Origin of the sequence: Cellvibrio sp. (assembly GCF_046347455.1) — a bacterium.
In the GTDB taxonomy this organism is placed as follows: domain Bacteria; phylum Pseudomonadota; class Gammaproteobacteria; order Pseudomonadales; family Cellvibrionaceae; genus Cellvibrio.
Genome location: NZ_JAXMGC010000001.1, coordinates 749,731 through 807,401, shown reverse-complemented (window position 1 = coordinate 807,401; position 57,671 = coordinate 749,731). Strand labels below are relative to the sequence as shown.

At 47.6% G+C, this 57,671-nt stretch carries 52 protein-coding genes (2 of these 52 only partly in view); 31 read left to right on the top strand and 21 right to left on the bottom strand.

The genetic code is table 11. From position 1 onward, the window contains the following. Positions 1–456, top strand: partial view of a cobyric acid synthase gene (locus U1F02_RS03710; RefSeq protein WP_409988998.1) — the final stretch only. It extends 1,008 nt beyond the left edge of the window; the window shows 456 of its 1,464 coding nt (coding positions 1,009–1,464); its start codon lies off the left edge, out of view; it ends in the stop codon at positions 454–456. A 288-nt stretch (positions 457–744) separates the two neighbouring features. Then, on the top strand, positions 745–1,920 hold the full coding sequence (locus tag U1F02_RS03705; protein WP_409988997.1) for a substrate-binding periplasmic protein: 1,176 nt from the start codon (positions 745–747) through the stop codon (positions 1,918–1,920). A 30-nt stretch (positions 1,921–1,950) separates the two neighbouring features. Here the strand turns inward: U1F02_RS03705 and U1F02_RS03700 are convergent, their stop codons facing one another. The 4 genes from U1F02_RS03700 to U1F02_RS03685 all read right to left on the bottom strand — a co-directional run bounded on the left by U1F02_RS03700 (position 1,951) and on the right by U1F02_RS03685 (position 6,978). Next, positions 1,951–2,580, bottom strand: a complete 630-nt coding sequence (locus U1F02_RS03700; protein ID WP_409988996.1) for a class I SAM-dependent methyltransferase — start codon at positions 2,578–2,580, stop codon at positions 1,951–1,953. A 21-nt stretch (positions 2,581–2,601) separates the two neighbouring features. Further along, positions 2,602–3,519, bottom strand: a complete 918-nt coding sequence (ppk2, locus tag U1F02_RS03695; RefSeq protein WP_409988995.1) for a polyphosphate kinase 2 — start codon at positions 3,517–3,519, stop codon at positions 2,602–2,604. Between the two features lie 159 nt (positions 3,520–3,678). After that, positions 3,679–5,343, bottom strand: coding sequence for an energy-dependent translational throttle protein EttA (ettA, locus tag U1F02_RS03690; protein WP_409988994.1), 1,665 nt, complete (start codon positions 5,341–5,343; stop codon positions 3,679–3,681). A gap of 150 nt (positions 5,344–5,493) precedes the next feature. Beyond that, positions 5,494–6,978, bottom strand: a complete 1,485-nt coding sequence (locus U1F02_RS03685; protein WP_409988993.1) for a DUF3300 domain-containing protein — start codon at positions 6,976–6,978, stop codon at positions 5,494–5,496. A 294-nt stretch (positions 6,979–7,272) separates the two neighbouring features. Here U1F02_RS03685 and minC point away from each other — a divergent pair, with 294 nt between their 5' ends. The 6 genes from minC to U1F02_RS03655 all read left to right on the top strand — a co-directional run bounded on the left by minC (position 7,273) and on the right by U1F02_RS03655 (position 12,213). Beyond that, positions 7,273–8,055 carry a septum site-determining protein MinC gene (gene minC / locus U1F02_RS03680; protein WP_409988992.1) on the top strand — a complete coding sequence of 261 codons (783 nt, stop codon included), beginning with the start codon at positions 7,273–7,275 and terminating at the stop codon, positions 8,053–8,055. An 86-nt stretch (positions 8,056–8,141) separates the two neighbouring features. Continuing rightward, positions 8,142–8,954: a septum site-determining protein MinD gene (gene minD / locus U1F02_RS03675; RefSeq protein WP_409988991.1), complete on the top strand. Its 813-nt coding sequence runs from the start codon at positions 8,142–8,144 to the stop codon at positions 8,952–8,954. After that, positions 8,954–9,211, top strand: a complete 258-nt coding sequence (gene minE, locus U1F02_RS03670; protein ID WP_409988990.1) for a cell division topological specificity factor MinE — start codon at positions 8,954–8,956, stop codon at positions 9,209–9,211. Before minD ends, minE begins: the two co-directional genes overlap by 1 nt. Before the next feature lie 90 nt (positions 9,212–9,301). Next, positions 9,302–9,928, top strand: a complete 627-nt coding sequence (locus U1F02_RS03665; protein ID WP_409988989.1) for a YceI family protein — start codon at positions 9,302–9,304, stop codon at positions 9,926–9,928. Positions 9,929–9,958: 30 nt separating this feature from the next. Then, positions 9,959–11,629: a di-heme-cytochrome C peroxidase gene (locus tag U1F02_RS03660; protein WP_409988988.1), complete on the top strand. Its 1,671-nt coding sequence runs from the start codon at positions 9,959–9,961 to the stop codon at positions 11,627–11,629. Positions 11,630–11,667: 38 nt separating this feature from the next. Continuing rightward, a complete protein-coding gene (locus tag U1F02_RS03655) occupies positions 11,668–12,213 on the top strand; it encodes an RDD family protein (RefSeq protein ID WP_409988987.1) in 546 nt (181 codons plus the stop codon). 93 nt (positions 12,214–12,306) lie between these two features. Here U1F02_RS03655 and U1F02_RS03650 read toward each other — a convergent pair whose 3' ends face one another. The 5 genes from U1F02_RS03650 to U1F02_RS03630 all read right to left on the bottom strand — a co-directional run bounded on the left by U1F02_RS03650 (position 12,307) and on the right by U1F02_RS03630 (position 20,057). Next, on the bottom strand, positions 12,307–14,166 hold the full coding sequence (locus U1F02_RS03650; RefSeq protein WP_409988986.1) for a TonB-dependent receptor plug domain-containing protein: 1,860 nt from the start codon (positions 14,164–14,166) through the stop codon (positions 12,307–12,309). 82 nt (positions 14,167–14,248) lie between these two features. Beyond that, positions 14,249–17,527, bottom strand: coding sequence for a hypothetical protein (locus U1F02_RS03645; RefSeq protein ID WP_409988985.1), 3,279 nt, complete (start codon positions 17,525–17,527; stop codon positions 14,249–14,251). Between the two features lie 84 nt (positions 17,528–17,611). Continuing rightward, positions 17,612–18,388, bottom strand: a complete 777-nt coding sequence (locus tag U1F02_RS03640; protein ID WP_409988984.1) for a DUF1080 domain-containing protein — start codon at positions 18,386–18,388, stop codon at positions 17,612–17,614. A 266-nt stretch (positions 18,389–18,654) separates the two neighbouring features. Beyond that, entirely contained in the window at positions 18,655–19,554 is a 900-nt protein-coding gene (locus U1F02_RS03635) for a DMT family transporter (protein ID WP_409988983.1), read from the bottom strand. Beyond that, positions 19,551–20,057 carry a M48 family metallopeptidase gene (locus tag U1F02_RS03630; protein WP_409988982.1) on the bottom strand — a complete coding sequence of 169 codons (507 nt, stop codon included), beginning with the start codon at positions 20,055–20,057 and terminating at the stop codon, positions 19,551–19,553. Before U1F02_RS03630 ends, U1F02_RS03635 begins: the two co-directional genes overlap by 4 nt. 500 nt (positions 20,058–20,557) lie before the next feature. Here U1F02_RS03630 and U1F02_RS03625 point away from each other — a divergent pair, with 500 nt between their 5' ends. Both U1F02_RS03625 and U1F02_RS03620 read left to right on the top strand, forming a co-directional pair. Next, positions 20,558–22,021, top strand: a complete 1,464-nt coding sequence (locus U1F02_RS03625) for an undecaprenyl-phosphate glucose phosphotransferase (protein ID WP_409988981.1) — start codon at positions 20,558–20,560, stop codon at positions 22,019–22,021. A gap of 46 nt (positions 22,022–22,067) precedes the next feature. Further along, complete coding sequence (locus U1F02_RS03620; RefSeq protein WP_409988980.1) at positions 22,068–23,222, top strand: hypothetical protein; 1,155 nt, start codon at positions 22,068–22,070, stop codon at positions 23,220–23,222. A gap of 62 nt (positions 23,223–23,284) precedes the next feature. On the opposite strand, the gene U1F02_RS03615 is transcribed toward U1F02_RS03620, so the two are convergent. From U1F02_RS03615 to U1F02_RS03565, 11 genes are all read right to left on the bottom strand, one after another. Beyond that, positions 23,285–24,061, bottom strand: a complete 777-nt coding sequence (locus U1F02_RS03615) for a glycosyltransferase family 25 protein (protein WP_409988979.1) — start codon at positions 24,059–24,061, stop codon at positions 23,285–23,287. A gap of 32 nt (positions 24,062–24,093) precedes the next feature. Further along, a complete protein-coding gene (locus U1F02_RS03610; protein WP_409988978.1) occupies positions 24,094–25,584 on the bottom strand; it encodes a lipopolysaccharide biosynthesis protein in 1,491 nt (496 codons plus the stop codon). Beyond that, positions 25,581–26,420 carry a glycosyltransferase family 4 protein gene (locus tag U1F02_RS03605; protein ID WP_409988977.1) on the bottom strand — a complete coding sequence of 280 codons (840 nt, stop codon included), beginning with the start codon at positions 26,418–26,420 and terminating at the stop codon, positions 25,581–25,583. The genes U1F02_RS03610 and U1F02_RS03605 overlap by 4 nt, the downstream gene beginning before the upstream one ends. Positions 26,421–26,673: 253 nt before the next feature. Continuing rightward, positions 26,674–27,453 (bottom strand): WecB/TagA/CpsF family glycosyltransferase, encoded by a 780-nt coding sequence (locus tag U1F02_RS03600; protein WP_409988976.1) that lies wholly within the window; start codon positions 27,451–27,453, stop codon positions 26,674–26,676. Continuing rightward, entirely contained in the window at positions 27,450–28,625 is a 1,176-nt protein-coding gene (locus U1F02_RS03595) for a glycosyltransferase family 1 protein (RefSeq protein WP_409988975.1), read from the bottom strand. The genes U1F02_RS03600 and U1F02_RS03595 overlap by 4 nt, the downstream gene beginning before the upstream one ends. 22 nt (positions 28,626–28,647) lie before the next feature. Continuing rightward, positions 28,648–29,613 carry a glycoside hydrolase family 5 protein gene (locus U1F02_RS03590; RefSeq protein WP_409988974.1) on the bottom strand — a complete coding sequence of 322 codons (966 nt, stop codon included), beginning with the start codon at positions 29,611–29,613 and terminating at the stop codon, positions 28,648–28,650. 107 nt (positions 29,614–29,720) lie between these two features. Next, on the bottom strand, positions 29,721–30,887 hold the full coding sequence (locus tag U1F02_RS03585) for a glycosyltransferase family 4 protein (RefSeq protein WP_409988973.1): 1,167 nt from the start codon (positions 30,885–30,887) through the stop codon (positions 29,721–29,723). Continuing rightward, positions 30,877–32,286: a polysaccharide biosynthesis protein GumE gene (locus U1F02_RS03580; RefSeq protein ID WP_409988972.1), complete on the bottom strand. Its 1,410-nt coding sequence runs from the start codon at positions 32,284–32,286 to the stop codon at positions 30,877–30,879. Before U1F02_RS03580 ends, U1F02_RS03585 begins: the two co-directional genes overlap by 11 nt. A gap of 19 nt (positions 32,287–32,305) precedes the next feature. Continuing rightward, entirely contained in the window at positions 32,306–33,190 is an 885-nt protein-coding gene (locus U1F02_RS03575; protein WP_409988971.1) for a CpsD/CapB family tyrosine-protein kinase, read from the bottom strand. Positions 33,191–33,194: 4 nt separating this feature from the next. Beyond that, the gene (gene epsF / locus U1F02_RS03570; protein WP_409988970.1) at positions 33,195–34,601 is read right to left on the bottom strand and encodes a chain length determinant protein EpsF; all 1,407 of its coding nucleotides are present in this window, start codon (positions 34,599–34,601) and stop codon (positions 33,195–33,197) included. 47 nt (positions 34,602–34,648) lie between these two features. Then, positions 34,649–35,446 (bottom strand): SLBB domain-containing protein, encoded by a 798-nt coding sequence (locus U1F02_RS03565; RefSeq protein ID WP_409988969.1) that lies wholly within the window; start codon positions 35,444–35,446, stop codon positions 34,649–34,651. A gap of 329 nt (positions 35,447–35,775) precedes the next feature. Here U1F02_RS03565 and glyA point away from each other — a divergent pair, with 329 nt between their 5' ends. The 19 genes from glyA (at position 35,776) to greA (ending at position 54,599) form a co-directional block, all read left to right on the top strand. Next, positions 35,776–37,041, top strand: coding sequence for a serine hydroxymethyltransferase (gene glyA, locus U1F02_RS03560; protein WP_409988968.1), 1,266 nt, complete (start codon positions 35,776–35,778; stop codon positions 37,039–37,041). A 291-nt stretch (positions 37,042–37,332) separates the two neighbouring features. Beyond that, positions 37,333–38,007: a hypothetical protein gene (locus tag U1F02_RS03555; protein ID WP_409988967.1), complete on the top strand. Its 675-nt coding sequence runs from the start codon at positions 37,333–37,335 to the stop codon at positions 38,005–38,007. A gap of 102 nt (positions 38,008–38,109) precedes the next feature. Beyond that, complete coding sequence (locus U1F02_RS03550) at positions 38,110–39,408, top strand: zinc-dependent metalloprotease (protein ID WP_409988966.1); 1,299 nt, start codon at positions 38,110–38,112, stop codon at positions 39,406–39,408. 154 nt (positions 39,409–39,562) lie between these two features. Beyond that, positions 39,563–40,033 carry a transcriptional regulator NrdR gene (nrdR, locus tag U1F02_RS03545; RefSeq protein ID WP_409988965.1) on the top strand — a complete coding sequence of 157 codons (471 nt, stop codon included), beginning with the start codon at positions 39,563–39,565 and terminating at the stop codon, positions 40,031–40,033. Between the two features lie 2 nt (positions 40,034–40,035). Continuing rightward, on the top strand, positions 40,036–41,175 hold the full coding sequence (ribD, locus tag U1F02_RS03540; protein ID WP_409988964.1) for a bifunctional diaminohydroxyphosphoribosylaminopyrimidine deaminase/5-amino-6-(5-phosphoribosylamino)uracil reductase RibD: 1,140 nt from the start codon (positions 40,036–40,038) through the stop codon (positions 41,173–41,175). A gap of 36 nt (positions 41,176–41,211) precedes the next feature. Then, the gene (locus U1F02_RS03535; protein ID WP_409988963.1) at positions 41,212–41,784 is read left to right on the top strand and encodes an RDD family protein; all 573 of its coding nucleotides are present in this window, start codon (positions 41,212–41,214) and stop codon (positions 41,782–41,784) included. Positions 41,785–41,884: 100 nt separating this feature from the next. Then, positions 41,885–42,544 (top strand): riboflavin synthase, encoded by a 660-nt coding sequence (locus tag U1F02_RS03530; protein WP_409988962.1) that lies wholly within the window; start codon positions 41,885–41,887, stop codon positions 42,542–42,544. A 65-nt stretch (positions 42,545–42,609) separates the two neighbouring features. Beyond that, on the top strand, positions 42,610–43,077 hold the full coding sequence (locus tag U1F02_RS03525) for a hypothetical protein (protein ID WP_409988961.1): 468 nt from the start codon (positions 42,610–42,612) through the stop codon (positions 43,075–43,077). Between the two features lie 25 nt (positions 43,078–43,102). Next, positions 43,103–44,215 (top strand): bifunctional 3,4-dihydroxy-2-butanone-4-phosphate synthase/GTP cyclohydrolase II, encoded by a 1,113-nt coding sequence (ribBA, locus tag U1F02_RS03520; protein ID WP_409988960.1) that lies wholly within the window; start codon positions 43,103–43,105, stop codon positions 44,213–44,215. Between the two features lie 32 nt (positions 44,216–44,247). Beyond that, the gene (gene ribE / locus U1F02_RS03515; protein ID WP_409988959.1) at positions 44,248–44,718 is read left to right on the top strand and encodes a 6,7-dimethyl-8-ribityllumazine synthase; all 471 of its coding nucleotides are present in this window, start codon (positions 44,248–44,250) and stop codon (positions 44,716–44,718) included. 99 nt (positions 44,719–44,817) lie between these two features. Further along, on the top strand, positions 44,818–45,282 hold the full coding sequence (gene nusB, locus U1F02_RS03510; protein ID WP_409988958.1) for a transcription antitermination factor NusB: 465 nt from the start codon (positions 44,818–44,820) through the stop codon (positions 45,280–45,282). 26 nt (positions 45,283–45,308) lie between these two features. Further along, on the top strand, positions 45,309–46,298 hold the full coding sequence (gene thiL, locus U1F02_RS03505) for a thiamine-phosphate kinase (RefSeq protein WP_409988957.1): 990 nt from the start codon (positions 45,309–45,311) through the stop codon (positions 46,296–46,298). Positions 46,299–46,306: 8 nt separating this feature from the next. Further along, complete coding sequence (locus tag U1F02_RS03500) at positions 46,307–46,795, top strand: phosphatidylglycerophosphatase A (protein ID WP_409988956.1); 489 nt, start codon at positions 46,307–46,309, stop codon at positions 46,793–46,795. Positions 46,796–46,844: 49 nt separating this feature from the next. Next, positions 46,845–47,450 (top strand): GTP cyclohydrolase II, encoded by a 606-nt coding sequence (gene ribA / locus U1F02_RS03495; protein WP_409988955.1) that lies wholly within the window; start codon positions 46,845–46,847, stop codon positions 47,448–47,450. Positions 47,451–47,479: 29 nt separating this feature from the next. Then, the gene (dapB, locus tag U1F02_RS03490; RefSeq protein WP_409988954.1) at positions 47,480–48,286 is read left to right on the top strand and encodes a 4-hydroxy-tetrahydrodipicolinate reductase; all 807 of its coding nucleotides are present in this window, start codon (positions 47,480–47,482) and stop codon (positions 48,284–48,286) included. 21 nt (positions 48,287–48,307) lie between these two features. Then, a complete protein-coding gene (locus U1F02_RS03485) occupies positions 48,308–49,261 on the top strand; it encodes a DUF808 domain-containing protein (protein ID WP_409988953.1) in 954 nt (317 codons plus the stop codon). Between the two features lie 371 nt (positions 49,262–49,632). Beyond that, on the top strand, positions 49,633–50,805 hold the full coding sequence (gene carA, locus U1F02_RS03480) for a glutamine-hydrolyzing carbamoyl-phosphate synthase small subunit (protein ID WP_409988952.1): 1,173 nt from the start codon (positions 49,633–49,635) through the stop codon (positions 50,803–50,805). A gap of 11 nt (positions 50,806–50,816) precedes the next feature. Next, positions 50,817–54,047, top strand: a complete 3,231-nt coding sequence (gene carB, locus U1F02_RS03475; RefSeq protein ID WP_409988951.1) for a carbamoyl-phosphate synthase large subunit — start codon at positions 50,817–50,819, stop codon at positions 54,045–54,047. A gap of 72 nt (positions 54,048–54,119) precedes the next feature. Beyond that, positions 54,120–54,599: a transcription elongation factor GreA gene (gene greA, locus U1F02_RS03470; protein WP_409988950.1), complete on the top strand. Its 480-nt coding sequence runs from the start codon at positions 54,120–54,122 to the stop codon at positions 54,597–54,599. Between the two features lie 59 nt (positions 54,600–54,658). On the opposite strand, the gene U1F02_RS03465 is transcribed toward greA, so the two are convergent. Further along, entirely contained in the window at positions 54,659–54,961 is a 303-nt protein-coding gene (locus tag U1F02_RS03465; protein WP_409988949.1) for a YhbY family RNA-binding protein, read from the bottom strand. A 281-nt stretch (positions 54,962–55,242) separates the two neighbouring features. Here U1F02_RS03465 and ftsH point away from each other — a divergent pair, with 281 nt between their 5' ends. Both ftsH and folP read left to right on the top strand, forming a co-directional pair. Next, positions 55,243–57,153 (top strand): ATP-dependent zinc metalloprotease FtsH, encoded by a 1,911-nt coding sequence (gene ftsH / locus U1F02_RS03460; protein WP_409988948.1) that lies wholly within the window; start codon positions 55,243–55,245, stop codon positions 57,151–57,153. A gap of 84 nt (positions 57,154–57,237) precedes the next feature. After that, positions 57,238–57,671: the 5' portion of a dihydropteroate synthase gene (folP, locus tag U1F02_RS03455; protein ID WP_409988947.1), read on the top strand. 421 nt of this gene lie beyond the right edge of the window; the window shows 434 of its 855 coding nt (coding positions 1–434); it begins with the start codon at positions 57,238–57,240; its stop codon lies beyond the right edge, outside the window.

Here is a 57,671-nt window from a genome sequence, read left to right as displayed (position 1 = left end):
GGGTCAAAAATTAGTGATCCACAAGGAATAGAAGGGCCTGCCGGCGAGGTTGCTGGACTTGATTATTTGGAATTAGAAACGCAGCTTGTACCGGAAAAGATATTGCGTCGACAAACCGGCGTCTTGTGGGATTCAGCCACGCAGGTGCAAGGCTACGAAATTCATTGCGGAATAAGCTCTGGGAATGCACTCGCTAATCCCGCCGTTTATTTTAACGATCAAAGCGGCTTGGTTGGCGATGGTGCCATAAGCGCAGACAACCAAATCATAGGTACCTATTTACATGGCTTATTCGATACGCCGGACGCGTGTCGGGCAATCCTGCAGTGGAGTGGGTGTTTGGACGAAAGCCCTGTCGATATAGGAGATGTGCGAGAGAGAGCCTTAAGGGTGCTGGCAAAGACAGTTGGAGAATCTCTCGATTTGGCCGCCTTGAACTTAACAGCTCAATCTTGAACTTAGTATAGGTTCGTGTTTTACTCATCGCTCGTAAATGCTATTTTTATACTAGTAAACATGCCGGTCATTCAACAATAACAATGAGTCTGGTATTGGGTTATTTCTAATCTCTTTCGCGTTTTTTGTTGTCGTTTGGGCATTTGAGCATGCCCGATGTGGAAGCCTATCTGTAACGGATTTGTTGGAGTAAGAAGGTTTTTTACCATGAACATAACACGTGCTTTTTCCTTTTTTGTTTTCTGTCTAAGTTGCTTTTGCAATTCTACGTGGGCGCAAGAACCCAAGGTGTTTATTAACAAGCCCGCGGTAGTGCTGGGAACTAACGTTCTTCAAAAAAAAGTTGTAGAGGTTGGTGAGGCAGTACAAGGCGGATCCGTGGATCATGTTAAGTGCATACTTGAAAAAATGCAGGTGAATTACGAAATTCGTTCTTTGCCTTGGCGACGCGCTCGTCAAGAAGTTCATACCAGTGTTATCGATGGCTTTTTTACGGCAGTTGCGATTGATGATGCGAATGAATTTGCCACTTTTTCTGCCCCCTTGGTTCTGGAAAATTGGTATTGGTTTTGGCGTACGGACATGGTTGCTCCGGCATCGTGGAAACAGCATTACCCAATTGGCGTCATTCTCGGAAGCCAGCAGGAAACCATTCTCAGTAACGAAGGCTACAGCGATTTTGTTGCCGCGAATAATGTTCCTCAGTTGCTGAAATTACTCTTCACCAAGCGAGTTGACGCTGTCTTGCTCGATAAGGAGATTTTTGAAAAGGCCGCTGCGGAATTAAATGTTTCTAGCCGCGATTACAAATCACGTTTCTTTCGTTATATGCCATTGGGTGTGTACTTTGGGGCACCATTCTTGGCGCAGAACCCGGAATTCTTGAGCGCATTTAATAGCCGAATAGACTCCTGTGCGTCAGTTGGCTTTGATCTCTCATCCAACGAACAAAGTGAAATCCAAAAAATTGTAGAGCCTTGGTTCGCACAAATTCTTCGTAATAAAGATCTTATCGCCGCAGTTGTTCAACAAAATGCCACCAATAAGAATAAGTCTGATACCCAATTACAAAAGCTCGATGAACAGTGGCAACTTGCGTTTAAAATCCATAATCTCGATTTCCCCAAGTCGCTAATCAATCAAATACTTTCCAACTTTTTGGGGGAGTTGAAGAATAATTCAAACGAATTGCTGGCGGAAGTTATTGTGATGGATGGTCGTGGTTATAACATTGCCATGTCCAGCATGACGTCTGATTATTGGCAAGGGGACGAGGAAAAATTTACCAAGGCTTTTAATGGAACTTCGGATTTTATTTTTGTTGATAAAATAAAGTACGACGCGTCTTCCAAGCGCTTTCAGGTTCAATTGAGTGCGCCATTAGTTGACCCAAAGACGCAAAAATCCATCGGTGCGGTAACCCTTGGGGTAGATGTGGATAAGGCGCTCTCTCAGTCAAACTGAGTTTGTTTTATCTGGCAGCTAAAACGGCTGTTATTTATTTAGCGTTACGACCATTAAACTGCCCTCAAATTTTTGAGGTTCCAGCGCGTACCACATCAATAATTCTGTCGGCCAGCGTTTTTCGCACTTGTCGATTAACGCAAGAAAAGGGCTGCGGCCTGGGTCTGCTAGAACGACTTTTTTAACACCTGCTTGTGCGGCGCGTTTTAACATGGCGAACCATTCGTCGGCGAGTTCATCCCAAAAGCAAATGTCGCCACCAACAATTACATCGAAGTTTTCTAAATCTTTTTTCTTCATGTCTTTCATGGCGCAGGTCAGTTTAGAGACTTTTACGCCATTGAATTCTGCTTGCGCATCTAAGAAGGCGAATACGTCTTTGTCTATATCCATACCTGTGACTTTGCAGCCTTTGCTGGCAAAGAAGATAGATGTTGGTCCCCAACCGCAGCCTACATCCAATACACGCATTTTCTTTTTAGGTGCGTTTTGGGTGAAGTAATCCATCAATAAATAACTGGAATCCCAATGGCGATCGCCATGTACGCTGGGGGATACTTCCTTTTTTATTTTTTTAATTTGCGGATGCTTTTCGTTAAACAGCCAAATGCCGTAGGCGCCGAGCGTGTGTTTTTCGGGGGGAGCTATGAGTTCAGGCACAATAAATCCTTCGTTAGACAGTTAATAAATATCGGGTACGAACATTTCTTTTGGAACCGGGCGGCGCGAGTAATCTTTGTGGTATTCGCGCTCAGGCAAATCAATCACGGGTCGCTTAATTTCTTCATAGGGCATTTGTTGTAGCAAATGATGAATACAATTGAGCCGCGCTTTTTTCTTGTCGACAGCTTCCACAATCCACCAAGGTGCCTCGGGAATATGCGTGCGTTCCAACATAATTTCTTTGGCTTTGGTGTAATGCTCCCAGCGGCGACGCGATTCCAAATCCATGGGGCTTAGTTTCCACTGTTTCAATGGATCGTGAATGCGCCCCAAAAAACGTAAATTCTGTTCTTCGTCAGAAATCGAAAACCAATATTTAATGACTTGAATGCCGGAACGCACCAGCATTTTTTCAAATTCGGGTGCGGAGCGAAAAAATTCTTCGTATTGTTCGTCCGTACAAAAGCCCATAACACGTTCTACACCGGCGCGGTTGTACCAGCTGCGGTCAAATAATACGATTTCACCTGCCGCCGGTAGGTGCGATACATAACGCTGAAAATACCATTGGGTACGTTCGCGTTCGTTCGGCGCGGGCAGGGCAGCCACTCGGCATATACGTGGGTTCAACCGTTGGGTGATCCGCTTGATAACACCACCTTTTCCCGCGGCGTCGCGCCCTTCAAAAATCACGACGACTTTATGCCCGGTAGCGGCGACCCAATCTTGCAATTTAACCAGCTCGGCTTGCAACCTGAACAGTTCGCGAAAATAAAACTGGCGATAGGCTTTGGCTTCTTGTGTCTGGTTGGGTGCATCCAGGTCTGCATCCTGAAAATAAATACGATCTTCCAATTCGAGCTCCAATTCTTCGTCGTAGCTGTCCAAAAAATCGTTGTGAATTCGCTGTACCAGTTCTGCATCAATAAAGCTCATGGGGAACTCCAGTATTTATGCTGAGGCTCTCGAGTTTATGTAGAAATTGTTACAGTTTTGAAACAGGCGCCACAGAATAATCGCCAAAACAGCACGCAAAAAAAATGCACAGCCACTTTCGTGAGCTGTGCATTTTTTACGCCAAGGATTTAGTTGAGCTTAGGCCTTGAGCGGTTTGTACTTCATACGCTTAGGTTGTGAATCGTTACCTTTACGTTTTACCAAGTCTTCGTGGTACTCGGTATAGTTGCCTTCGAAGAAGACGATATCCGAATCACCTTCATACGCGAGAATGTGCGTAGCGATACGGTCCAAGAACCAGCGGTCGTGCGAGATTACCAACACGCAGCCGGGGAAGGCGAGGATTGCATCTTCTAATGCACGTAGGGTTTCAATATCCAAATCGTTTGATGGTTCGTCGAGGAGCAATACGTTTGCGCCTTGCTTCAAGGTGTTAGCCAAGTGCAAACGGCCGCGCTCACCGCCCGACAATTCGCTCACGCGTTTTTGTTGATCTGAACCTTTGAAGTTGAAGCGGCCGATGTAAGCGCGCGAACTCACTTCGTAGTTACCGATTTTCAAAATATCAGCACCGTCAGAGACTGCTTCCCAAACCGATTTTTTATCGTCCAGGTTTTCACGGCTTTGCTCAACATAGGCCACTTTAACGCTATCGCCCAAAGTGACAGTACCGCTGTCCGGCTTTTCAGTACCCGCGATCATGCGGAAGAGTGTGGATTTACCTGCACCGTTTCCGCCCACAATTCCTACCACTGCACCTTTTGGAATGCTGATGGAAAGTTTGTCGATCAGTAAACGGTCGCCATAACCTTTGCTCACGTTATTCAACTCGATGACTTTATCGCCCAAGCGCTCGCCAGGTGGAATATAAATCTCGTTGGTTTCGTTACGGGCTTGGAATTCTTGCGATTGCAATTCATCGAAGCGAGCGAGACGCGCCTTGCTCTTGGCTTGACGACCTTTTGGATTTTGGCGAACCCATTCCAATTCGGTTTTCAGCGCTTTTTGGTGCGCCGCCTCAGCGCGAGCTTCTTGCTCTAAACGGGCATCTTTCTGTTCCAGCCAGCTGGTGTAGTTGCCTTCATAAGGAATACCGTGGCCACGGTCGAGTTCCAGAATCCAACCCGCGGCGTTATCGAGGAAGTAACGATCGTGGGTAATGGCTACTACGGTGCCGGGGAAGTTGTGGAGGAATTGCTCCAACCAGTAAACAGACTCCGCGTCCAAGTGGTTGGTGGGCTCGTCGAGCAAAAGCATGTCTGGGCGCGACAGGAGCAAACGGCACAAGGCCACACGGCGACGCTCACCACCGGAGAGTACGGTCACGTCGGCATCCCAAGGCGGCAAGCGCAAGGCATCAGCGGCGATGTCCAAGGTGTTTTGCAGGTTGTGGGCGTCCCACGCTTGGATAATGTCTTCACACTTGGCTTGTTTCTTTGCCAAGTCATCAAAGTCGGCATCGGGCTCTGCGTAAGCAGCGTAGATGCGGTCAAGCTCAGCGAGCGCATCTACGGCTTCACGCACACCGTCCTGCACGTTGCCGAGTACATCTTTGGTCGGATCGAGTTGCGGCTCTTGTGGCAAATAACCGATCTTGATGCCGGGCATGGGGCGGGCTTCGCCGTTAAAATCCTGATCTACGCCTGCCATGATTTTGAGCAGCGTGGATTTCCCCGAACCGTTCAAGCCCAACACGCCAATCTTGGCGCCCGGGAAGAAGGAGAGGGAGATGTCTTTCAGGATTTCACGCTTGGGCGGGACGATTTTGCCAAGCCTGTGCATGCTAAATACGTATTGAGCCATGGGGCTAACCTCGTTCGTGCAGGGGGATTTTTATAAAGCGCGTACTATAAAGAATACGGGTGGCAGAAGGAAGTTAAGCGGAAGTGAGGCGGCCCAAATGAAAAGAAAAAACCCCGCATTAAGCGGGGTTTTGCAGAAAGATATTTAAAACTATTTCGTATTATCGTCATTTTTTTCGCGAGAAAAGCGAGTGCGGTTTTGTAAGTTTTCTGAGCGACGTTCAAACTGCGCGCGGCCTTCAGCTTCGTTTCTGGGAGCTGGCATTTCCACTCTGGGTTGTTCCTGACGCTCAACGCGTTGGTTTTGTTCGCCAAAGTTGGGGCGCGGAGCTTCCTGCGGCCGTTGTTCTAGTCTGGAAAAATTAGGACGACGATCAGCGTCATCGGTCACAACTCGTTGTTCCTGGTTAAACCTAGGGTTACGACCCGCTTCTTCCGTGTTTTGGAGAGAGGGTGAATTATCTACCCTCGGTTGCGGGTTTTGATTTTGCACTCGTATACCACTTGTGTTGATGGTGTTTCCAGATTCGCTGCGCTCACCGCTCCAAGGGCGACGTTCGCGCAAGCTGTTCTCGCGATCCAGACGTTCGCGGACTTGCTCGGCGCGGTCGATGTGGCCGTTATTGCTACCGTTGTTCCAATTGTTGTCACCTCGATTATCGTGATCTCTTTTCCATCCGTCATTGCCACGGGGATTTGGATACCCACCTTGGTTAAACTGACGGCGATAATCCCGATCGTTCTCGCGTGATTGGTGATGACTTCCGTAGGTTTCTCGCAAATTGTTGTTGTAGTAGGCAACACCGTGTCTGTGTGCGGGGTCGTGGCGCCAATCGCGTGCATCGGCATGGCGAACAATCTCGCGCCCAGTATAGAAACGGGTTGTGCCTCCGTAATTGTAATGATCAATCACAACCACACGGCGGTCGCGCCAGCGGCATGAGCTGTAAAAATAGTTAGAGCCTAAATAGATGCTTGAGCCCCAATAAAAGCCGGACACATAGGTGTAACTGCTGGGATAATGCCAGTAAACGGGCGGATAGTCTGGCCACCACCAATTGCCGTAGACCACGCGAGTATCGTACACGGGAACATAAACGATTCGCTCTTGTGCAGGCTCAATCACAATGTAATCGTCATCACGCTCCACACTGATATGCTGAGCTTTTTCAAGATTGCCCGTTGCGTAGGCGCGTTTGCGCAGGCGCTGCACTGCGTCCATCACTGATTCTTCATCGCTTAGGAATGCGTCGCCCAAACGCTGAGTCCAGTCCACGTCTTCACTCATGCGCTTCAATACATCAGGAAAGGCCACTAAGGCTTTTACGCTGGGGTCCCAATCTTTGTTTTGGGCGAACTTGAGGGCGTCTTCTGTTTTAAGGTCTTTGTTACTGCGCACCCAGCGGTCGGCCTGAATAACTTCCAAAGGATAGGTAGACGCGATAAGTACCTGCGAGAGTAGTGCGTCTGGGTACAGGGCAATAGGGGCAAGCATTTGGTCGAGTTCGGCTTGGCTGAACTGGACATCGTCCCGGTTCGCCGCTTGGCTCACCGGCGTTAGGAGCAGTGGAATTAAGGTCAGCAAGACCAAGATGGTTTTGTGTAAGGGTGATGCCAAACTCACGGAGCGTTTCATGTTTTATCTCGTCTGATGTCCGGTTGACGGGCTTGCGATAACAACCGCAAGGCAAAGGCGTTAAGCCCGATGCGGGACACAAGCATTCCCGAGTTAGGCCTCAGACACCTTGGGTACTTTATAAGTTGCAGCGGCTTAATCCGGCCTGAATGGGTGCTGCGTTCTTGTGGTGCGGGATCATCCTTCAGGGCGCGTGAATCGGCAAGCGCTTTGTCTTGACTAAAACTACAGCAGCTTGATAATGGCGGCCTAAGTTAATTTATAAATAGATTGAACGCAGGCAGAGAGTTTCGAATGATAGATGTGAGTTTTCAGCTGAAGGGCAGTGCGCTGACAGTGGTGGTTCTGGCTTTAGTTGAATATAACCCCGAGACCCTCGCCACAGAGCTTAAAGAGAAAATTGATCAAGCACCGCATTTTTTTGTGAATTCACCTGTTTTGATTAGTTTTGAACGCTTGGAAAACCCTGAAAGCTGCAAGTCACTCATTACGAGCGCCGAGGGTTTACTCAAGATTTGCCGTAAGTTGGATTTGCAGCCATTGGGCTTTACTGCTGTGCCAGAGGTATTATTGGCGGGTGTTCAGAAAACCGGTTTGGCGATTTTGCCCACACCCTCTGAGCGAGCCTTAAAGATTCCAGCCGCACCTAAAGCCAAAGCGCCTGAACCTATTGTTGAAACCCGTGTTGAGACAGTGGTAGAAACCGTTGTAGAAACGGTGATTCAGGAACGTTTAGTGCAACGTGTAAGCCGCGTGGTGACTCGTCCTGTGCGGTCTGGGCAACAGATTTACGCCGAGGGAGCCGATTTAATTGTGCTCGCCCAAGTGAGCGAGGGTGCCGAGGTCTTGGCAGACGGCCATATCCATATTTACGGCACCCTGCGTGGTCGCGCTTTGGCGGGTGTAAAAGGCGATGAAAACGCACGGATTTTTTGCCAAAATCTGGAAGCAGAGTTGGTATCCGTTGCGGGTAACTTTATGTTGCAAGATGCACTGCCAAAAGAATTATTAAAAAAGCCGGTGCAAATTTCGCTTAAGGGCGAGAAAGTCGTTGTTGAGGCCTTAGTTAATGCTTAAGCCCTGAGCTTAAAACAGTTTTACACTCCATTTTAAAAATTAAAATTATTTCACTTTAAGACCATAGAAAATTTAAGGAGCCTACCTTGGCTAAGATCATTGTTGTTACATCAGGTAAAGGCGGTGTAGGTAAGACTACTTCCAGCGCAGCAATCAGTACAGGTTTGGCAATGCGTGGCCACAAAACCGTCGTTATCGATTTCGACGTAGGTTTGCGTAACCTCGATTTGATTATGGGCTGTGAACGCCGTGTGGTTTACGATTTTGTAAACGTAATTAAAGGCGAATCAAACCTCAGCCAATCCTTGATTAAAGATAAACGCACCGACAACTTGTATGTTCTGCCTGCATCGCAAACACGCGATAAAGATGCTTTAACAAAAGAAGGCGTTGAAGCCGTATTAACAGAATTGTCGAAAGATTTTGATTACATCGTATGCGATTCACCTGCTGGTATTGAGCAGGGTGCGCAAATGGCTCTTTACTTTGCTGACATCGCAATTGTGGTTACTAACCCGGAAGTATCTTCTGTGCGCGACTCAGATCGTATCATTGGTATTCTGCAATCTAAATCGCGTCGCGCTGAACAAAACCTTGAGCCAATCAAAGAACATTTGTTACTGACTCGCTACAACCCAACGCGTGTTGCGGCGGGCGAAATGTTGAGTGTGGGTGATGTTGAAGAGATTTTGGCAATTCCATTGCTCGGCGTAATTCCTGAGTCGGAAGCTGTATTGAAAGCGTCTAACCAAGGTACACCGGTTATTCTGGACGAAGAAACTCAAGCCGGCCAAGCTTATAACGATGCGGTAGACAGATTGTTAGGTAGCGATCTTCCTCACCGCTTCCTTGAAGCAGAAAAGAAAGGTTTCTTAGCGCGTTTGCTGGGAGGTAAATAGTGAGTCTTCTCGATTATTTTCGTAAAAAGGGCACGCCCACATCGGCGGCCACCGCAAAAGAACGTTTGCAAATTATTGTTGCACACGAGCGCAATAAGCGTAATTTGAAACAGCCCGATTTCTTACCGCAAATGCAGCAAGAAATTATTGCGGTGATTCGTAAGTACATTCATATCGAATCTGATCAAGTAGTGGTGAATTTGGACAACACCGACAATTGTTCTGTGTTGGAACTTAATATCACTTTGCCGGAATAAGTCTGGGTTACGTCTGATGAAAGGAAGGTTACCTTGGGTACCTTCCTTTTTTTTCGCATGTATTTTGTTATCTGGCTCGAGAGGCCGCTTATGGTTATTCGTAAAAGTATCAGCCTAACAATCGCAACACTCATGTTGGCGTTATCCCTAAGCGCTTGCGGTTACCTTATTCAGCCTAAAGTCAAAACCGGTATTGTGAATCTTAAGCCGGGCTCTTACCAAATCGACCCTCAACACACGAGTGTGCTGTTTAAAATCAACCATATGGGTATGTCTACGTTTGTTGGGCGTTTTAATTCCAGCGACGCTTCGTTGGAGTTTGATCCTGCTCATATGGAAAACGCCAAGTTATCTGCTGTAATTAACATTGCGAGCATTGATGTAAATAATAAAGATCTCGAAGAAACCTTGCGTGGAAGCAGTTGGTTTGATACTGAAAAATATCCCCAAGCACTGTTTGAGACAACCAGTGTTCAACTGGTAGATCAAACCCATGCAAAATTTACCGGTAATTTAAACTTGCACGGAGTAAGCGCTCCCATAGTGTTGGATGTTGCTTTTAATGGGGGCGGCGAAAACATGCTAACGGGACGTTATACCATTGGCTTTACGGCGACAACACATTTTAAACGCTCGCAATTTGGAATTGATTATCTTGTTCCTGCAGTAGCCGACGAAGTTAACGTAGAGGTATTCGCGGAGTTTCAAAAGCGCTAGTGACAACTTCACTTTCAATGAAGGGATGATATGAAAAAGAAAAGTTATAGGTTGCTTAAATGGTTGCTGTTCTTACTTCTCTTCGTGCTTGCGATCTTTTTTATATTGCGTTACTTACGGCAAGACCCTTTCGCTCCCGATGCTCACTCTGTCGTGACGCGCGATGGCGTCACCTATTTAGGGCAGGGCTGGGGAATGGAAGAGCGACAACAATTATCTTTCACTTCCTTTGGTTCGCGCATTATTGATTACAGTTGGTTTGTTGCTTTGGAAATGGCAGAGAACGAACAATTCTTTCGCGATAATGCGCATATGGCTGATCTCGGTTTTATTCCAGATGTGGCAAATAAATTTAATCCGGATGGCTTACCTGTTGGCGTTGTGCGTGACAGTGATGACAATGGAAATCAATGGGTAGGCTTAACCTGCGCTGCTTGCCACACAGGTCAGCTCACGATTAACGGTAAGCCTATTCGTATTGACGGCGGCCAAAGCTTAATTAATTACACCCAATTTGAAACAGAGTTACTGGCGGCCTTAAAGGCAACCATTCAACAACCTGAAAAATGGCAGCGCTTTATTTCGCGGCTGCAGAAACAAAAAAATATCGACGCGCAAGCTGAGAAGAAAAAAATCCAAACGCGTATTGAAGAACTGCACACGCGTTACGCCATCAATGCAACGCAAGTACCCTACGGTCATGGACGTTTGGATGCCTTCGGGCAAATATTTAATGCTGTGGCAGCGGAAGCTTTAAACATTCCGCAAAACGCACGTTCTCCAGATGCGCCAACCAGTTTTCCTGTGCTGTGGGATGCATCGCATTTGGATGTTGTGCAGTGGAATGCTTCTGCACCCAACATGGAGCCCGGCCCTCTAGCTCAAAACGCAACAACAGCACTTGCTGTTTACGGAACAGTCGATGTACCAGGGCACGATAAAACTTATCCTTCCAGTATCCAAATTACAAATTTGTGCTTTATTCAGCGCAAATATTACAAACTGACCTCACCGCAGTGGCCAGAGGATTTGGCTGGCCATCTGGATAAAAAAATGGTGGCAAAAGGCGAACAGATTTATCAGCAACAGTGTGTGCGGTGCCATAGCCTTGTGAATTCAAATGATCCAACACGAAAGCTATCAGCAGTTTTAATTCCCGCATCAGCAGTCGGCACAGATCAGCGCATGGTAAATAACTTTACGGAAGGCTCGGTTAAAACAGGCGTATTACAAGGCAAGAAATCTTTTGTTTTTGCGGGAAAAGAAATTCAATCGGAAGCAACCCGGTTGGATGTTGTAATGCATGTAACAGCGGGTGCTCTAGCGCATCATCCATGGGACTCTCTGGTTGCACTCGTCAACGAATTTGCGTTAAACAATAAAAGTCCCGCAGATTCTTCTATTCGCTATTATAAAGCACGCCCCATTAACGGCATTTGGGCTTCTGCACCTTATTTGCATAATGGATCTGTGCCAACGGTTTACGATTTATTCTTACCATCCGCAGAGAGACCAAAGCAATTTTTTGTGGGGAATCGGGAGATTGATCGAGTAAAAATAGGTAACCAAACCCTTGAGATGCCTAACGCCAGTTTATTTGATACAGGCTTACCCGGTAATTCCAATGTAGGGCATGAATACGGAACGCAATTAATTGAGGCAGATCGCATGGCTTTGCTCGAGTATATAAAAAGCTTATAGTGCGTTTTTATTAATAATAAATAAAAGGAGTGCTAAAAATGCAATGCGGAAAATGTGGAGCGCAGAACCCGGAACATGCAAGCTATTGTTCGGCTTGCGGTAATTCTTTGGCTTTTTCTGGTTTTATGGGTGAGCAAGTTGTTTATAAAAACTACGCCGGTTTTTGGAAACGTTTTGGTGCACTTGTTATTGACTGGATGTTGCTATCAATTTTAAACGGAATTTGTATCGGCCTTTTTGCGTTAAGCTTTGGCGCAGCAATGTTTTCAGGCGGCTTGGGAGCAATTCCGTTCGGCGTAACCATGGTGTTTGGTTTTTTCACGCTTAGCTTGTGCTTGAATTGGCTCTACTACACGCTGATGGAATCATCCACTAGACAGGCCACACTTGGAAAAATGGCGCTCGGAATTGTGGTAACAGATAATGACGGCCGCCGCATTTCATTTGCCCGCGCTAACGGCCGTTATTGGAGCAAAATTCTTTCCGGATTTTTTATGTGCCTAGGTTATATCATGGCGGCGTTCACGGCTAAAAAGCAGGCACTACACGATCTTATTGCGAGTACGCTGGTGATTGATGCGTGATTGAGTCTAATCAAATAGAAAATAAAATGCTCTTACATAAAAAAGGCTCCTATTTAGAGGAGCCTTTTTTATTTCGCACATTTCTATGGGTTCTTAGAACTGATAATTAGCACCAATAAATCCTGTACGACCTATCGCAGGGAAGCCAATATCGTTCATATAGTCGTTGTCAGCAAGATTTTCTACGCTGAGGTTAACCGTTAATTGTGAATTGACTTTCCATTTTGCGCCAAGATCAATGCGATTGTATTTATCTAAAGTTTCAATCACGGTATCGCCCGTGTAACGGCTTGCGGCGAGGCGATCATCTACCCAAATATAATTTGCATTGAATTGCCACTGCTCGTTAAGGTTGTAGGTTGCAGTTGCACCGGCTTTCACTTGTGGTCTACCTAGCAGAGGATTTTCTGCATCAATATCCGCGTAGCTTGCGTGCGCGCCGAGTTGCCATTGGTTATCTTGCGTGTGCCAATGAACTTCAACTTCAGCGCCTTGTGTATCCACGCGTGAGCGGTTTACGTTGGTGAACAACTCGCTATCAAAATCAATTAAATCCAGGTATGTATTTTTGAAGAAGCTGAGGTTGAAGCGGGTGTTATTTGCTGCCCATTCAAAACCTGTGTCGCGCGTGGTTGATCTTTCTGGTCTTAAGTTTTTGTTGCCCACCAATGGGTGACCCAGTGCAAGGAAGCTTGGTAATTTAAAACCCTTTCCTCTATTTGCAAACCAACTTAAGTTCTCGGTAATTTGATAGCGCGCACCGATTTGCGTGCTTTCTTTTGGTTTCATATTTTCCGCGTCATCGCTGCGCACGCTTGCCTGAACTAAAAGGTTTTCATTGAGGTAGGCGTTGATATTGACGAAAGCGCTATCGATTTTGCGATCCAAACTAAAATCTGTTGGAATCTTAAAGCCATAATCCAAATAGCCTTTGCTATCGCCAGATTCTTGTTTTCTTTCAGCACCGATATTTGCCCACACGGATTTTTCATTACCGATGGTGTTAACCCAGCTGAAATTTTCGCGCGTGAAATCTGTGTCTGCGCCATTGGCTGGAACTGCATCGAAAGGGAGGATGCCGGGCGATGTTAAATTTTCCTGGCGGTTAAACCAAGAAGCTTGCAGCTTGCTACGCCACAGATTGTTTATTTGCCATTGCCACGCCAAGGCCGCGTTTTGATCGGTGAAATCGCTGCGATCAAGGTCGCGCAATTGTGCGAATAGAGAGCCGCCGCTTTGTTCGGGGAATGTGGTTTTCTTACCATCAAAATAACGATAAGAAAAATCCAGAGTATGCGCGTCGTGTTTCCAATCGAGTTTTACCAAGGCTTCTTTATTTTCTGCGCTGCTACCTTCAATCGGCTCACCAGCATCTTTGCTTTGTAATTTCACCGCGTAACCAACATCATTAACGCTGCCCGTGCTGGTAATACTTGCGGTTTTGTAACCATCTTCACCTGCTGCTACAGCAAGATTGGTCTGTGCAGTTTTGGTGGGTTCAATCGTAATAATATGAATTACACCAGCGAGTGCGTCTGAACCATAAACAGCAGATTGCGCGCCGCGAATAATTTCAATGCGTTTAACAGAATCTATATTGATGTTGTTTACATCAAATGCGCCGCCGCGTGTATTGGTTGGGTCGTTAAGTTGTACGCCATCTAATAAAACCAATGTGTGGTTTGCTTCTGCGCCGCGCAATGCAATTGCAGTAAGGCCGCCCGGGCCACCTTGTTCTTCAACCCAAATGCTGGGCACTTGGCGTAGCGCATCGACCAAACTGTGGCTACTCAATGCAGCTAATTGTTCTTGGCTGATAACAGTGACTGAGGAGGCGAGTTGCTCTGAGGTAACGGGGCTATAAGTGCCGGTGACTATAACTTCGTCGGTAGCTGCAAATGCCTGTGCGGCAATAAGTGTGCTGATAAGGAGGGGGAGTGCTTTTAACTTCATGCGATAACCTTCATTTAAAACGGTGCATAAAAAAATGGCCACTTTTTAGGGTGGCCATAAAAAAATCATTTACAACATTGTATTAATTCTGTTTCGGGAATTTATACAAAGTGTAATAGGCCTGCAGTTGCGCGGGTGCTGCATCTTTAAACAAGTTTTGGTTGTTTAAATTGATGTGATAAACGCGCGCTGTTTGCTGCGGATGAACAGAAGCATGACCGAGTTCTGCCAAGCTTATTGTAATTTGTTTGCGATCTGCACTGATACTGATGTTTGTAATTCTTTCCATAGCTTTACCTAACTCATCAGAACCGTAGTCGGGCGCATCGCGGTAGGTCCATGATTCCACCGAAAGCAATGTTTTTAATTGCGCAGCATCAATATTGTCGCTTAAAGGTTGAGTCAGTTGCACGGCGAAACCGGAACTGGTCGCATGTGTACTGTGAATCGCAGGCGCAACGGTTTTGCCATCCCACACGATGCGTTGCATGCTTGCAACATGGCCGCCTTTTGCTTGCCAGCCGCGACCTGTTTGCCCGAGTAACAAACTGCCATCAGGTAAAAATACGGGGCGCATAACACCGGATTCAAGGTTGTCGATGAAAGGCATTACGCTACCTTGTTCTACGCCATCAACAACTTCTGTATTAATGCGCAACAAATTTGATTGCGTTTGATCACCAATAAGCATTTCGCCAGCATAAGGGCCGAATTTTCCTTTGGTGGTATCCCACACTGGGTTGCCCGGTGAGTTAGCAACTTTATTGTGCGGTAACAAAATAGGTGGCATTGGGCGAACGTCCGCAAATTTTGGCCATTGAATTTCGGGCGAGTCTGGCGTCATACCCGGTAAATCAATAAGGCTTGATGGATGACCATAAAATTTATTGTGTTCAAGTACAAAAATTTTAGAGGTACCCACATATTCACCTTGGTTGTCGGAATACCAGAGGCGACCATCTGGACTCAATGCCATACCTGCCGGACTGCGCAAGCCATTTGCCCAAGGCGTAAATTTCGCAACATCATTTTTATTATTAGGTTCAACACGAATGCTCCAGCCAGCGAAGCCGCCACCGCTGCCCATATATTTTCCGCCTGCGTTGTAAGCGGAGCCATCACTACCATCGGCAAGGTTTATGTTGATGTAGTAAGCACCGTCTGCGCCACGCACAGGGCCATGCATGTACGAGTGATAATTGCCGTGGTAAGAGTGTGCATCGAACAGCGTTTGGTAATTATCTGCTATGCCATCACCATTGGTGTCGCTAATACGAGTGAGTTCGGCTTTTTGTCCTGCTACAACAACTAAACCTTTTTTATCTTCAACAACGACACCCAAGCTATCGAAAGTACCTTCCGCAAATAACTGCCATTCACTTTTGCCTGATTTGTCTTTTACCAATCGCCAAATACCTGCAGTGCGTGTTGCCACTACGATAGTTCCATCTTCGGCAATCGCAATACCTAAAGCTTCAAACAATTGTTCGCGGCCAAAGTTATCTTTAGGTGGGTAAAAACTTTCGATGGAATATCCGGCTGGCATATCGGCCTTTGATTCAAGTAAGCGCAGTGCTTGTTTGCGATTATCAAATGTCGATTTCGGCGCGTGCCATACGTTACTTGCCAGTGCAATTTTTGCATTCAAAGTTGCGTTAATTTTTCCGGCTGGCAATTTCCAAACGCCGTTAGTGATTGTTCCTTTTGTTGTCTGAGTGTCAGTTAAAGAGCTGGTGTTAATCGCAAATGATTGCTCGGTTTTTAAATCGCCGGTCACATTAACTTTAACGGCGCCATTCGCATCAAATGTGGTTTGTACCGCAAGCACGTTTTGGCCAACACGGTAACGGAAGCTTGGTGCTTGGGTTTTATCTTTTGAGTTACGCGTGTAGCCTAAAAACTGCGCATCGACAGCGGCGAGCATATTGAGATGATCTTCTTTGCTATTCCACGATTTTTTAATCGTGTCCACATCACCAAATTTTGCATCCTTAAATGAAAAATCGATGGTTGCGCCAGAAGCATTTAGCGGAGCAAATAAATATTCTTTATCGCCCAAACTAATTTCACGGCTTTCGTAACCGGTCTTTAAACCTTTGCCACCGCGATTGGTAAATTCACCGGTCATGTCCAGGAATCCACCTTGCCAAATTTTGGCGATGGCAAGAATGCGTGGGTCAAACGAATAATTCACACCACTTGCGGTACCTACGTGAATAGCCCTGCCTGAAACGCCGGCAATGGGGCCGCGTTGGATGCGTACTTGATCATCCACCAACAACTGCAATCTGTCGTCAATAGGATTGTATTTTTCAACAGGGCCTTGTTTCATCAATTTCACAACGGGGCCACGATTTTGCAGATCGTTCATTGTTGAAAGATAGGCGCCTATAGCGTTGATCTGCAGATCGCTAATCACTTGCGCGTTGAAGGGAGGCATTACCGGTGGATAAGCTTCGCCTTTTTTAGCGCCTTTCTCCGCTACAGCAAGTTGCTCCGTAGGCGTGCGAATGCTGCGGTGTAAATATTCGTTGTTAGTTTTTACGGTGAAACGGTGACCTTCGCCGCCTTCAACCACTTCGCGTGCACGTGGCTCGCGGGTGAACAAGCCGTAGAGGTTAGGGCCTGTCGTTACCGTTGGGTCGTCTTTAATCGTTGAATGGCAAACGTTACAACCAAAGGATTCAAAACTTTCTTTACCTAACGCAACGTAATCAACCAATTCATTTTCGTTCGTTGCGTCGCCACTTTGCGCAGGTGGAACAATTTGCGCGTAATCTGCGGGTTCAACTTTAAAGTTGCGGAAAGCGAACTGACCTTTGTTGGCAAGAATGCTGGTCACGCCTGCATCGCTTTCCCAAGCAGTGAGGGCGTTTTCGGCGTAGGTGTCGATCAGCTTGTTTTTGGCGACTACTTCACCATTAACACGAATTTCAACAAACATCGCTTTTTGAGCTTTTTCGCTGGCTTCGTTAAAGCGCGGTGCGCGGAATTTTACGCTCAGCGTTTGCCATTCGTTGTTTTTGTTTTTCAACTCAACGGGATAGTGACCGTGCAAAAATACGCTTGCGGTAGAACCTTCGGCCACTAAAAATTCCATGCTTAAGACCGTATCGCCGAAATAATATTTGCCGACTAAGTGTTTGCTTTTGGTGACATCACCGGTATTGACCAAAATAGTGTTAAGTTCAGCTTGCGGCTTTTTATCGATCTGGAATTTTTTGCCCACTGCGCTGACGGCTGAAGCGCTTGTCCATTCCGGGCTTTCTTTAAATGCGGTTATGGGGTTTTCTGCGGTGGCGGCGAAGGCGCAAGAGGTAAAGCTGACGAGCGCAACGCCAAATATTTTAGAGAAAGACATGATCTTAGCTCTCATAGTGATTATTAAAAATAAGCCGCAAACTCCAAACAGGAGTTGCGGCGCGAGAAAGAAAATGAGTGTTGCTTAAAGTTTTCTAATCCAAATATTGCGGAAGCTAACGGGGTTGCCATGATCTTGCAGGCGTAATGGCGCGCAGCCGTGAGCGGTGTAAACAGGTTTGCCGATCCAACCGGTGGCGCCCTGAATTTCAACATTGTTTTGCACCAACACGCCGTTTAATAAAACCGTTGCGCGGCTGGGAGAGATGAGTTTTTTGTCATCGCTAAATTTGGGAGCGGTAAAAATAATGTCGTAGGTTTGCCACACGCCAGGAGCACGGGTTGGGTTCACCAAGGGGATGTGTTGTTTATAAATGGAACCGGCTTGGCCGTTCGAATAAGTTTTGTTGTTGTAGGAATCCAATACTTGTACTTCATATTGTTCCTGCAAAAAAATGCCGCTGTTGTTGCGCGCTTGGCTGGTTAATTCTTTGCCGTCATCACCGGTCACTTTAGTCGGTGTCGCCCATTCAACGTGCAATTGCACATCGCAAAAAGATTCTTTGGTTTTGATATCGCCAGTTTTGGGCACCACGGTAAAGCTACCGTTTTGTACGCTCCACTTTGCATCGCCGCCTTCAACCGCTTGCCATTGGCTGAGCGATTTACCGTCGAATAATACGATTGCGTCCGATGGTGGTGTGTTTTCGTTTGCGGTGACCACGGGTGGAACTGGCGACCAAACTTCGGTGGCTTCCGCCAATTTCCAGTCTGGAATTTTGCTGGAGCTGCTGGACGCTGCAAAACTGGTTAGGGGAAGGGTGGCGATAATCGCAAATGCGAGGGGCTTAATGTTTTTCATAGGTCTCTCGTTTTAGGCAAATGTTATGGAATGGTGGTTATTTTTGATCGATTTAAGGATGCGTGACCGCGCGCTCCCAGTATTATTGAACTTCTAGATGTAACCGATCTTATAGGTCGGAGCAAAAAGTAGCGCGGATCTCGGCCGATTAACAGATAAGAAAAGTTAACTTACTTATCACAACTATATGATTATTCATCAAAACGCCCCAGTTAGGCTACTAAAACCGAAGCTTGATCATTTGTTAGTCAGGTGACTTGTTTTTTCTACTTCTTCCCGTTCTTGCCTACCAACACAACTCCACCGATGACCAGCGCGGCACCCACAAGCTGTATCAGGCTTATTCCTTCATTTAGTACCAAGGCTCCAAGGAAGAGCGTAACTATTGGGCCGAAGGTGCCAAGGATCGCTGCGCGCCCGCTACCTATTATCCGAATTCCCTCGTTCATCAAGAAAGAGGGAATAACCGTGCAGAAAAATGCCAACGCCAGTGCAAGACCATAAACTGCCATAGGTTGATGAATACTCTGTACGCCTTCAATAGCGAGATTATGGCTAATGACGCCTACACACGCAGACAACATTCCGTAAGCGGTAAAACGCAGGGAGCCGACCTTGGGAATCATGTCACCGGCGAGCACAACGAAAACAGCAAAGGTAATTGTGCTCAAGAGCACCAAGCCGCTGCCCAAGGCGGTCGTTTCCCATGAGTTCCCAAGTTTTACGTCATTAATAAAAACCAGCAGCATGCCTGAGTAGGCAATCGCCAAGGCGATCTTTTCAATGGATGAAATTTTCTTGTGTTGGACAAAAGCCAGAATCAGCAGTACCAGCGTTGGGTACACATAAAGAATCAATCGCTCCAACCCGGCTGATATGTATTGCAACCCCATAAAATCAAACAGGCTGGAGATGTAATAACTGAGCAATCCCAAGCCGATGATTTTTCCAACTTCCGCTTTGGTGAGAGAGGTCTGTTCTTGTGTTTGCAGCCAGATAGCGACGCCTGCGTAAAAGGGCAACGCGAACAGCATGCGTAACATTAGCAAAGGAGTTGCTGTGACGCCGTATTGATAGGCGAACTTAATCAGAATTCCTTTGGCGGCGAAGCAACAAGTACCCAGCACCACGCATAAAACACCTTTGGTGTAATGTTCCGGCTTCACGAATAAAGTTCCCCATATAAATCCAAATGGGTTAAATAAAGCCGCAAATCAAATTCGTATTGGTGGTAATTAGGCTCCATATGCCTGCATAACTGATAAAAACTTTTGTTGTGCTCTTTCTCGCGGAAATGCGCAAGCTCGTGAACAACAATCATTCGTAGAAAAGCTTCTGGGGCAACGCGAAACAGGCTGGCAATTTTAATTTCATTGACAGTTTTGGTTTTGCTGCCTTGAACGCGCGTAATGTAATGGTGTTGGCCAAGCGCGTGTTGAATGACTTTAATTTTTGAATCGTATTGAACGCGAGCTAGAGGCTGAGCTTTGCTCATGAATTGGTTTTTTAATGCAAGGCTGAATTCGTAAAGTTGTTTATCTGTACGTATTAAGTGGCACTCTGGGTATTTGCGTTTAAGCAGCTCGCCCAAGCGACCCTCATCAAGAATTTGACCAACTTGCTGGAGAGTTTCTGCAGGGTATCCCGTTAGGTATTTCAGTCTTGTCATTCGTTGCAAACTCAATCTGCAGATTCATGTTCATTGGCGCAATTTGGTGCGAACGCCTAAAGCTGGTGCAGTATAGCGTTTAAATTTGCACTGTTAAATCCTGCATTGTGCGTTTAGATATGCACGCTATGACGTGATTCGTCGTGTGCTGATTGCGAATCAGTCTGAAAATTCTTGAATTTTTCATTCAAATGACATGATTCCGTGCAGAGTTCTCAATTTGAATTCGCGGCATTGCTTTATGTTCGGAAGCGAACAAATTAGCAAAATGCAATTCGGTAGAGTGGCCTTATCTTCTGGCACCAAAATGCTAGCGGTGCCGTATTTTTTGTGTGTTTAAAAAACTGCAAAAAATGTTCTGTGTTAAAAACTTGCTGAAAAGTTTTTAAAGCTCGGGCGTGTTGCGCTTCGTCATTGAGACGATTAGCAAGGAAAAGTCGTTGTTGTCTGTAACAGCAAAACATCACAAGTGAACTGCTATTGCTGACGGGAGGTAATAAATGAACAGTCCTATCAAGCCAAAGGGGCCTTTGTACCCCACAAATTTATCCGATCAACCACAGGTTATTCGTCTGCATCATTCCAAAATTCTTGCGCTTTTTCGTGCGCTGGATGGATTACTTATTTTAATCATGCTTTGGCTTGTGTTGCGCGTTTTGCAGATTGAATGGGGTAGCGCTTACGCAGCGCTTGCAATGGGGGCTGTTATTACCTTTGGCTTTTTTGCAGAGGGTAACGAGATTTATTATTTATGGCGAGGTTATTCGATGACCAGCCTGGCCTCACGTATTGTTATCGCTTGGCTATTAACGGCCATGATGATTTTACTTGCGTTTTCAACATTAATTTCGTTTAAAAAACTTGAGCTCGAACCTGTGATTTTGTGGTTGACACTCACACCGGAAGTGATGATCGCTATGCATTGGGCACGGCGAGTTATTCTCGCAAAAATAAGATCGAATCCTTCTGAGCCACGGCGTGTGGCTATAGTCGGTGCAAATGATTTAGGTGCACGAATGACTAAATCCATTGCAGATACACCGTGGCTCGGTTATCGCGTAGTTGGATTTTACGATGATCGCATCTCCGGTGAGCAAGACGATCGCCGCATCGACATGAGTTCGCACGGGGTGCCGGTGAGTGGTGATTTGGACCAGCTCTACACAGACGCTCACGCGGGGAAAATTGATATTGTTTTTCTAACGTTGCCCATGCGTGCGGAGTTTCGCATTCATTCTGTTATCAACCGGCTGGCCGACACCACAGTGACTCCCTATGTTATTCCCGATGTATTTAATTTCGATTTACTGCATTCGCGCTTGACGTGCATTCAGGGGATTCCTGCATTAAGTATTTATGATTCGCCACTGGTCGATAACAGTCTGGTAAAACGGTTAGAAGATTTAGTGATCGGCCTTGCAATGTTGATCGCCTTGGCGGTACCCATGATGATTATCGCGGTGGGCGTGAAACTCACTTCCAAAGGCCCCATTTTCTTTAAACAAACGCGTTACGGAATGCGCGGCGAACACATTAAAGTGTGGAAATTTCGTTCCATGACTGTGTGTGAAGATGGGGATCATGTGACTCAGGCAAAAAAAGGTGATATGCGTGTGACTCGATTTGGGAATTTTTTGCGTCGCACGTCGTTAGACGAATTACCCCAGTTGTTCAATGTGCTCTCTGGAAGTATGTCGCTAGTGGGGCCTCGTCCCCATGCGGTTGCGCACAACGAATATTATCGCGGACAAATTAAAGGCTATATGCTGCGTCACAAAGTAAAACCCGGCATAACAGGGCTTGCCCAAATTAACGGTTACCGCGGTGAAACGGAAACTCTGGATAAAATGTCTGGGCGCATAGCTTACGATTTGGAATACATTCGTAACTGGTCTTTATTGCTCGATTTGAAAATTTTGTGGGGAACCTTGTTCAAAGGTTTTGTTGGACAACACGCTTATTAGCAATCTCTATTTGGTTTAGTCATCGGAATCCACAAAAGGAATGTGAATGAAGAAAAAATACCCCATTAAGTTCTTTGTTGCCGCAAATATTGTCGCTGTACAGGTTGCCTATGCGGCTGATGAAAAGCCATTTAACGTCAATCTCTCTGCGCAGGGAATCTGGGACAGCAATTTTTCCCGCAGCCCGCTGAACGATTCGGAGCAGGGGCTTTTATCTTCCGCTGGTTTTCGCTTTGATGACAAGATTGGGCGTCAGCGCCTGATTGCCAAGTGGGACATTCATCGTTACGAATACAATGATCATCCGGATTTTGATGCGACCACAGATGCGGGGCAGTTAAGTTGGAAGGGCGCGTTTGGTAGCAAGGTCACTGCAGACATTGATTTTCTGCGCAATTCTTATCAGGTAGACAGGTTAGAATTTTTTGGTAAAGACATAGTTACTCGCGATGATCTCTCGGCGCGTTTTGGTTACGGAACTGAAAGCCGTTTGTCTTTTCACGCGGGGGCGCGCAAATCAGAACAAGAGCATTCCAATGAAGGTCGTCGCGCGCTCGATTTTGACGAAAAAGAAGGCTTTGCTGACATAGGTTTTCAAACCAATAATAAATCGACCCTTTTTTTACGTTATAAATCCGGTGAGCGAACCTATAGCCATTGGGTTTCAGATACACTTGATACGGCGTTTGCTGATCTTGATTTTGATTATCGGCAGCTCGAATTAGAAGCGCAATGGGCGCTATCTTCCAAAACAACTTTATCGGCATTGGTTGCGCGTTTTGAGCGTGATGGCGCCATTAATGATGCGCGCGGCTCAGTCGTAAATATTGGCGTAGATTGGCGTGTGACAGAGAAAGCCTGGCTAAAAGCTGGCTACACACTTGCAGAACCCGCGTTGGGCGAGACATCAGATTCTGCTTCGCGCATCAAAACATTTTCGTTAAGTGCGCAGTGGCAATTTTTGAGTAAATGGGGTTTGGGGTCTGCTGTTGCTTACTCTGTTGTGGATTATGAGCATTTACCGCCGGAATTCGTTCGCCAGGAAACGGCTTACACTGTTTCGCCTGTGACCCTGACATTTGATTCGGGTCACCATTGGAGGTTGCGCCTTGACTCAGGGTGGCGAAAAAACGAATCGCCGATTTTTGTGCGCGATTACATAGCTCGCCAAATCAACGCAGGCATATTTTTTTACTATTAAATTCTGCAGTTTTGCTTTAAATCTAATGAGGCTAAGCCAAGGCATTAATCTAATGTCTTGGCTTAAAATTCAATTCGCCTATAACCGCTGCAGGAACGGTAAATCGCCGTTAACAATGTTAGCGGTGAATAGCGTCTGATCTTGCTGGTAATTCCTGCCACTGAGCCCGTGTCGAACTCGATATTGCTGGAAAATTTTACTTTGCCTTCAGCGAGATGTTTATCTTGCGTGCAAAGTGCAGGGCAGAACTGAAGAATTCGCAGATCACGCGCAATAACGGATTCGTCGAAGTGGTAAAGCATTACGTCTGCGGGCTCGTGGTATTTTTCTGAAAGCGCCACTAATCGTTGTGCCGTAGTGCGGCTGATGATGTAGGCACCGGCACACCAGGAGGTAGATTTAACCGGGTGAAGTTGGCGGCTTTTATATTTCAACAGAGGTTGTGCCAAACGAACGCGGTTGGTAGATGTCTCCAATCGAATAATATCCGTATTGCGCGGAATCCAGGTGTCGCTTTGCAATACGTGCTTCAGGTCGTCGGACACGTGGATATCGTCTTCGAAAACGGCACAGTAATTTTCCCGCCCCTCAGCAATTCTTTTCCACACATTGTAATGGCTTAAAAAGCAACCCATTTGTCCTCGTAACCAAGGTTTGGTTTTTTCGCGGTTAAAGTTGCGCGGGCGCTTGCTCATAAATTGTTGATATTCATCTTCGCTAAGCACTCTGCCATCTACCGCCGCTATTCGCTCGAATGGAATTCCCAATCTGTTAAAGTTTGCGCGGAAGAATGCGAGACGGTGCGTGTCTTTATCAAGATTGATTAAATATGCTTTCACTTTATGCTCCTCCAACAATAGCATTTTTAAAATCAGGTTAATTTAATAAACCGTTGCAGGTTTCCCAGCAGTGGTTTTAATTTTACGGGCGCCAAATCTATAGTTTCCTTTAGAAAAATTCGGGTTTCCTGTTTAAATACAAAACCTATGCTAAAGGCGTAAACGAGAGCGCCCAGAATGCACAGCGTTGTAAGTGCAAATGGCAAGGGAAGGTGGTTTGTTAAACTCATTTTGGTAACAAATACAAACGCAAGCATAATGACCGAGCACACAAAAGGAGGCGCTGCAACCTTGAGCACTTGGGTAATGCTCACTGCGTAAACACGTTTAAAGTAGTGAAGGCTAATAAATAAGCTCAGGTAACTTCTGAGCGAAAAGGCGAGCGCGGTAATTACAAGGCCGAAGGGAATTGCAACCAACCCCAGTAAGCAGTTAGCTGCGAAGTTAATCACTGCCAATATCATAACCAAATGAGAGTTGCCGCTGGCCGTCAAGACTGCGTTGATTTGCTGGCTAATCACCATTGGTGCAATCCCCAAGGCAAGCGCTGTCATAACATAACCGCTCATTGCCCACTTTTCGCCAAACGCGAAAATGATAAATTCAGATCCCACTGCCGCCGCACCAAAAAAAATCGGGAAAGTGATATAGGAACTCATGCGCAGAATTCGCATTAAGCCCGCTGCTTGCTGATCGCGTTTTTCAATGCGCGAGAGCGCGGACAAAATGGTAGTTTCAAGTGGCTTTAACACCACATCTTGCAGGATATAAAGTGCTCTTCCCCCAACACGAAAAAAACCCAGTGCGGCCGGCCCCATAAGAATACCAACCATAATTTCAAAAATTCTGGAACCTATGTTTCCAATAATTTGCGCACCCGTAAGGGGTGTGGAGAAATTCAGAATTTGTTTAGCGCATGCAATAGAGTAAACAAAGTTTGGCATCCACCGCGCTGAACTTATGGTGATGTAACTAATCAGGAATTGACAGAAAACCTGTTGCCATACCAGCGCCCATACACCGTAGCCTTTAAGTGCCAAATATATTCCAAGCACACCTGAGGCCAAGCTCCCGATAAGGGTTCTGATTGCGATAATGCGAAATGAAAATTCGCGCTTTAATTTTCCTTCGTGTACCGCTTTCAGCCCCTCCATAAAAAATATAATGGATAATACTTTTAATACGGGTGCAGCTTGCGGTGCGTAGTAATGCGCGAGTAAAGGCGCAGCGATAAACATAGTCAGGATGGTGACTGCGATTGAAAAACCCACATTGAGATAAAAGCAGGTTGATGCGTAGGTGTTATCCCAATCTGCGCGTTGAATAACCGCTTGCGAAATACCTGCGTTCACCATTAGCTTGCCAATTTCAACCACAATTAATGCGAATGCAACCAAACCAATTTCTGTTGCGCTCAGGAGACGTGATAGTACGATAAAAATAATAAAGCTGATGATGCTATTGCCGCTGGCGGCAAGGCTCATCCACGCTGTACTTCGGCCAAGGTTGTGTTTAAGGTTCATGTGCGTAGCGCTTGTTTTGAGCGAGGTGTAATGGGAAAAAGCTGGCGATAAAATCTGAGTGTTGCCACGGCTATCTTGTCCCAATCGTAGTTTTCCAGGGGGCATGCTTTTCCGTAGTCTTGTAACGCAATATGTGCAAGCGCATTTTTCAGGGTGTTCGCCTCAAGCTCTTCCGCGTAGCTATAAACCCATTTGCGCCCCAGCTCTTGTTGTAAAGAAACAAAGGCACCTATATGCGGTGCTATGACGGGCTTATTAAATGAAAGTGCCAACAATAGCGCGCCCGAATTCAAAATAGACCTATAGGGCAAGACAACAGCACTCGCAGCGCTTAAAAAAATATGAAGCTTATCGTCTGGAATAAACTCGAGGAATAAATAGATGTTGGGATTTTTGGCGTAATCGATTAAGCGCTCTTTTAATTCTGGCGAATCTGTATCTCCCGCAATAACCAGCACATAACCCGCTAAGCGCGCTTGATTAAAAACAGCCATTAAATAATCAATGTTTTTGTAGGGCTTAATCATTCCAAAAAAAAGCAAAACTTTTTTATTGGGCGGTAAGCCTAAACGCTGTTTGGCCACATGTTGCGGAATAGGTGCAGGGTAGGATGTTCGGTAATGCCCGTGAGGAATAATGGCATAGCTTATTTCTTCGTCATATTGGTAATGAGTGAAAAAACTCGCCTTGCTTTCCTCGCTCATGAAAATTAATCCATCGCAGTGTTTGGCGAACCAGCGCATGAAAAAGTTGGAGAAGTTAAGGCGGTAAGCGTCGTGAGGAACTACATTATGTACTGTCCAAACCAGCTTGCTGCCCTTTAACTTAATAGCCATTAAAATCACGGCCAATAACAACGACCGCTGTAAACATCTGGCAAGGGTTCTTTGGTTTATGTAACCGTCCGGCCAATGAAAATGAACTATATCGAACTTTTCAAATAGCGCTTTTCTATGGGAGTATTCTTCCACCCGAGGTTTGAAATTCGCCTCCCTTATTGCCTTGATACCGCTGTAAAGCAGAGCATTGTAGGGATTAATTTTTTTATTTGAAAAGGCGGGTGACGCTAGAATTCGCATGATAAATACCTCAAGGCAGCGGTGCTTGCGCCTTGCGCGATTTTTCTGTGTTGAGGCATAGCGCCAGAAAGATCGCTATATCGAAGGTGTAGCGTCGTAGTAAACGCGTGGGTTCCAAGCACAGGCGGTAAAGCCATTCCAATCGCAACTTTTGAACCACACGTGGTGCACGTGGTTTGTCACCCGCCAGAAAATCCAATAGCGCGCCCACGCCAATAAAAACCTTTGCGTCTAATTCTTTGTAGTGCTCAAGAATCCATTTTTCCTGTGCGGGATTTCCCATTGCCACCAACACCACGTTGGCATTGGCAGCGTTCATGTGTTTAAGCAGTTGTGCATGGGTGTCTGCAGGTCTAAAGCCATCGCTGACGCCGACAATATTTACGCCAAACGCTTTTGTTAAGGTGGTAGCAGCACGTTGTGCAACACCGGGTTTTGCACCAAACAGGAAGACCCGAGCTTGATCTTTTGTGCGGCTTAAATAGCGAGGAATAAAATCGGTTCCGTTAAGATTTTCGCGAAATTTTTTGCGGTGAATTAACCATGCGGCTATATCCACGCCTATACCATCATTCACTATACAAGTGTTGGCGCGAGCTATTTGTGGCTGCAAGTCCTGGCATTTAACAATGAAGTTTGTGTTAGCAAAAAACAATAAAACTTTTTCATTCGCCGTCATGGCGTTGGTTAAGGTGCGAATCAAATTGTCGCCGTCGGTACTCGTCACAGTGAAACCGCCCAGCATGAGTTTTTGGTTGAAATCCTTTTTTGCGACTGTGTAGGCTGTCATGCACTCATCTCCGTATCGCGGAAGAGTTGTGGTTGTAACATTCGCTCCGTCACTTCCTCCCAACTCAACACGCGCTTGCCAACCAAGGGCTTCGCCGGATTTAAAGCGCGACGAATAGCCTGTTCGATTGAATCACCATTGCCAATTTCATAACCAAAACGATTTGGATAATCAGCCGCTATGTAAAACGGGCACACGGCGGGAATTTGAAAGAAGTCGTATTGGATAAGTTTCATGGAAGTATCGCGCAAGTAAGCGGGCATCTTTTCGCTGGAGTAGGGCGCTATGCCTAAATCCGCATGCTTGATATATGACAGTGTTTTGTTGAATGGCATCTCCCCGTAAATTTTTACGTTATCGCCATAATCCGGGTGGCTTGCTTGCCCCGAGCCGATAATATGAAAAGTGACGTGAGGAAAGCGTTTTGCGGCATGCACAAAAAAATCCGGGTCAAATAACATTGACCCAACAGATACCGCGTGAATACCGGAGCCGTAGGGAGAAGGGCCGGCTTGTTGTGCAACCGAGTGGTCTATACCGTGTGGAATATAAGCAAGGTTGTGTTTGCTGGGTATAGATTCGGCCAAGGCTTTGGAAGGTAGTGCTATGGTGTTTAATTCACTCGCAATGCGCGAAAAGGTTTTGTTGACATAATCGGCTACGTTAATTGTTTCCAATGCATCCGAAGCGCGATAAAGAATTTTGGCGTTGGGGTTTATAGCTTTTATCAAATCAAAAAACACGGGCGCTACGCCACTCTCTAATAAAATAACTGTGGCTTCTTCAATCCACTTGCGCAAAACATGGTTGTACCCATTGCTGTACCAGTTGTACATAAGCGTTTCAAGCGGGCGCAACCAGCGGCGGCGCGTGTTGAAAGGATGAATGCTTGTCTTCCACAAATAACATTCAACGCCTTGATAAACGCCAATTTGGTTAGCGGCGTAATCCAATGAGAGGCGCGGGTCTGCCGTGTATTTTGAGAGATGGCTATAACGCAGCGAAAAAAACCGTGTGCGCCCGCGTTTTGCTAACTCTGAGGTAATGAAGTGAATATTGGCTTTGCGCGGAGAACGATAATCATGCGCCGATAGGACGAGATAGATATTGTTATCCGTGTAATCTGGATTGTGCGCAGTAACTTCATTCAATTCGTCTTTCAGATTCATCATCTAATCCCCCCAAAGAAAATCATCAATTTTTACGGTTACGCTGTGCAGGAGCCAATGGCGGTGTTTTCGTTGGCGGTATGCCGCGATAAAAATATTTTTTCATGATGGGCCACTGTTGCGAGGGCGCGGCCACATCTGTGTTAATAGCGAGCGGATATTTTCCCCACCAGCCACCGGCTGCCCAATAAGTCCAACCTTTCCATTCAGGCCCCGACATCAGTGTGAGAAAGCGTTCAAGTGTCTGCATACAGTCGGGAGTTTGTGGCATACCAAACTCGCCTAAAAATAATTTTTGCCCGTTGGCCTTTGCCCATTCGGTGATACGGTTAAAGAGCGGGTCGAATTCATCTGCTGCGCGACAGGTGCTGCCTGTACCGGAAAAATCCTTATCTGCATATTGGTGAACTTCCAGTAGGGTTCGCTGTACGGGATCCTTAATGTCGCTGAATGCGTTGGCGTTGGATAAGCCGGCCGAACCCGAGAACCAATCGTGTAATCCACTCCAATGACCACCAGCCACTATCACCATGTTGGTGACGCCCGCAGCCCGCAGTTCGAAGAGTGTGCGTTTGGCCAGGCTCGCCCATTCTTCACGCGGCATGTAGCTGGGTTCATTCATTAAGCCGAACGCAGTTTGCTTTGGATCGTTAAACACTAAGGCCAGGCGTGACCACAAATCAACGAACGCATTTTGCAATGCTGCATCGCCATTTAAGGTTTGGCTGTAATACTTGGCATAGTTGTGAACATCGAGAACCACGCACAAATTTTTTGAATTTGCCGACGCAACCACGCCTTGAATGCGTTTTAATTCTGCAGGTGCCAATGGCCCCATGGCAGTGGGTTGCACGCGCTCCCAACGAAAAGGAAGACGAATAACATTTGCACCTTGTGCTGCAACATATGTGAGCTCGGCTTCAGTGGGAAATGTGTAATCTTTGTAAGGCGTTCCTGGCAATTTGGCTGAATTAAATTCCGCGCCACTCATGTTTACTCCGGTCAAGCGCTCCTGATTCAAACAGTTCGCCCAAACGTAAAGTGGATTCGCTATTAACATCGCGAAGACTAAGCCAGTTATTGTGCGGCCCAAAAAATTCATGATTCGAAGGCCTGCTCTTTTTGAGGGAGAGCGAGCTCCTCATAAACTGCGAGGTAATTCTCAGCGACTTTCGGCCATGCGTAATTTTTGGCGAATTTTATGGCGACCTTTCTGCACTGTGTGTAAGCCTCGTCACCTTGTGAATGCAGGTTTAATAGTCGATCTATAGCAAGAGAATTTTCTGCATAGCCTTGGTCAGTTGCGCTGCTTAAAGTGAATCCTAGATCGGCGTTATCTACTAAGCGTTTAAATGGCGGAATGTCACTTAGTATCGGCGTTAAGCCGGCGCTCATTCCTTCAATAGGCGCAATGCCAAAACCTTCGTGATGCGATAGGCACAAAAAATAACTCGACTGCTGAATAAGATTTTTGATTTCTTCATCGGTAGGATTTGCGGCCAGCGTCACGTGGTGGTTCAACGCGAGCGCATCCACTTTTGCACGTAAATCGGCAAGGTTATGGTCGTACTCACGGCCCGCAATAATAAAATGCCAACGGTCATCGCGCGCACGAATTTGTGCGAATAAATCCAGCGCTTCTATCAAACCTTTGTTGGCGGACCAGCGACCAAAGTAGATGAGTGTCGGTTGTAATTCGAGCGCAGCTTGATCCGCATATTTTTCAACGTTCACGCCATTTTCAATCACGCGCAATTTGGGCGTAGCCATAATTTGGCTAAACATTTCTCCATCATTTGCGCTTGTTGCTATGACTTTGCTGTAAGCCGATGACGACAAACGCGTAATAGTGTTGAAATAAGTCTGCTTGGCGCGCGATGCAAATTTTGTGTGAAAAAATCCACCGTGGGTAGATAAAACCAGTGGGCGTTTATGTAGCCATTTTGTTGCGGCTAAAAAATCGTAAAAAAAATCCACACCGTGTACGTGGATAACATCGGTATCGCCAATCTCGCGCAAAATTGCAGGGCAAATCGGGTAGCGGCTGGAGCCGTAGTAGGGCAGTCGAATAACTTCAATGCCCTCCATCATTTCACGTTTGGGTAATTCCAGTTGTTGGTTTCGAAACAAACGGTTGAGTGTGATGACGCGCGCTTGCTGCTTGCTGTTGCGTATTTGGTGCAAGGCAATATTGCGTACCACTTCTTCCATGCCGCCAATTGAAGGCAAGTATTGTCGAACAACGTGGGTGACTTTAATTGACATCTGTCCTTCTCCTGATTTGATGACCAACATCGAGCACGAGTGGCTCAAGGTTCAATTCAGCGTGCGAAGCGCCGGCGTGGACACTCTGCGAATTTTTTGATGAGTGTGAGTGAGTGGGTGAGTGGAGTTCCGTGCGATTTCGCACAGGCGCGGGACTTTTTAAACAGCATCCAATCAGGAACCACAAAATGCCGGACGTTTTAAGCGCGTAGAGCGAGTAACCGCTCACGCAGAGAATCAGTGTTATGTAAATGGCGGCAAAGGCGCGGAAGCGTTGCCCCTGTTCATCGGGCATTGGCAGAAGCCATAAGCTGCACCACAGCAAAAGGGTCACGGGTAGGCCGAATGCTGAAATCAAATGGGCATAACCCATGTCTGCATATGGGCTTGAAACTTTCATGGCAAATAACATGGGGATATCGAATTCATGAAGTGCATTGCCGGAGAGCGCTAAGCGACCGTAGAAGCTGTCTTCCATAAATTTTCCGCCTTCCTCCCCAATAGCAACCAGAAGCGCAATTGCTGCAAAAGGCGCGAGTATGGGCAAATAGAGCGCTTTTCCGTACATGCTAAGACGCATGGCAATCATCAGGCTCACAGTGGTTAAGGCAAAGCGTGAATCTGAAATCACGATCATCACGATGGCCATGACAACGAAAAACAGCGTTTTGCGCAGTTCGGATTTATCCAGACTCAGGCCCCAAGCGGCGCAAATCGTGGCAAAGTTGCCCAGCGAAACAGGTTCCAGAAACACAGACGACACTCGGTGAGCACCCAAAAGCTCGGGTAGCAGCGTGCGGCCTATACCTTCGGGGCGAGTGCCATTAAGTTGTAATTTGGTGGTGTTGTAGGTTTGCACCGGGTCCAGATTTCCGGTGTTGACGTAGTAACTGAAAATGTCGAAAAAGTTGGTGTATTGGTCTAAAAAAAATAATTCCAGCAACCCCATGAAGAGCACGACCCAAATGGTCCAAATCAATGCTCTGCTCGCTAGTTGGACGCGGCCAATGTTGCAGCCCACCCAAAAATAACAAAGGGGAATGGCGAGATCCCGGAACGTTTTAATATTGACTGCGCCGCTCACCAGAGATTGCAGGCAAAACATAGCGGCGCAGAGCAAGATGACGGTGATTAGTCCGGGTAGAAGACGGCGTGTAATAAACGGCAGGCATGCGCTGAGTATGAGTGCTTCGGATAGCCCAAGAAGTGCACGGGATACGGGGATGCCCTGAGTATTTAATAGGCAAAGAACAGCTTGATAAACCGCAGTAGCGGCCAGAATGCTAATGATTATCCGGTCATCAAGAGGATGAGCCGCAGCATCCGAAATCGGAGGGTGTATGGTCGGGTCAAATGCACTCTTGGACTCATTGCCCGCGCCGGCATGCGAATAATTCATCCTGTCGTCCTCAGCGCGGCTAGTGTTGTAAAGCAGCGCCGAGCAATCGAACACCCAAGCTATGTAGGGTGTTGCAAATGCGTTCGAGGTCTTTTACGCGCGATACGTCCTCCCATGCCACCAGCAAAGCGGCGCCCGAGTGAGCGGCGATCAGTCGGGCATCGGCAATATGGTTGAGTGGTGGTGTGTTGATAATGATGACGTCGAAGTGGGGCGATAAATCGTGCAAACTCTTGGCGTAATTTCTACTGGCGAGCAGCTCTTGCGGGTTTGGAACTGGGGTGCCGGCGGCCAAAACCCACAGCGAGCCCAAGTCGGTAATGCCCACGGGTTCGACCGGGGTTCGTACTGCTATGAGGTCGCTAAGGCCGGGGTTGCGTTCGTCCTGCCCGAACAGGCTATGAAGTTGCGGCAAGCGCAAATTGCCTTCCACTAAAAGGGTACGCTTACCCAGTTGGGCAAAGCTGACCGCAAGGTTGGCTGCCGTTAGCGCAATTCCTTCATCATCTTCTGACCCTATCACGGCGAGGCTCAGGTGTTCGCCGCGGCTGAAATAGCGCAGCAAAAGTTCGCTGCGCAAGCTGCGCAGGGCTTCTGCCTGAGGGCTATTGGGCTGAAAGGCAACAACAAGCCGCGAATCCAGTTTGCTATTGCGGTTGGGGGGCAAGGTGTAAGCAAATTGTTCGGCCAATACAGCCTCAATGTCCTCCGGTTCAACCAAGCCAAGCTTTAGTGCGGCATCTCCGAATCGAACATTTTCCTGATTTTGTACCGCGATGATGGATTTGAATTCTTCACGCGTGATTTTTCCGCGCGTTTCCAACATACGCCCAATTTTATTCACAGATTCCTTTCGAGCAGGCTGCGTTTGCCCAGCGGGGACTACTTGTGCGATTTCGTTCATGTCATCACCCATTGAAGGAAAGTTTCAGGGGAAAGCGGCCTTTGTGCGTAAAAGCTCCGCTACTGCTTGCCGCGGGAATAGAGGCCAGAACAGGCAAACCGAGTGCCTGCTCCAAATCGTTAGAGCTGCGAACCCGCCTATCCATCCACTCCCTGCACAGCGCAACGGCAAGGCCCAGTAGCACACCCGTCAAGACACCCAGTACCAGATTCATAGAAGTGCGCGGCGTTGTTGCGCGCGTGGGAACTGTGGCGGTGTTAAGAATGGAAACATCAGTGAGAGCAACCTGGCTTTCCAGTTTGGTTTGGGTGGCGCGAGCCAGAGCCGCGTCGTAGGCGGCTTGCGAGTTGTCCACTTCCTGTTTAAGTAAGCTCAGTTCGTTGCGGTTGCGGCTAAGTTGAAGGACGCGATCTTTCTGTGCCGCTAGTTCTGCCTTTAGTTGTTCCTCACGGCTTTCTGCCAATTCAACCGATGAACGCACGCTGCCATTAATAAAGCGCAGTGCTTGACCCAATTGCTGGCTGAGCGAATCAACTTCACCTTGAGCCTGACGATATTGCGGGTGGTTTTCGCCAACGCGAGTCAGCAAATCCGACAAGCGCGCCTGGGCTTGCGCCAGCTCGGCAGAAATCCGTTGAACCTGTGGGTTGTCCAATGCCTCAGCCGGGAGGGCACCGCGTTTCCCGGACAATTGATTGTTGCGGGTGGTGTTGTTGAGGCGTTCGTTTTGCGCGGCAATCAGCATGGATGAGAGCTCCGCGAGTTTTGCCGACTCTAAATCGAGACGATCCGATGTCACTAGAATGTCGTGCTTTTCCTGATAGGCGGAAAGCGCGTTTTGTTTTTCTACCAGAGAATTGCGCATGGCGGCCAATTGCTGGTCATACCAGCGCGTGGTTTGCTTGGCCGGTTCAATGCGCAACTCAAGGTTAGTGTTGATATACGCCTGTGCAAAGGCATCGGCGATCTGTGCGGCCAGCGCCGGGTTTTTGGCTTTGAAACTAATGTTGACCAGATTGCTATCGCGCTCCGTATCTACCACTAACCCCTTATCCAAATACCCCAATAGTGCCTTTCGGCGTTCGCTTTGATCGTCCGGCAGGTGAAGCTGACGAGCGACATCTTCACTTGAGCCTAATTTAAGTTGCTGAATGACCTTGCTTGCCACATTACGGCTGCGAATAACTTCTGCTTGAGTTGCCATGTATCCAGCCATTAAACGCGCCGGCATGGTTTGGCCACTAATAGGATCTTGGCCTTTACCATCGATAATCAGGTTGGTAGTTGCCATATAAAGCTTTGGAGTGAGCAGGGTGATTGCCAATGCCAGCGCAAGAACAGCGAGTGTGATACCGCCGACGAGCAGGCGGCGTGCGTATAAAATCCGCAAGAGACTATCGAGGTTAATCATAGGAATTCCTTCTAAATCAGTTGATCTCAACTACAGCAGCGAGCGGTTTAAAAGAGGCTCTCTTGCACGACCATAAGATCGCCATCCAGCACTTTTTCGTCTGGTTTGGCTTTAAATTCTTTAACGGAGCCATCGGCTTGTTTGCGGTACAGCTTGACCGAACGATCGCTGGCTCGCGCCGTGGGGCCGCCAGCAACACCAACAGCCTGCATAACGTTAAGCGGGCGATCCAATGCGTACATGCCGGGGGTGCGAACTTCGCCGCTCACGTAGAAGCGATCTGCGTGGGGGACATAGATGGTGTCGCCGTTTTGAAGCCACACAACGGGGGTAGAGTCAGCCTCGCGTCCCAAGAGCTTTTGCAAATCGTATTCGCGTCGCTCTTGTCGGCCGCTGGCATCGGTACGAACCAGAGTTAAATGTTCACTGCCGGCGTCTGCCACTCCGCCCGCCCAAGCGATGGCTTGGGTCAGCGTGGTCGGGCCTTCCAATACCAACTTTCCGGGGCTGTTTACTTTTCCGAGGATGGAAACCACTTGGCTGCGGTATTTGGTGACGAGCAGGTTGACCTGCGCGCTTTTGAGAATATTGCCGCTTTGGTATTTGTCGGCAATCAGTCTAGCTGCGTCGCCGCTGGAGCGACCGGCAATTTTCAGTGTGCCTATGAGCGGAACTTCGAGCGTTCCGTCCGTATTGATTTGGGCTTCAGTCGTCAGTTCGGGCTGGCCGTAAACGGTCATGCGGATCTCATCTCCGGCGCCCATAAGGTAAGTCGACTGGGCCATCGCCAAGGGGCATAGACCAAGAGTCAGTCCCAGCATCAACCCTTGCAGAAATTTCATCATTAAGTTTCCTTTTGGTGATCCTGAACCCCATTCGTCTGAACGTAGAGGTCTTTTTGTTCGCTTCAAAGTCTTAGGTGAATAGATCGCCTGACGTTAAAACGTCGTAGCAATTTGTAACAAAAGGAAACAGTCGGGATCTGTGCGGCACCGAACTTAGGTTGTTTTTGACGCTTTTCAGGGGGCGTTGTATGAGCCAAATTCTTATGGGAGATGAGTTTTTTGCGTGGAAGCCGTTTGGCCGATTGATGTACAATGCACGCCTCAATTTTTCACCCTTCCCATTAACCCGGATATCCCTTGGGATTCCCCGGTCAGCTTAGGACTCATCTATGTTTGATAAGAACCAAACTATCGCTTCTTTCGACCCTGAAATTTGGGCATCCATCCAAAATGAAGGCAAACGCCAGGAAGAGCACATCGAGTTGATTGCCTCCGAGAACTACACCAGCCCGCTAGTGATCGCGGCGCAGGGCAGCAAGTTGACCAACAAATACGCCGAGGGTTACCCAGGCAAGCGCTATTACGGCGGTTGCGAATATGTAGACGTAACTGAGTCTTTGGCTATTGAGCGCGCCAAGCAATTGTTCGGTGCTGACTATGCCAACGTTCAACCACATTCAGGTTCACAAGCAAACCAAGCCGTATATGCAGCGCTTTGCGCGCCGGGCGATACCATTTTGGGTATGAGCTTGGCTCACGGTGGCCACTTAACCCACGGTGCAAAAGTGAGTTCATCCGGCAAGTACTACAACGCAATTCAGTACGGTTTGAATCCAGAAACCGGTTTGATCGACTATGACGAAGTAGAGCGTTTAGCTCTGGAGCATAAGCCAAAGGTTGTCGTAGCGGGTTTCTCAGCTTATTCACAAGTCGTGGATTGGCAGCGTTTCCGTGAGATCGCCGACAAAGTAGGCGCCTACTTGTTTGTGGATATGGCACACGTTGCTGGTTTGGTTGCTGCAGGTTTGTATCCAAACCCCGTGCAAATTGCTGACGTAACAACGACTACCACTCACAAGACCTTGCGCGGCCCACGTGGTGGTTTGATTCTGGCGAAAGCCAACGAAGAGATTGAGAAGAAGCTGAACTCAGCGGTATTCCCAGGTGGTCAAGGTGGTCCTTTGATGCACGTTATCGCGGGTAAAGCAATTTGCTTCAAAGAAGCCATGACTCCAGAGTACAAGGCTTATCAAGCACAAGTGGCCAAAAATGCTAAAGCCATGGCAAAAACCTTTATCGAGCGCGGTATTAAAATCGTATCGGGCGGCACTGAGAACCACCTGATGTTGGTTGACCTGATCGGTAAATCTTACTCAGGTAAAGATGCTGACGAAGCTTTGGGCAAAGCGCACATCACCGTGAACAAAAACGCCGTTCCAAACGACCCACGCTCACCTTTCGTGACCTCTGGTATTCGCGTTGGTACTCCAGCGGTAACAACTCGTGGTTTCAAAGAGGCTGAATGTATTCAGTTGACCAATTGGATCTGCGATATCTTTGATGCGTTGGAAGCCGGTAACGCTGACGAAGTGATTGCAAGTGTAAAAATTAAAGTTGCTGCCCTGTGCAAAGACTTCCCGGTTTACGCTGACTAATCACGCTAGATCGTGTTAGTAAAAAAGCAGCCCTAGGGCTGCTTTTTTTTGCGCCGAATTTAGTGATCGCTTAATGACATATAAGTCAATCCAGCCTTGGTGTTCAAATCTTTCGTCAAGTTTATGGCTTACCACTGCGTTGTTTATCGCCGAGGTTGATGCTTATTTAGAACCGAAAATAGCAAAAACCAAGGCGTTAGATTTTCTTCGCCAAAACGCAATAAAAATTAGTTTAAGCGCCAGGACTGATCTATTTTTGTACTGAGACGTTCATCACAGGGCGGAACTACTATGCAAATCTATAAATTGAGCGATAAACAAAAAATCTGGGCAATTGGGTTATTGGTATTGGTGGCGTGCGTCATTATGTTATGGGTTCAAGTGCCGCAGTCGCAGAAGGGAGCGCATTTGTGGACAGCGGAATCCATTCCCCTTCCAGAGGAAGCTAAAGTGCTCGCCCCTGAAACAGCTAAAGCGCCTGTTGCTGTTACGCAAGCAAAAAATCCTGTTTCTGAAAAAGCTCCGGTAATTACACCGACTCGTGAGCTTCAATCTTCATGGCAAATGGGCGATGTAAAATCCGACACTCCCACCATCCGCTTGAGCGAAAAAATTACCGAATATGCAATAGTTCAGCTGGATCAAAACACTTCGCAACATCCTGATGTCGGCCAACAAATCCAACTACCCATGTTGAACGGCGCGAGTGTAGTTGCCAACGTAGAGGCTGCAAATTTAAACCCTAACGGTGACTACACTTGGAGCGGGCACTTGCAAGGTTATGGAACTGATTATCCGGTGGTAATGACTTATGGTGAGCATTCGATTTTTGCAACCATTACCACGCCCCAAGGTAGTTACACAATGGAATCTATCGACGGTTTGGGCTGGCTTTATAAAAATCCTGCGGAGATAGAATTATCTAATCCAGGGGCGAAAGATTTTATGGAAGTTCCACCCGAATAAAGAGTTACGGCTGTAAAAAACCGCAAGACCTGGCTTTAACGGATGCGCGCATATTCATGTTAATCAAGGATGGTTTTAAGTAAAGTCAACCGAGAAAACCTCATGAAAACTCTATTAAAAAATGGTTTGAAAGTTGCCGTGAATGCAGCGGCAATTTTATTCGCTGCTTCAACCTATGCTGCAAATACTGTGATTGATGTAATGGTGGTTTATACCAAAGGCACAGCCGATGCTTACGGCGGTGATCCATCAACTCGTATCAATCAACTTGTTCAGGTCAGCAATCAAATTTATAAAGATTCCAATCTCAGTCTTGAGTTGCGTTTGGTCAGAACACTGATGGTGAATTACACCGATGACAATGCAGCTGATGTAGCGCTAAATGATATTACATTCGCGAAAAATGCTGCATTTTCCGGAGTTGCTGCTGCACGTGAGCAAGTAAAAGCGGACATGGTAATTTTTTACCGCCCGTTCAAATCCGTACAAGGAAGCTGCGGAATAGCATGGATTGGCGGGCAAGGTACGAATGGAGATTTTTCAAATCCTGCGCTTAAAAATTATATGTTCTCGCATATCGCCATTAATTCCTGCGGTGATTATGTAACGGCTCATGAGCTAGGTCATAACATGGGTTTAAAACATTCACGCAAACAAGATGGTAGCGGTGGAACATTTCCTTATGCGTTGGGTTATGGTGTGTTGAATCAGTTCACCACTATCATGGCTTATCAATCTGAATTTAATGTGGATTACTGGACAGGCAAGCTGTACAAATTTTCCAGCCCGGATTTGACATGCAAAGGCGTACCTTGTGGTGTAACTCGTACTGATACGGTGAATGGTGCAGATGCGCGTTACGCATTGACAATCACCACACCACAAATCGCAAATTTTTATGCGGCACCTGTTACGAGTTCTTCGTCTTCTAGCAAGAGTTCATCCAGCGTGAGCTCTGTTGCCAGTTCAAAAGTGAGTTCAGCCGCAAGTTCGTCGGTCGCTGTCACCAAGCCAGCATCTTCTGTATCCAGTTCCAAAACTTCTTCGTCTGTTTCAAGCGCTAAATCCAGTCTCGCGAGCAGTAATGTAAAAGCGGTGAGTTCTGTATCAAGTTCATCTAAAGCTGCGGCACTTGTCTTCAATCGTGTTGCTGATGTGGCTCAATACGGCGGTGCGGATTGGTCTAATGAAGTTGCCCGCGCCAGAGGCTTAACCATCGACCAAGCCAAAGCTATAGCGGCGGCTAACCCCAAAATTACTTACTTCTTCATCACCAAAGGCGGACAAATGGTTCTTAACTCCAAAGGTGTTTTTCGTACAGGGGATACGGTCTTTTTTTCCGGTAAACCTTGGTATGGCTCAGCACCCGGTTTGGCGGATGCTTACGAAAAGGCGCTCTAGAAATTAAGACAAGATTTAATCAACGTGTGTGCGACTCCTTCACCCAGCTTCGGCTGGGTTTTTTATAACGGGGGGCGAGCGTGTAAGAGCGCAGAATTGCCGGCTTGATATGCTAAGATGTGCGCCTTTCCAAAAATGCTAAGGGTTGCGCACAATGCATTGTCCTTTTTGTAGTGCTGAAGACACCAAAGTTATAGATTCGCGTTTGGTTGCAGAAGGCGATCAGGTTCGCCGCCGACGCGAATGCTTGTCCTGCCATGAACGTTTCACCACCTTTGAAATTGCTGAATTGGTGATGCCACGCATCATCAAACAAAACGGCACCCGCGAACCCTTCGATGAGAACAAATTACGCGCCGGTCTTTTGCGTGCGCTGGAAAAACGTCCTGTCAGCATCGAAGCCATTGAATCTTCCATCAACCACATCAAACACTTTTTGCAAGCCACGGGCGAGCGCGAAGTGAAATCTATTGTGGTGGGCGAAAAAGTGATGGAGCAATTGCAAAAGCTCGACGAAGTTGCTTACGTTCGCTTTGCTTCTGTTTATCGTCGCTTTAAGGATTTGAACGAATTCCGTCAGGAAATCGATCGCCTTGAGCAGCAACCTGAATCTGAAAAACTCTAAGCATGGCGATTAACTCAGCTGATTACGCTTTTATGGCGCAAGCCCTCCGCTTAGCGGAGCGCGGCCGTTACACCACCATGCCGAACCCGCGCGTGGGTTGCGTATTGGTAAAAGATGAAAAGGTTGTCGGCGAAGGCTGGCATGTGCGCGCTGGCGAAGGTCACGCTGAGGTCAACGCGCTAGCCGCTGCGGGCGTCAGTGCTCGCGGAGCCACCGCTTATGTCACCCTTGAACCCTGTAGCCACACCGGAAAAACGAGTCCTTGTAGCCATGCTTTGGTGGCCGCAGGGGTAAGCCGTGTTGTCTACGCGATGGAAGACCCCAATCCCTTAGTCGCGGGGCGGGGTATTGAGTACTTGCAAGAGCACGGCATTCAGGTCGATGGGCCTTTATTGGAAGAAGATGCACGCGCGCTCAATCCTGGTTTCATCAAGCGAATGGAGCGAAAGCTGCCCTTTGTTCGCTGCAAAATGGGCATGAGTTTGGATGGGCGTACCGCCATGGCCAGTGGCGAAAGCCAATGGGTAACGGGTAAAAAAGCGCGGGGCGATGTTCAGCGTTTACGTGCTCGCAGTTGCGCAATTATCAGCGGTATTGATTCGGTGTTAATCGACAATTCATCGCTTACCGTTCGCGCTCACGAATTAGATTTGCCAGACGCTGAGGCCGCTGCAGCGAAACAACCGCTGCGTGTAATCTTGGATTCAAACATCCGTTTAAATCGCAACGCAAAAATTCTGGCTCAGGAAACGCCAATCCTGATTGTTCACAATGGCCGCGCCGAATCGGAAAAACTAATGGGCTGGCCTGCCCACGTAGAATTTCTGGCCTTACCCGCAAACTCCTCCATCGACGGCGGGGGGCGGGTAGATCTCAATGCGCTTTTGCGCGAACTCGCGAAACGCCAATGTAACGAAGTGCTGGTAGAAACGGGCGCAACCTTAGCCGCCAGTTTTTTGCGACGCGGCCTTGTCGATGAGTTGATAATTTACATGGCGCCCAAATTATTAGGCAGCAGCGCGCGCGCCTTGTTTGATTTACCCTTGGCGACCATGTCGTCTGCCTTGCCGCTCAAAATCAGCGATATTCGCGCGGTGGGTACAGATTGGCGAATTACCGCTACACCGGACACTGAATACTAGTCCGCTAGTGACAACAGATTTCCTAAAGGTATTGTTTTGAACGATCAAGAACCCGAAGGCCTTCAGCCTTCCGCCTTCAATGGTGGAGATAATACTGCCTCTTACCACAAACGCCTTTTAGCGTGGGTGATTGATGTTTTTCTTATCGCTATCATGCTCGCGTTTGTAATGCAGTATATGGGTTTAGGTATCGACCCTGGCCCAACGGGTGATTTAAAAGCGGCGCAAGCTGAATTGCTGAAAAAGCTCGAGGGGCTTTCAAGTTCGCAGGCATTATTCTTAAGCTTTTCGCCGATAATGAGCTTTTTCATCTTGCACGGTTATCTGCTTTACCAAAGTGGCCAAACCATCGGTAAAAAAATTATGGGAATCGCCATAGTTACCTTGGATAACCAAAAGCCAGCGTTTTTTGCCTTAATCGGCCAGCGTTATTGTTCGCAGTGGGTTATGGGCATGTTGCCCTTTATCGGCTTACCGCTAAGGTTGTTGGACGTGATGTTAATTTTTCGCGGCGATAAGCGTTGCCTGCATGATTTAATCGCACGCACCAAAGTTATAGATTTAAGTATTAAAGCGGCGGCTACACCTAATAACAGTTTCGTCGCCTGATAAGATCAAGTTTTTCGATCAAAACCTGTTAACCAAACTCTCGCTATTTACGGTGACGGTTTATAGACTCGTCACCCCAATACAACCACTAGGGCCTGCTATGTTTACCGGCATTATCGAAGCTATTGGCGAAGTTGTAGCGCTCCAGCCGAAAAATGGCGATTTGCGTTTGCGCATCAAAACCCACGGTTTGGATTTGGCGGATGTTCGCTTGGGCGATTCCATCGCCACCAACGGCGTGTGTTTAACGGTGGTCGATTTACCGGGCGACGGTTACTGGGCTGATGTTTCGCGCGAGACGCTGGATAACACCAGTCTGCCCGATTGGAAAACAGGCCAGCGCGTGAATTTGGAAAAAGCGCTTACACCCCAAACGCGTTTAGGTGGGCACATTGTGAGCGGCCACGTGGATGGTGTGGGTGAAGTTGTGAGTCGCCATCCCGACGCGCGTTCAGAGCGGTTTCGCATACGCGCACCCAAAGTGCTCGCAAAATACATCGCTCACAAAGGCTCCATCACTGTCGATGGAACCAGCCTGACGGTTAACAAAGTTGACGGCGCAGAATTTGAATTAAACATAGTCCCACATACACTTAGAGAAACCATTATGGGCAGCTATCAAGCGGGCTCGCGGGTTAACCTTGAAGTGGATGTATTAGCGCGCTATTTGGAGCGTTTAATGTTGGGCGATAAAGCGGCCGAAAGCGACGGGCACAGTGGCATAACGCTGGAATTCCTCGCTAAAAACGGGTTTATGTAGTGCGCGTTTCATCGCGCCTAATGCCGAGATACAAGCCCGCGCCCATAAGCGTGGCGAGTTGGGTTTTGATTTTTGTATTGGTGTGCGTGGGTGTCTACATTTTGTGGGTGCACCCGCTGGTGACGCTGTGCGCACTGCTGTTGGTGGTCGGTAATTTTGCCTATGAACGCATTAGAGTGACCCGACATTTGAACCAATTGAAAGCTCAGCGTTTGGGTGAATCGCTTCAAGAGTTTCCCCGAGAGCGCGATTTGCGCGATATAGATACATACGTAGTTCGCGCTGTTTACGAAGAGATAAGGCTCGATTTGGCCGTACCCGATTTTCCGCTTCGCTGGAGCGATAACCTCTACACAGACCTGCTGTTAACAGCAGATGAAGTAGATGATGTGCTTCACCGAATTGCGCTCAGGGCAGGGCGATGCCTTTCGCAGACGGAGCAAAATCCTCTGTTTGGAAAAATTGTGACAGTAGGCGATTTAATCGCCTTCTTTAATCACCAACCCAAAGATCAAATGGGTATTGCAAATTAGATTGCGGAATTTTTAGAGAATGCCTATGCAGCTCAACACCATCGAAGAACTGATTGAAGATTTGCGTCACGGCAAAATGGTTATCCTGATGGATGACGAAGACCGTGAAAACGAAGGCGATTTGATTATGGTCGCCGAGCAGGTTCGCCCTGAAGACATTAATTTTATGGCGACTCATGCACGTGGATTGATTTGTTTAACGCTCACCCCGGAGCGCTGCAAACAATTGGATTTGCCGCTTATGGTGAGCGACAACAAATCCCAGCACACCACCAACTTCACCGTATCCATAGAAGCCGCTGAAGGTGTGAGTACGGGTATATCGGCGGCCGATCGTGCGCTAACGGTACGCGCGGCTGTTCGTCACGACGCCAAGCCTACAGACATCGTTCAACCCGGCCATATATTCCCACTGATGAGTCAGCCCGGCGGTGTTATGAGCCGCGCGGGTCACACCGAAGCGGGTTGTGATCTCGCACGTTTGGCCGGCTTTGAACCCGCCGCCGTGATTGTGGAAGTGATGAATGCCGACGGCAGCATGGCTCGCCGCCCGGATCTTGAGCAATTTGCCGAGCAACATGGCCTAAAAATCGGTACCATTGCCGACCTGATTCACTACCGTGCCACCAAAGAAAAAACCGTTGAGTGCATCAACACGCGCAAAGTGGAAACGCTTTACGGCGAATTTGAGCTGCGCACCTACCGCGACTTAGCGCGCGGTGATCTCCATTTTGTGATGGTGAAAGGCGAAATTAATGCGGAACCCACCTTGGTTCGCGTTCATGTGATGGATTTAGCGCGCGATATTTTGAGTTTGCAGCGTCCATCGATTGCGGGTGGAAGAGCCTGGTCCTATCAAGAAGCGCTCAAACGCGTGAATGATGAAGGCAAGGGCGTGGTGCTTTTGATTTGCCACGATGAGTCCACCAGTGAAGTAGAAGAAAGTATCGATTGGTTGTTGAGCGGTAAGCAACAGCGCCGCAGCCCGGAAGTTCTGTACAAACAAGTCGGCACTGGCTCCCAAATTCTGCGTGATTTAGGTGTTCGCAAAATGCGTGTGATGTCTGCGCCCATGCGCTACTCCGCCTTGTCCGGTTTTGATTTAGAAGTGGTTGAATACGTTTGTCCCGACGCGTAAGTGATACACAATTTATTTTAAGAGAACACACTATGAGCAACATTAAAGTTATCGAAGGCGATTTTGCAGCATCTAAAGGCAAGTACGCGTTGATTGTGAGCCGCTGGAATAGTTTTGTGGTGGAAAGTTTAAAAGAGGGCGCATTGGATACTTTGCGTCGTCACGGCATTAAAGACGAAAACGTGACAATTTATTACGCACCCGGTGCGTTTGAGTTTCCACTCGTCGCACAAAAAATTGCGGCAAAAAATGAGTTCGATGCAATCATCGCGCTCGGTGCGGTAATTCGTGGCGGTACCCCACATTTTGATTACGTTGCAGGCGAGTGCACGAAAGGTTTGGCGCAAGTGTCTTTGAATGCCGGTATTCCAATTACCTTTGGTGTGTTGACCGTTGACTCCATCGAGCAGGCTATTGAGCGCTCTGGAACTAAGGCCGGCAATAAAGGTGTTGAGGCTGCATCAACCGCGTTGGAAATGGTTTCGTTGATTGGCAATATTTAGTTAGTGCTATCGTCGGGTTGATTCATCGGCCCGACAACTTCCGTAAAACGTGTTAAATGATTGCATGGCGCAATCACTGTTCTTTTTCAGGTATACCCAATGACTTCGCAAATCCAGAAAGGCCAATTGGCCGCTACCCGCCGTATGGCTCGCCACTACGCTATGCAAGCGCTCTATCAATGGAGAATGGCCGGTTCAAGTATCAACGCAATTGAAGCTGAGTTCCGTGTTGATAACGACATGAGCAATGTGGATTTGGAATACTTCCACGAAATTTTGCACGGCGTGCCTGAGCATTTATCGGAGTTGGAAGCCGCTTTCGAACCTTTTTTGGTTGAGCGATCATTGGTTGAGTTAGATCCAGTCACTCAAGCCTTATTGCGAATGGCGACCTACGAATTGAAATTTCGTATTGATGTACCTTATAAAGTTGTCATCAACGAAGCTGTATCGCTTGCCAAAAAATTCGGCGCAGAAGACAGCCATAAATTTATCAACGGCGTCTTGGATAAAACGGCAGAAATTCTGCGCGCCATTGAAGTTAAAGCCGAACGAGGACACTAATCGCAAATTGTCATTTGCGATCGACCATGCGCGAATTTGAACTTATCCGGAAATTCTTCCAGCACGAGCAAGCAGATTTGCTGTTGGAAGAAAAAGCACAGGCTAGTGTTGTCTTGGGGATTGGTGATGATTGCGCGCTCCTGCAAATACCGACCAGCAAACAGCTCGCTATTTCTGTTGATACTCTCGTTGCGGATGTTCATTTTCCTGCTGACGCAAAACCTGACGATATAGCTGAGCGCGCCTTACGCACCAACTTAAGTGATCTCGCGGCCATGGGCGCAGAACCCTTGTGGTTTACCTTGGCTTTGACCTTGCCCAAAAATTCTGAGTACCTCAGTGAAGAGTGGTTGCGCGGTTTTAGTCGCGGCCTTTTCCGCACCGCAAATCAATACGAAATTGTGTTGGTTGGGGGTGATACAACCTCGGGTCCATTCAGCATCACCATTCAAGCCATGGGTGCGGTTGATTCGCAATATGCTTTAAGGCGCGACGGTGCCAGCGTTGGCGATTTTATTTGCGTGACGAACTACCTAGGCGATGGTGCGGCAGCCTTAGCAGTTATACAGAATGGTTTGCAGTTGGACGAAACGCACGAGCATTATCTGCGCGAGCGTTTTTATCGCCCCACACCGCGTTTAGCGGAAGTAAATTTGCTGCGTTCAATCGCCAGCTCGGCGCTCGATATTTCAGATGGATTAGTGGCAGATTTAAATCATATCTGCGAAGCCAGTGATGTGGGTGCGGTGATTGACGTAGAAAATTTGCCGCTGTCACCCGCGTTGCTTGCGCTCAATGATGTGCATCAAGCGCGCACTTGGGTGCTCAGTGGCGGCGACGATTACGAATTATGTTTTACGGTCCCTCCTGAAAAAATGCCGGAACTTGCCATGCTAATTGCGCAAGAAAAAATTAATGCGACGGTTGTTGGTGAAATCATCAGCGGCAGTGGCGTGCGCTGTGAGCTCGATGGCGAAACTTACGAATTGGATAGTCTTGGCTATCAACATTTTTAGCGAACAGAATGACAACACCCAGTTTTAAACAATTGCTCACCAATCCCAACCATTTTTTTGCGTTTGGTTTTGGCAGCGGCCTAGCGCCAAAAGCTCCGGGTACTTTTGGTACTCTCGCTGCCGTTCCTATTTATTGGTTGCTACAAGATTTGGCGTGGCCTATTTATGGCACTTGGTTAATTGTGACTTTTGCCTTAGGTATTTATTGGTGTGACCGCTCCTCAAAGCAATTAGGTGTTCACGATCACGGCGGCATAGTGTGGGATGAATTTGTCGGCTATTGGATTACCATGTTTCTTGCTCCCACTGGTTGGGTGTGGATGATACTTGGCTTTGTGTTGTTTCGTTTTTTCGACATCATCAAACCTTGGCCCATTGGATGGCTTGATCGCAAAGTGGGTGGCGGTTTAGGCATTATGATTGATGATGTGCTTGCAGGAATTTATGCCTTTGTGCTTTTGCAAGCTTGCGTATATTTTTGTCCCTATCCCATTTGATATTGTTGAAATTTAGGTTGGTGTTTTCCAACTTTACCGAGGTTAATCAGTGACAATCCGTTTTATCGAATCCTGTAAATTACCCACGCCCTTCGGCATGTTTGTGATGCACGGTTTTGAAGACGACAAAACCGAAAAAGAACATGTTGTGTTGACCATGGGCGACATCACTGGCTGCGAGCCTTTGCTCGCGCGTATTCACTCGGAATGCTTGACTGGTGATGCATTGTTTAGTTTGCGGTGCGATTGCGGCCCGCAATTGCAAGCAGCTATGCACAAAATCGGTGTGGTTGGGCGCGGTGTGATTTTTTATTTGCGTCAGGAAGGTCGTGGTATAGGTTTGATCAATAAAATTCGCGCTTATTCCTTGCAAGATTGCGGAGCTGATACTGTTGAAGCCAACGAGCAGTTGGGTTTCGGTGCAGATATGCGTGACTACAGCATCCTTAAACCCATGCTTGAACATTTAAATATAAAATCCTTGAAATTGCTAACCAACAATCCACGCAAAGTAAAAGCCTTGCAAGATATGGGAATTAACGTGGTGGAACGTATGCCGCATCAAACCGGCCGTAATCCGCACAATGCAAAATATTTGGAAACAAAGGCCGGCAAGTTAGGGCATTTGTTTAATGATTTGGATGATAACCAATAAAATTAATGTGATTCAAGAACGAGAATTTTATGACCACAAGAATTGCAATCGCCGGTGCGGCGGGTCGTATGGGCAAGGCCCTGATCGAATCAACCCATAAAAATCCTGAAACATCTCTAGCTGCCGCTATAGTCCGTCCCACAAGTTCTTTAATTGGGGTGGATGCAGGCGAGTTTGGCGGCTTGGGAAAAATCGACGTAAAAATTGTTGGTGACATAGCCTCTGTTGTAAATGAATTTGATGTACTGATTGATTTCAGTTCACCTGCCGCCACGCTGGCAAACGTAAAAATTTGCGCGGCACATAAAAAGCCAATCGTTGTTGGAACAACAGGATTTAGCGATTCCGAGAAAGCAGAGCTTTTGTCCTATCAAACGCAAATTCCATTATTGCTTTCCGCCAATTTTTCTACTGGCGTAAATTTGTGTTTCAAAATACTGGATATTGCCGCGCGAGTTTTAGGCGATGAATACGATGTTGAAGTTTACGAGGCCCATCATCGCCACAAAGTAGATTCTCCCTCTGGTACAGCAGTACGTATGGGCGAAGTCCTGGCTAATGCATTGGATCGCGATTTGAAAAAAGTTGCCGTTTATGGCCGCGAAGGTCAAATCGGCGCGCGCCCACGTGAAACTATAGGCTTTGCCACCGTACGCGGCGGCGATGTCGTGGGCGATCACACCGTCATGTTTATGGCCGATGGTGAGCGCGTTGAAATTACGCATAAAGCGTCAAGCCGTTTAGCCTTTTCAAACGGCGCTGTGCGTGCGGCAGTGTGGTTAAAAAATCAATCCTCCGGTTTATTTGATATGCAGGATATGCTGGGTTTGCGTTAAACCTTTGAACGGGAATTTGTTATGGCGGGTTCAAGCCTTCTTTTGTTGATTGATGATATAGCAGCTGTGTTGGATGACGTGGCTGTTATGACCAAAGTCGCCGCTAAAAAAACAGCAGGCGTGTTGGGAGATGATCTCGCACTCAATGCGGAGCAGGTTGCAGGTGTCCGCGCAGAACGAGAATTGCCAGTAGTCTGGGCGGTGGCTAAAGGATCATTTATCAACAAAGCCATTCTCGTTCCTGCTGCCTTGCTGATTAGCGCCTTTGTTCCTTGGTTAATCACCCCTTTGCTAATGATCGGCGGGCTTTATTTGTGTTACGAGGGGGTTGAAAAGCTCGCTCACAAGTTTTTGCACACAGATGCAGAAGAAAAAGCTGAGCATGATGCGCTGGAAGCTGCCTTGCACAATCCGCATGTCGATATGGTGGAGTACGAGAAGGAGAAAATCAAAGGCGCGGTGCGTACTGATTTTGTTCTCTCGGCTGAGATTATTGTGATCACTCTCGGCGCCGTTGCCCAAGCTGCATTTTCAGTTCAGGTTGCGGCTGTAGTGGTTGTGGCGATTCTAATGACGGTGGGTGTTTACGGATTTGTTGCCCTGATCGTCAAGCTGGATGACATGGGCTTGCACCTTCTGCAGAAGCAGGGGCAGGGCGCGTGGTTGGGGCTTCAACATAAGCTTGGTCAGGGGTTGTTGGTAACGGCGCCTAAACTGATGAAGTTCCTGTCCGTTGCTGGGACGGTAGCTATGTTTCTGGTGGGGGGTGGGATTTTGGGCCATGGGCTACCCATCTTTCATAGCATTGAGCACAGCATCCAGCATTATTATGGCGGGGTGGCTGCAACGCTAGGTAGCTCTTTGATGAGCATGGTTTTAGGTGTAGTGGCTGGAGCCATCACATTGGTTGTAGTAAATCTGGCCACCAAAATCTTCTCCAAACCCGATTCTGGGCACGGTAAGAAGACTCACTAAGCTTTCATTTCGAACCTTTATTGCGCATTTCTCGGCTTGGCCAGATTTTCCAATGGACACATGCGCCCGAGTCCCGTAGAATTCGCAGCCAGATTGCGCACGGCTCTGCCGCGCCCGGTTGCAGAATTCAAAGCGGTCTCTTTAATGGCTAGGCCGACCTACAAAAAGCGAGATGGGAGTTGATTTCATCTCGCTTTTTTACAACCTGCAACCGGCCAAATTCACCTATAACCACGACTCAAACCCGCTTTTTCGCGCCTTTTTGCTTGTGCGATTGCCTTTTTGAGCCTGAAGAAAGTGAATTTACCCTGCGCCAAGATTTTGAAAACTGTTACAGCCAACACTGTTACTAGCTTAGTCAGGAGGTTGACTTGAATACTGGGGACTCCCAACCAGGGCTTAAAAAGCCCGCACTGCTTGTTCTTGCAGACGGTAGTGTTTTTCGTGGTACCGCTATTGGTGCTGAAGGTCTTTCTGTTGGTGAGGTAGTGTTTAACACCGCCATGACCGGATATCAGGAAATCCTTACAGACCCTTCATACGCTCAGCAAATCGTTACTTTAACTTATCCCCATATCGGCAATACAGGCACCACGTCGGAAGACGCTGAATGCGACCGCGTATGGGCAACTGGCTTGGTAATTCGCGATTTACCGCTGCTGGCCAGCAACTTCCGCAACCAACAAGACCTCTCTAGCTACCTCAAAGCCCGCAATGTTCTTGGCATTGCCGACATTGATACCCGCCGCTTGACCCGCTTGTTGCGTGATAAAGGTGCTCAAAACGGTGCGATCATCGCTGGCGATGAAGCCGCTACCGAAGCGGGCCAAGCTAAAGCTCTCGCCGCTGCCAAAGCATTCGGCGGTTTGAAAGGTTTGGATCTCGCCAAAGAAGTCACTGTGAGCGAGCCCTACACTTGGGGCGAAGGCACCTGGGAGCTGGGCAAAGGTCACTCCGCTACCGGCGGTAAGAAATTCAAAGTCGTTGCATACGACTACGGTGTTAAGCGCAACATTCTGCGTATGCTAGTAGATCGCGATTGCGATTTGGTTGTAGTTCCGGCCAAGACCAGCGCTGCAGACGTGTTGGCGATGAATCCAGATGGTATTTTCCTTTCTAACGGTCCCGGCGATCCAGAGCCTTGCACCTACGCTATCGAAGCCATTAAGCAATTCCTGGAAACCGATATCCCGGTGTTCGGTATTTGCCTTGGTCATCAATTGCTGGCTCTGGCTTCAGGCGCAAAAACATTGAAAATGAAATTCGGTCATCACGGCGGCAACCATCCAGTACAAGATTTGGATACCAAACGGGTGATGATCACCGCGCAAAACCATGGCTTTGCGGTTGAAGAATCAAGCTTGCCTGCAAATTTGAGAGCGACTCACAAGTCCTTGTTCGATGGTTCTTTGCAAGGTATCCACCGCACCGATAAGCCGGCTTTCAGCTTCCAAGGTCACCCTGAAGCAAGCCCTGGCCCGCACGAAGCGGATACCCTGTTTGACCACTTTATTGAATTGATGCAAGCCCGCAAAGCGTCCTAACCGGAGCAGACATGCCAAAACGTACAGACATTAAAAGTATCTTGATCCTCGGCGCTGGCCCCATTGTTATCGGCCAGGCTTGTGAGTTCGACTACTCGGGTGCGCAAGCTTGTAAAGCCCTGCGCGAAGAGGGTTACCGCGTCATTCTGGTTAACTCCAACCCAGCTACCATCATGACCGACCCGGCCATGGCGGATGCCACTTACATTGAACCCATCGAGTGGCAAACCGTAGAAAAAATTATCGAAAAAGAACGCCCCGATGTAATTCTCCCAACCATGGGCGGCCAAACTGCTCTGAACTGTGCATTGGCGTTGGCGAAACATGGCGTGCTCGAAAAATACAACGTTGAGTTGATCGGCGCTAAAGAAGAAGCCATCAATATGGCGGAGGATCGCAATCTCTTCGACCAAGCAATGAAGCGCATCGGCCTTTCATGTGCGCGCGCAAAAATCGTTCACAGCTTGGAAGAAGCACGCGAAGCGCCAAAAGAATTTGGTTTCCCTTGCATCATTCGCCCATCATTTACCATGGGTGGTTCAGGTGGCGGTATTGCGTACAACTGGGATGAATTTGAAGAAATCTGTACGCGCGGTTTGGATTTATCGCCAACGCACGAACTATTGATCGACGAATCTTTGCTCGGCTGGAAAGAGTACGAGATGGAAGTTGTGCGTGATAAAAACGACAACTGCATTATCGTGTGTTCGATTGAAAACTTCGATCCAATGGGTGTTCACACCGGCGACTCTATTACTGTTGCGCCAGCGCAAACGCTTACCGACAAAGAATATCAAATCATGCGTAACGCCTCGATCGCGGTGCTGCGTGAAATTGGTGTGGAAACTGGCGGTTCAAACGTACAGTTCGCGGTGAATCCGGTTGATGGCCGCATGGTTGTTATCGAGATGAACCCGCGTGTGTCGCGTTCATCTGCACTTGCATCAAAAGCAACTGGCTTCCCCATTGCAAAAATCGCTGCGAAATTAGCTGTTGGTTACACGCTCGACGAATTGAAAAATGATATTACTGGTGGTGCAACTCCAGCATCATTTGAACCGTCTATTGATTACGTTGTAACGAAAGTTCCGCGCTTCACTTTCGAAAAATTCGGCGAAGCAGATGCACGCTTAACCACGCAAATGAAATCTGTGGGTGAAGTTATGGCAATTGGTCGTAGCTTCCAGGAATCTTTGCAAAAAGCATTGCGCGGTTTGGAAGTAGGTTCTGCCGGTTTCGAATCCAAAGTAGACATCACCAGCGAAGAAGGCGTTGCACGTGTTCGTCGCGAACTCGCAACTCCGGGCGCTGAGCGTATCTGGTACGTGGGCGATGCATTCCGCATGGGCATGAGCGTTGAAGACGTTTTCAATCTTTCAAAAATCGACCCATGGTTCCTTGTGCAAATCGAGGAATTAATTGCCATGGAGCAAGCCTTACGCGGCAAATCTTTGGCTAACTTCAACGCAGAGAGTTTGTTTGCTTACAAGCGCAAAGGTTTCTCTGACAAGCGTTTGGCCTTGTTGCTCGGTGTGACTGAAAAAGAAGTGCGTCATTACCGTCAAGGGTTGAATGTTCGCCCTGTATATAAGCGTGTAGATACTTGCGCCGCAGAATTCGCGACTTCAACTGCTTACATGTATTCCTCGTACGAAGAAGAATGTGAAGCTAACCCAAGCGACAAGAAAAAGATTTTGGTCATTGGCGGTGGCCCAAACCGTATCGGTCAGGGTATTGAATTCGATTACTGTTGTGTGCACGCAGCACTCGCCATGCGCGAAGACGGTTACGAAACCATTATGGTGAACTGTAACCCTGAAACTGTTTCAACAGATTATGATACTTCCGACCGCTTGTTCTTTGAGCCAGTGACTTTGGAAGACGTATTGGAAATTGTTCACAAAGAAAAACCTGTTGGCGTAATTGTTCAATTCGGTGGTCAAACACCATTGAAATTATCACGCGCTTTGGAAGCGGAAGGCGTACCGATTATTGGAACCAGCCCTGATGCAATTGACCGTGCAGAAGATCGCGAACGCTTCCAGCAAATGATCGAAAAGTTAGGCCTGTTGCAACCGCCAAACGCGATTGTTCGTTCCTTGGAAGAAGCATTGGTTGCAGCGGATCGTGTGGGTTACCCGTTAGTTGTTCGTCCGTCTTACGTGTTGGGCGGCCGCGCAATGGAAATCGTTTATAAAGAAGATGAGTTGCGCACTTATATGCGCACAGCGGTACAAGTGTCGGAAGATGCGCCTGTGTTGCTCGACCACTTCTTGAACGCCGCAATTGAAGTGGATATAGATTCGGTGTCAGACGGTCAGCAAGTTGTGATCGGCGGCATCATGCAACATATCGAACAATGTGGTGTCCACTCAGGTGACTCTGCGTGTTCATTGCCTCCATATTCTTTGCCAACCGACGTGCAAAACGAAATGCGCGAGCAAGTTAAGAAAATGGCGATCGAATTGGGTGTGATTGGTTTGATGAATACCCAACTCGCTTATCAAGATGGCAAAATTTATGTGATCGAAGTGAACCCTCGCGCGTCGCGTACTGTTCCCTTCGTCTCAAAATGTATTGGTGTATCTCTCGCGAAAGTGGCTGCACGTTGCCAAGCAGGAACATCTTTAGCGGAACAAGGTTTTACCAAAGAAATTATCCCAACCTACTACAGCGTGAAAGAAGCGGTATTCCCGTTCAATAAATTCCCTGCAGTAGACCCAATCCTCGGCCCGGAAATGAAATCTACCGGTGAAGTAATGGGCGTAGGTGATAGCTTCGGTGAAGCTTACGGTAAATCACAATTGGGCGCGAACAACCGCATCCCGACATCAGGCACAGCATTTTTGAGCGTGCGTGATATGGATAAAGATGGCATTGTGAGTGTTGGTAAAGATTTAACCGAGCTTGGCTTTAAACTGGTTGCAACGCGCGGTACTGCTAGCATTTTGCAGAACGCCGGTTTGACTGTTCAGGTGGTAAATAAAGTTCAGGAAGGTCGTCCACACATTGTTGATATGATCAAAAACGATGAAATCGATCTGATTTTAAATACAGTGGAAGGTCGTCAGGCAACACGGGATTCTGCGTCGATTCGTCGCAACGCAGAAAATCATCGCGTGTACTACAACACGACTTTGGCTGCTGGTCTTGCAGTGTGTACTGCGCTGAAAAATCGCGACAAGATTGAAGTGCGTCGCTTGCAAGATTTACATCAGCAGGTAAAAGCCCAGCAAAGTTAATTGGTTTTTGCATACATTTATTTGCAACAAAAGGCCTGTTCATCAGGCCTTTGTACTTAAAGGAAAGACGAAATGAGCACTAAGTTTCCAATGACAGCACTTGGCGCGGAAAAATTAGCAGCCGAGTTAGAAGACCTGAAAAAAGTACAACGCCCCCGCATTGTGAATGCCATCGCTGAAGCGCGCGCCCACGGTGATTTAAAAGAGAACGCTGAGTATTCTGCTGCGCGCGAACAACAAAGTTTTTGCGAAGGCCGTATCCAAGAAATTGAAGGCAAGCTCAGCAATGCACAAATCATTGATGTCACCAAAATCCCCCATACCGGTAAAGTTATATTCGGTGCTACAGTGACCATTATCAATGTAGAAACCGATCAATCTGTGACCTACCAAATCGTGGGTGATGACGAAGCAGAAATCAAAGCCAACAAAATTTCCGTTAACTCGCCCATTGCGCGCGCGTTAATCGGAAAAGAAGAAGGCGATGTGGTCGTCGTAAAAGCGCCAGGCGGTGAAGTGGAATATGAAATCGACAAGGTTGAGCATATTTAACCTTCGGTGCAATAAAAAAGCCGCCAGTTTGGCGGCTTTTTTATTGAGCGATTAAATGTTTATCTATGTAAATTCGACAGTTTAGGGTTAGCTTTTTTATTAGCGCGATAGAGAATAACTACTTTGCCAATTTCCTGAATTAGTTCAACATTTGGCAAAGCGACAAGTTCGGCTACCAAAGCTTTGCGGTCTTCGCGGTCTGCTACGCCCAGTTTGATTTTGATGAGTTCATGATCATCCAATGCGCGATTGAGCTCCAACAGAACGCCTTCGCTTAACCCATTACCTGCAATGGTGACGATTGGATTAAGTTTGTGGCCGATGGTACGAAATGATTTTTTGCGTTCTGCACTGATGGGCATAGTACTACCTTAGGGGATATAAACGAGAAGGGCGGTATTGTAGCCCAGTCGTTGGTTCAGGGCTAATGCGATGGGTCGGTAAAGCAGGTTTTAGTTTGCTTTGGCGGTGCCTTGCCCGTAATTAGCTGCTAAAGTTAAGTTTAACCAACCGCGTTAAGCCTAACCCCTTGCATTTAGGGTTTTGCCCCCCAATTAGTAGAAAAGTACGTAAAGAGAAGTTGGAAGTCTGTTTGCTGCAAAGCGCCGTTATAGATGTTTAATGCTTATATGAGGATCTCTCCTTGAACGATATCACCAAGAACCTCCTGATTTGGCTCGTTATTCTCGTAGTCGTTATCAGTGTGTTCCAAAATTTCAGCAGAGCCCCGAGTAGCGATACCATCAGCTATTCCGAGTTTATTAAGGCCGTGAAAGATGAGCGGGTTCAAGAGGTTATTATTGATCCTACCAGCATTGAAGGCGTCTATACGGATCGCACAACCTTCAAGGCGGTTCGCCCGCAAACTCAAGATCCCAAATTGTTAGAAGATCTCTACAACCATGGTGTATCCATTAAAGGTCGGGAAGTCGAGCAACCGAGCTTCCTCTATCAGTTGTTCCTCGCTTGCGCACCTGTTCTGATTATTCTGGGTGTGTTTTGGTTCTTTATGCGTCAAATGCAAGGCGGTGGTGGCGGCAAAGGCGGCCCTATGAGCTTTGGTAAAAGCAAGGCTCGTCTATTGGGTGAAGACCAGATCAAAACAACCTTTGCCGATGTGGCTGGCGTAGATGAAGCTAAAGAAGAAGTTCAGGAGCTCGTACAGTTTCTGCGCGACCCTTCCAAGTTTCAGCGCTTGGGCGGCATGATTCCACGCGGCGTGTTGATGGTTGGCCCACCAGGTACTGGTAAAACCTTGTTGGCAAAAGCTATTGCCGGCGAAGCTAAGGTGCCTTTCTTTTCAATCTCCGGATCAGATTTCGTTGAAATGTTCGTTGGTGTTGGCGCGAGCCGCGTACGTGACATGTTCGACCAAGCTAAGAAGCAAGCGCCTTGCATTATCTTTATCGACGAAATTGATGCTGTGGGTCGCCACCGCGGCGGCGGTCATGGCGGTGGTCATGACGAGCGCGAACAAACGCTCAACCAATTGCTTGTTGAAATGGACGGTTTTGAAGGCAATGACGGCGTCATCATTATTGCTGCGACTAACCGCGCTGACGTGTTGGACAAAGCCCTGTTGCGTCCCGGCCGTTTTGACCGTCAAGTATACGTAGGTTTGCCGGACATTCGTGGTCGCGAGCAAATTCTGAAAGTTCACATGCGTAAAGTTCCCTTGGATGAGCGTGTAAGTGCATCTGTAATCGCACGCGGTACGCCCGGTTTCTCTGGTGCTGAGTTGGCCAATCTTGTCAACGAAGCCGCCTTGATGGCTGCTCGTGGCAATAAGCGTTTGGTAACTATGGAAGACTTTGAAAAAGCGCGCGACAAAATCATGATGGGTGCCGAGCGCAAGTCTATGGTGATGAGCGAGAAGGAAAAGGAAAATACTGCATATCACGAAGCTGGGCACGCGATTATCGGTTGTTTGGTTCCTGAGCACGACCCGGTTCATAAGGTGACGATCATTCCTCGCGGCGGTGCTTTGGGTGTGACTCAATACTTGCCCGAAGAGGACAAATACAGTTGGAGTAAGCGTTCGCTCGAATCGCGTTTGTGCACCTTGTTTGGTGGTCGTATCGCAGAAGAAATGACTTTAGGTGTGGACGGTGTGACGACCGGTGCGTCGAACGATATCGAACGTGCAACCAGTATGGCGCGCAGTATGGTAACCAAGTGGGGGCTGTCAGCCAAACTAGGACCTTTGCACTACGGTGAAGAAGAGGGTGCCTATCCTGGCATGTCTACGCAGCAATATTCCGGAGAAACGTCGCGTCAAATCGATGAAGAGGTTCGCCGTATCATTGACGAATGTTACGCTCGCGCCAAGAAGATCTTGGAGGATAACCGCGATGTATTGGAAACCATGAAAGACGCGCTCATGGAGTACGAAACCATCGACGCAGAACAAGTGGCAGACTTGATGGCGCGCCGTAAAGTTCGTCCTCCGCGCGAATGGAATGATGATGATTTCAACAGCCATTTGCGTAACAAAGATTCTGGCGATTCTGGTGAGCAAGCAGGTCCGATCGGTGGTCCAGCGAATACTCACTAATTAGTTCGAATTTCGTTTCCTAAACCCCGAGCCTGCTCGGGGTTATTTTTTTGTATTTTTATATTTATTAGCGATAGGCATTTTATGAAGTTACAGTGCGCTGCCCACACACTGGATTTGTCCACCCCTAAGATTATGGGCATTCTCAATATCACTCCAGATTCGTTTTCGGATGGTGGTAGTTATCTCAAAGATGGCAAAACTTCACTCGATTTGGTTTTAAATCGCGCCGAAAAAATGTTGGCGGAGGGGGCTGATATTTTGGATGTTGGCGGCGAATCCACGCGCCCCGGCGCAGCCCCTGTATCTGAACAGGAAGAATTGGATCGCGTAATCCCTGTTGTCGAAGCTTTGGCTGAAAAGTTGGGCGCTTTGGTTTCTGTCGATACGAGCACCGCGGCTGTTATCCGTGAGTCTGCTCAAAAAGGCGCTGGGATTATTAATGATGTTCGCGCATTGATGCGTGAAGGTGCCTTAGAGGAAGCCGCTTTGACGGGTTTGCCTGTTTGCCTTATGCA

Coding starts and splice junctions, on each gene's coding strand:
- ppk2 (WP_409988995.1), bottom strand. CDS start 3,519: ATGAGCTTTATTGATGCAGAACTGGTACAGCGAATTCACAACGATTTT.
- ettA (WP_409988994.1), bottom strand. CDS start 5,343: ATGGCTCAATACGTATTTAGCATGCACAGGCTTGGCAAAATCGTCCCG.
- U1F02_RS03685 (WP_409988993.1), bottom strand. CDS start 6,978: ATGAAACGCTCCGTGAGTTTGGCATCACCCTTACACAAAACCATCTTG.
- minC (WP_409988992.1), top strand. CDS start 7,273: ATGATAGATGTGAGTTTTCAGCTGAAGGGCAGTGCGCTGACAGTGGTG.
- U1F02_RS03665 (WP_409988989.1), top strand. CDS start 9,302: ATGGTTATTCGTAAAAGTATCAGCCTAACAATCGCAACACTCATGTTG.
- U1F02_RS03660 (WP_409988988.1), top strand. CDS start 9,959: ATGAAAAAGAAAAGTTATAGGTTGCTTAAATGGTTGCTGTTCTTACTT.
- U1F02_RS03655 (WP_409988987.1), top strand. CDS start 11,668: ATGCAATGCGGAAAATGTGGAGCGCAGAACCCGGAACATGCAAGCTAT.
- U1F02_RS03650 (WP_409988986.1), bottom strand. CDS start 14,166: ATGAAGTTAAAAGCACTCCCCCTCCTTATCAGCACACTTATTGCCGCA.
- U1F02_RS03645 (WP_409988985.1), bottom strand. CDS start 17,527: ATGTCTTTCTCTAAAATATTTGGCGTTGCGCTCGTCAGCTTTACCTCT.
- U1F02_RS03640 (WP_409988984.1), bottom strand. CDS start 18,388: ATGAAAAACATTAAGCCCCTCGCATTTGCGATTATCGCCACCCTTCCC.
- U1F02_RS03630 (WP_409988982.1), bottom strand. CDS start 20,057: ATGACAAGACTGAAATACCTAACGGGATACCCTGCAGAAACTCTCCAG.
- U1F02_RS03625 (WP_409988981.1), top strand. CDS start 20,558: ATGAACAGTCCTATCAAGCCAAAGGGGCCTTTGTACCCCACAAATTTA.
- U1F02_RS03620 (WP_409988980.1), top strand. CDS start 22,068: ATGAAGAAAAAATACCCCATTAAGTTCTTTGTTGCCGCAAATATTGTC.
- U1F02_RS03610 (WP_409988978.1), bottom strand. CDS start 25,584: ATGAACCTTAAACACAACCTTGGCCGAAGTACAGCGTGGATGAGCCTT.
- U1F02_RS03605 (WP_409988977.1), bottom strand. CDS start 26,420: ATGGCTATTAAGTTAAAGGGCAGCAAGCTGGTTTGGACAGTACATAAT.
- U1F02_RS03600 (WP_409988976.1), bottom strand. CDS start 27,453: ATGACAGCCTACACAGTCGCAAAAAAGGATTTCAACCAAAAACTCATG.
- U1F02_RS03595 (WP_409988975.1), bottom strand. CDS start 28,625: ATGATGAATCTGAAAGACGAATTGAATGAAGTTACTGCGCACAATCCA.
- U1F02_RS03590 (WP_409988974.1), bottom strand. CDS start 29,613: ATGAGTGGCGCGGAATTTAATTCAGCCAAATTGCCAGGAACGCCTTAC.
- U1F02_RS03585 (WP_409988973.1), bottom strand. CDS start 30,887: ATGTCAATTAAAGTCACCCACGTTGTTCGACAATACTTGCCTTCAATT.
- U1F02_RS03580 (WP_409988972.1), bottom strand. CDS start 32,286: ATGAATTATTCGCATGCCGGCGCGGGCAATGAGTCCAAGAGTGCATTT.
- U1F02_RS03575 (WP_409988971.1), bottom strand. CDS start 33,190: ATGAACGAAATCGCACAAGTAGTCCCCGCTGGGCAAACGCAGCCTGCT.
- epsF (WP_409988970.1), bottom strand. CDS start 34,601: ATGATTAACCTCGATAGTCTCTTGCGGATTTTATACGCACGCCGCCTG.
- U1F02_RS03565 (WP_409988969.1), bottom strand. CDS start 35,446: ATGATGAAATTTCTGCAAGGGTTGATGCTGGGACTGACTCTTGGTCTA.
- glyA (WP_409988968.1), top strand. CDS start 35,776: ATGTTTGATAAGAACCAAACTATCGCTTCTTTCGACCCTGAAATTTGG.
- U1F02_RS03555 (WP_409988967.1), top strand. CDS start 37,333: ATGCAAATCTATAAATTGAGCGATAAACAAAAAATCTGGGCAATTGGG.
- U1F02_RS03550 (WP_409988966.1), top strand. CDS start 38,110: ATGAAAACTCTATTAAAAAATGGTTTGAAAGTTGCCGTGAATGCAGCG.
- nrdR (WP_409988965.1), top strand. CDS start 39,563: ATGCATTGTCCTTTTTGTAGTGCTGAAGACACCAAAGTTATAGATTCG.
- ribD (WP_409988964.1), top strand. CDS start 40,036: ATGGCGATTAACTCAGCTGATTACGCTTTTATGGCGCAAGCCCTCCGC.
- U1F02_RS03530 (WP_409988962.1), top strand. CDS start 41,885: ATGTTTACCGGCATTATCGAAGCTATTGGCGAAGTTGTAGCGCTCCAG.
- ribBA (WP_409988960.1), top strand. CDS start 43,103: ATGCAGCTCAACACCATCGAAGAACTGATTGAAGATTTGCGTCACGGC.
- ribE (WP_409988959.1), top strand. CDS start 44,248: ATGAGCAACATTAAAGTTATCGAAGGCGATTTTGCAGCATCTAAAGGC.
- nusB (WP_409988958.1), top strand. CDS start 44,818: ATGACTTCGCAAATCCAGAAAGGCCAATTGGCCGCTACCCGCCGTATG.
- thiL (WP_409988957.1), top strand. CDS start 45,309: ATGCGCGAATTTGAACTTATCCGGAAATTCTTCCAGCACGAGCAAGCA.
- U1F02_RS03500 (WP_409988956.1), top strand. CDS start 46,307: ATGACAACACCCAGTTTTAAACAATTGCTCACCAATCCCAACCATTTT.
- dapB (WP_409988954.1), top strand. CDS start 47,480: ATGACCACAAGAATTGCAATCGCCGGTGCGGCGGGTCGTATGGGCAAG.
- U1F02_RS03485 (WP_409988953.1), top strand. CDS start 48,308: ATGGCGGGTTCAAGCCTTCTTTTGTTGATTGATGATATAGCAGCTGTG.
- carB (WP_409988951.1), top strand. CDS start 50,817: ATGCCAAAACGTACAGACATTAAAAGTATCTTGATCCTCGGCGCTGGC.
- greA (WP_409988950.1), top strand. CDS start 54,120: ATGAGCACTAAGTTTCCAATGACAGCACTTGGCGCGGAAAAATTAGCA.
- U1F02_RS03465 (WP_409988949.1), bottom strand. CDS start 54,961: ATGCCCATCAGTGCAGAACGCAAAAAATCATTTCGTACCATCGGCCAC.